General features: G+C 65.5%; 46 protein-coding genes and 1 pseudogene (1 of these 47 running past the window's edge). 20 read left to right on the forward strand and 27 right to left on the reverse strand.

Annotation, left to right across the window (positions count from 1 at the left end):
• The coding region (locus tag ABIB00_RS28320) for a DUF1522 domain-containing protein (RefSeq protein ID WP_354106617.1) at nt 1-797 on the reverse strand (797 nt) is incomplete at its 3' end.
• 321 nt (nt 798-1,118) lie between these two features.
• Between ABIB00_RS28320 and flbT the strand changes: the two genes are divergently transcribed.
• The gene (gene flbT / locus ABIB00_RS28325) at nt 1,119-1,559 is read left to right on the forward strand and encodes a flagellar biosynthesis repressor FlbT (protein WP_247351989.1); all 441 of its coding nucleotides are present in this window, start codon (nt 1,119-1,121) and stop codon (nt 1,557-1,559) included.
• Between the two features lie 99 nt (nt 1,560-1,658).
• Here flbT and ABIB00_RS28330 read toward each other — a convergent pair whose 3' ends face one another.
• From ABIB00_RS28330 to ABIB00_RS28370, 9 genes and pseudogenes are all read right to left on the reverse strand, one after another.
• On the reverse strand, nt 1,659-3,164 hold the full coding sequence (locus ABIB00_RS28330; RefSeq protein ID WP_354106618.1) for a pyridoxal phosphate-dependent decarboxylase family protein: 1,506 nt from the start codon (nt 3,162-3,164) through the stop codon (nt 1,659-1,661).
• A complete protein-coding gene (locus ABIB00_RS28335) occupies nt 3,161-4,414 on the reverse strand; it encodes an ATP-grasp domain-containing protein (RefSeq protein WP_354106619.1) in 1,254 nt (417 codons plus the stop codon). The genes ABIB00_RS28330 and ABIB00_RS28335 overlap by 4 nt, the downstream gene beginning before the upstream one ends.
• A gap of 85 nt (nt 4,415-4,499) precedes the next feature.
• Nucleotides 4,500-4,871, reverse strand: a pseudogene (locus tag ABIB00_RS28340) (hypothetical protein); the annotation flags it as partial.
• Nucleotides 4,872-4,937: 66 nt separating this feature from the next.
• Nucleotides 4,938-5,723: a hypothetical protein gene (locus ABIB00_RS28345; protein ID WP_354106620.1), complete on the reverse strand. Its 786-nt coding sequence runs from the start codon at nt 5,721-5,723 to the stop codon at nt 4,938-4,940.
• 71 nt (nt 5,724-5,794) lie between these two features.
• Nucleotides 5,795-7,675 (reverse strand): flagellar protein, encoded by a 1,881-nt coding sequence (locus ABIB00_RS28350; protein ID WP_354106621.1) that lies wholly within the window; start codon nt 7,673-7,675, stop codon nt 5,795-5,797.
• A gap of 21 nt (nt 7,676-7,696) precedes the next feature.
• A complete protein-coding gene (gene flgK, locus ABIB00_RS28355; protein WP_247446394.1) occupies nt 7,697-9,580 on the reverse strand; it encodes a flagellar hook-associated protein FlgK in 1,884 nt (627 codons plus the stop codon).
• Nucleotides 9,581-9,615: 35 nt separating this feature from the next.
• Nucleotides 9,616-11,868, reverse strand: a complete 2,253-nt coding sequence (locus tag ABIB00_RS28360) for a flagellar hook-basal body complex protein (protein ID WP_247446393.1) — start codon at nt 11,866-11,868, stop codon at nt 9,616-9,618.
• A gap of 239 nt (nt 11,869-12,107) precedes the next feature.
• Entirely contained in the window at nt 12,108-12,620 is a 513-nt protein-coding gene (gene msrB / locus ABIB00_RS28365) for a peptide-methionine (R)-S-oxide reductase MsrB (protein WP_247352003.1), read from the reverse strand.
• Nucleotides 12,621-12,706: 86 nt separating this feature from the next.
• Complete coding sequence (locus ABIB00_RS28370) at nt 12,707-14,164, reverse strand: NAD(P)/FAD-dependent oxidoreductase (RefSeq protein WP_354106623.1); 1,458 nt, start codon at nt 14,162-14,164, stop codon at nt 12,707-12,709.
• Between the two features lie 195 nt (nt 14,165-14,359).
• On the opposite strand from ABIB00_RS28370, the gene ABIB00_RS28375 reads away from it, so the two are divergent.
• Complete coding sequence (locus ABIB00_RS28375; RefSeq protein WP_354106624.1) at nt 14,360-14,890, forward strand: SixA phosphatase family protein; 531 nt, start codon at nt 14,360-14,362, stop codon at nt 14,888-14,890.
• A gap of 100 nt (nt 14,891-14,990) precedes the next feature.
• A complete protein-coding gene (locus ABIB00_RS28380) occupies nt 14,991-15,416 on the forward strand; it encodes a universal stress protein (protein WP_354052861.1) in 426 nt (141 codons plus the stop codon).
• Nucleotides 15,417-16,298: 882 nt separating this feature from the next.
• Here ABIB00_RS28380 and ABIB00_RS28385 read toward each other — a convergent pair.
• On the reverse strand, nt 16,299-16,535 hold the full coding sequence (locus tag ABIB00_RS28385; protein WP_247352012.1) for a DUF1127 domain-containing protein: 237 nt from the start codon (nt 16,533-16,535) through the stop codon (nt 16,299-16,301).
• 184 nt (nt 16,536-16,719) lie between these two features.
• Here ABIB00_RS28385 and ABIB00_RS28390 point away from each other — a divergent pair, with 184 nt between their 5' ends.
• The gene (locus tag ABIB00_RS28390; RefSeq protein ID WP_247446387.1) at nt 16,720-18,063 is read left to right on the forward strand and encodes an aminotransferase-like domain-containing protein; all 1,344 of its coding nucleotides are present in this window, start codon (nt 16,720-16,722) and stop codon (nt 18,061-18,063) included.
• Nucleotides 18,064-18,089: 26 nt separating this feature from the next.
• Here the strand turns inward: ABIB00_RS28390 and ABIB00_RS28395 are convergent, their stop codons facing one another.
• A complete protein-coding gene (locus tag ABIB00_RS28395) occupies nt 18,090-18,689 on the reverse strand; it encodes a YdcF family protein (RefSeq protein ID WP_354106625.1) in 600 nt (199 codons plus the stop codon).
• Between the two features lie 100 nt (nt 18,690-18,789).
• The gene (locus ABIB00_RS28400; RefSeq protein WP_354106626.1) at nt 18,790-19,377 is read right to left on the reverse strand and encodes a hypothetical protein; all 588 of its coding nucleotides are present in this window, start codon (nt 19,375-19,377) and stop codon (nt 18,790-18,792) included.
• Between the two features lie 78 nt (nt 19,378-19,455).
• Between ABIB00_RS28400 and ABIB00_RS28405 the strand changes: the two genes are divergently transcribed.
• Entirely contained in the window at nt 19,456-19,890 is a 435-nt protein-coding gene (locus ABIB00_RS28405; protein WP_354106627.1) for a hypothetical protein, read from the forward strand.
• A gap of 61 nt (nt 19,891-19,951) precedes the next feature.
• Here ABIB00_RS28405 and ABIB00_RS28410 read toward each other — a convergent pair whose 3' ends face one another.
• From ABIB00_RS28410 to ABIB00_RS28420, 3 genes are all read right to left on the reverse strand, one after another.
• A complete protein-coding gene (locus ABIB00_RS28410) occupies nt 19,952-22,351 on the reverse strand; it encodes a bifunctional diguanylate cyclase/phosphodiesterase (protein WP_354106628.1) in 2,400 nt (799 codons plus the stop codon).
• 112 nt (nt 22,352-22,463) lie between these two features.
• Nucleotides 22,464-23,867: an MFS transporter gene (locus ABIB00_RS28415; RefSeq protein ID WP_247446381.1), complete on the reverse strand. Its 1,404-nt coding sequence runs from the start codon at nt 23,865-23,867 to the stop codon at nt 22,464-22,466.
• A 143-nt stretch (nt 23,868-24,010) separates the two neighbouring features.
• The gene (locus tag ABIB00_RS28420) at nt 24,011-24,517 is read right to left on the reverse strand and encodes a YciE/YciF ferroxidase family protein (protein WP_247352026.1); all 507 of its coding nucleotides are present in this window, start codon (nt 24,515-24,517) and stop codon (nt 24,011-24,013) included.
• 437 nt (nt 24,518-24,954) lie between these two features.
• Here ABIB00_RS28420 and ABIB00_RS28425 point away from each other — a divergent pair, with 437 nt between their 5' ends.
• The 9 genes from ABIB00_RS28425 to ABIB00_RS28465 all read left to right on the forward strand — a co-directional run bounded on the left by ABIB00_RS28425 (nt 24,955) and on the right by ABIB00_RS28465 (nt 37,556).
• Nucleotides 24,955-26,037, forward strand: a complete 1,083-nt coding sequence (locus ABIB00_RS28425; protein ID WP_354052847.1) for a lysylphosphatidylglycerol synthase transmembrane domain-containing protein — start codon at nt 24,955-24,957, stop codon at nt 26,035-26,037.
• A 93-nt stretch (nt 26,038-26,130) separates the two neighbouring features.
• Nucleotides 26,131-28,083, forward strand: coding sequence for an SGNH/GDSL hydrolase family protein (locus tag ABIB00_RS28430; RefSeq protein WP_354106629.1), 1,953 nt, complete (start codon nt 26,131-26,133; stop codon nt 28,081-28,083).
• A gap of 319 nt (nt 28,084-28,402) precedes the next feature.
• Nucleotides 28,403-29,755 (forward strand): MFS transporter, encoded by a 1,353-nt coding sequence (locus ABIB00_RS28435; protein ID WP_247352031.1) that lies wholly within the window; start codon nt 28,403-28,405, stop codon nt 29,753-29,755.
• A 122-nt stretch (nt 29,756-29,877) separates the two neighbouring features.
• Nucleotides 29,878-30,783 carry a LysR family transcriptional regulator gene (locus ABIB00_RS28440; RefSeq protein WP_354106630.1) on the forward strand — a complete coding sequence of 302 codons (906 nt, stop codon included), beginning with the start codon at nt 29,878-29,880 and terminating at the stop codon, nt 30,781-30,783.
• A 123-nt stretch (nt 30,784-30,906) separates the two neighbouring features.
• Nucleotides 30,907-31,851 (forward strand): 5-dehydro-4-deoxyglucarate dehydratase, encoded by a 945-nt coding sequence (gene kdgD, locus ABIB00_RS28445; protein WP_247352035.1) that lies wholly within the window; start codon nt 30,907-30,909, stop codon nt 31,849-31,851.
• A gap of 29 nt (nt 31,852-31,880) precedes the next feature.
• A complete protein-coding gene (gudD, locus tag ABIB00_RS28450; protein WP_354052844.1) occupies nt 31,881-33,224 on the forward strand; it encodes a glucarate dehydratase in 1,344 nt (447 codons plus the stop codon).
• Between the two features lie 76 nt (nt 33,225-33,300).
• Nucleotides 33,301-34,749: an aldehyde dehydrogenase family protein gene (locus ABIB00_RS28455; protein ID WP_247352039.1), complete on the forward strand. Its 1,449-nt coding sequence runs from the start codon at nt 33,301-33,303 to the stop codon at nt 34,747-34,749.
• Nucleotides 34,750-34,765: 16 nt separating this feature from the next.
• Entirely contained in the window at nt 34,766-36,307 is a 1,542-nt protein-coding gene (garD, locus tag ABIB00_RS28460) for a galactarate dehydratase (protein WP_354106631.1), read from the forward strand.
• Nucleotides 36,308-36,350: 43 nt separating this feature from the next.
• Nucleotides 36,351-37,556 carry a mandelate racemase/muconate lactonizing enzyme family protein gene (locus ABIB00_RS28465; protein ID WP_354106632.1) on the forward strand — a complete coding sequence of 402 codons (1,206 nt, stop codon included), beginning with the start codon at nt 36,351-36,353 and terminating at the stop codon, nt 37,554-37,556.
• 69 nt (nt 37,557-37,625) lie between these two features.
• Here the strand turns inward: ABIB00_RS28465 and ABIB00_RS28470 are convergent, their stop codons facing one another.
• Nucleotides 37,626-38,228 (reverse strand): DUF2147 domain-containing protein, encoded by a 603-nt coding sequence (locus ABIB00_RS28470; protein WP_247352043.1) that lies wholly within the window; start codon nt 38,226-38,228, stop codon nt 37,626-37,628.
• Between the two features lie 123 nt (nt 38,229-38,351).
• Nucleotides 38,352-39,380 carry an NAD(P)/FAD-dependent oxidoreductase gene (locus ABIB00_RS28475; protein WP_247446374.1) on the reverse strand — a complete coding sequence of 343 codons (1,029 nt, stop codon included), beginning with the start codon at nt 39,378-39,380 and terminating at the stop codon, nt 38,352-38,354.
• Nucleotides 39,381-39,563: 183 nt separating this feature from the next.
• Here ABIB00_RS28475 and ABIB00_RS28480 point away from each other — a divergent pair, with 183 nt between their 5' ends.
• Complete coding sequence (locus ABIB00_RS28480) at nt 39,564-40,031, forward strand: acyl-CoA thioesterase (RefSeq protein ID WP_247352047.1); 468 nt, start codon at nt 39,564-39,566, stop codon at nt 40,029-40,031.
• 13 nt (nt 40,032-40,044) lie between these two features.
• Here the strand turns inward: ABIB00_RS28480 and ABIB00_RS28485 are convergent, their stop codons facing one another.
• Complete coding sequence (locus ABIB00_RS28485) at nt 40,045-40,365, reverse strand: 2Fe-2S iron-sulfur cluster-binding protein (RefSeq protein WP_045008721.1); 321 nt, start codon at nt 40,363-40,365, stop codon at nt 40,045-40,047.
• 164 nt (nt 40,366-40,529) lie between these two features.
• Complete coding sequence (locus tag ABIB00_RS28490) at nt 40,530-40,904, reverse strand: Hpt domain-containing protein (protein ID WP_247446372.1); 375 nt, start codon at nt 40,902-40,904, stop codon at nt 40,530-40,532.
• Here ABIB00_RS28490 and ABIB00_RS28495 point away from each other — a divergent pair.
• Together ABIB00_RS28495 and ABIB00_RS28500 are read left to right on the forward strand one after the other, a co-directional pair.
• Nucleotides 40,903-41,157 carry a hypothetical protein gene (locus ABIB00_RS28495; protein ID WP_354106633.1) on the forward strand — a complete coding sequence of 85 codons (255 nt, stop codon included), beginning with the start codon at nt 40,903-40,905 and terminating at the stop codon, nt 41,155-41,157. The genes ABIB00_RS28490 and ABIB00_RS28495 overlap by 2 nt on opposite strands.
• Before the next feature lie 143 nt (nt 41,158-41,300).
• Complete coding sequence (locus ABIB00_RS28500; protein ID WP_354106634.1) at nt 41,301-47,012, forward strand: apolipoprotein A-IV repeat region-like domain-containing protein; 5,712 nt, start codon at nt 41,301-41,303, stop codon at nt 47,010-47,012.
• A 234-nt stretch (nt 47,013-47,246) separates the two neighbouring features.
• Here the strand turns inward: ABIB00_RS28500 and ABIB00_RS28505 are convergent, their stop codons facing one another.
• Genes ABIB00_RS28505 through ABIB00_RS28515 form a run of 3 tightly spaced genes read right to left on the reverse strand, consistent with a single transcriptional unit; the run spans nt 47,247 to nt 50,060 of the window.
• On the reverse strand, nt 47,247-48,125 hold the full coding sequence (locus ABIB00_RS28505; protein WP_354106635.1) for an MlaD family protein: 879 nt from the start codon (nt 48,123-48,125) through the stop codon (nt 47,247-47,249).
• A gap of 16 nt (nt 48,126-48,141) precedes the next feature.
• A complete protein-coding gene (locus ABIB00_RS28510) occupies nt 48,142-48,924 on the reverse strand; it encodes an ABC transporter ATP-binding protein (RefSeq protein WP_247446368.1) in 783 nt (260 codons plus the stop codon).
• 2 nt (nt 48,925-48,926) lie between these two features.
• The gene (locus ABIB00_RS28515; RefSeq protein ID WP_354106636.1) at nt 48,927-50,060 is read right to left on the reverse strand and encodes an MlaE family ABC transporter permease; all 1,134 of its coding nucleotides are present in this window, start codon (nt 50,058-50,060) and stop codon (nt 48,927-48,929) included.
• Between the two features lie 143 nt (nt 50,061-50,203).
• Here ABIB00_RS28515 and dgcA point away from each other — a divergent pair, with 143 nt between their 5' ends.
• The gene (gene dgcA / locus ABIB00_RS28520; RefSeq protein WP_354106637.1) at nt 50,204-51,199 is read left to right on the forward strand and encodes an N-acetyl-D-Glu racemase DgcA; all 996 of its coding nucleotides are present in this window, start codon (nt 50,204-50,206) and stop codon (nt 51,197-51,199) included.
• On the opposite strand, the gene ABIB00_RS28525 is transcribed toward dgcA, so the two are convergent.
• Nucleotides 51,169-52,365: an MFS transporter gene (locus ABIB00_RS28525; protein ID WP_354106638.1), complete on the reverse strand. Its 1,197-nt coding sequence runs from the start codon at nt 52,363-52,365 to the stop codon at nt 51,169-51,171. The two genes, dgcA and ABIB00_RS28525, sit on opposite strands and share 31 nt — an antisense overlap.
• A 75-nt stretch (nt 52,366-52,440) precedes the next feature.
• On the opposite strand from ABIB00_RS28525, the gene ABIB00_RS28530 reads away from it, so the two are divergent.
• A complete protein-coding gene (locus ABIB00_RS28530) occupies nt 52,441-53,820 on the forward strand; it encodes a hypothetical protein (protein ID WP_354106639.1) in 1,380 nt (459 codons plus the stop codon).
• 198 nt (nt 53,821-54,018) lie between these two features.
• Here the strand turns inward: ABIB00_RS28530 and ABIB00_RS28535 are convergent, their stop codons facing one another.
• Nucleotides 54,019-54,378: a hypothetical protein gene (locus tag ABIB00_RS28535; RefSeq protein ID WP_247352190.1), complete on the reverse strand. Its 360-nt coding sequence runs from the start codon at nt 54,376-54,378 to the stop codon at nt 54,019-54,021.
• Nucleotides 54,379-54,476: 98 nt separating this feature from the next.
• On the reverse strand, nt 54,477-54,920 hold the full coding sequence (locus tag ABIB00_RS28540) for an RbsD/FucU family protein (RefSeq protein WP_354106640.1): 444 nt from the start codon (nt 54,918-54,920) through the stop codon (nt 54,477-54,479).
• 208 nt (nt 54,921-55,128) lie between these two features.
• On the opposite strand from ABIB00_RS28540, the gene ABIB00_RS28545 reads away from it, so the two are divergent.
• Nucleotides 55,129-56,760, forward strand: coding sequence for a caspase family protein (locus tag ABIB00_RS28545; RefSeq protein WP_354106641.1), 1,632 nt, complete (start codon nt 55,129-55,131; stop codon nt 56,758-56,760).
• Nucleotides 56,761-56,918: 158 nt separating this feature from the next.
• Here ABIB00_RS28545 and ABIB00_RS28550 read toward each other — a convergent pair whose 3' ends face one another.
• A protein-coding gene (locus ABIB00_RS28550; RefSeq protein WP_247352069.1) for a threonine/serine dehydratase family protein crosses the window boundary here: on the reverse strand, nt 56,919-57,671 show its 3' portion. It continues 231 nt past the right edge of the window; 753 of the gene's 984 nt are visible here — the last part of the coding sequence; its start codon lies off the right edge, out of view; it ends in the stop codon at nt 56,919-56,921.

Below are 57,671 nucleotides of genomic sequence, written 5' to 3' on the forward strand. Positions count from 1 at the left end.
TCGACCGCGGTCAAGAGATCGTTAACGGTCGCAGTCGGGGTGCCCGCGGTGCCGAGATAGACGGTGGAGTTGCCGCTGCCGTCGGTGACGAGGTTACCGCTGACGCCAGAACCGGAGGCCACCGCAGTCGACGCCGGAGCAGAGCCCGAGCGGAAGGTGATGGTCTTGCCGTTCACGGTCAGCGTGTCGCCGTCGGCGGGCTGGGCGTTGCCGACCAAGCCGGTTGCGGTCGTGCCCGAAGTGGCGATCAGGGTGATGGCGCCGGTCAGGGCCGTGGTGCCGTCGCCGGCCGTTCCCGCGGTACCCGTGAAGGTGCCGAGGGTGGCGCCGAGCGTCGTGGTGCCGCCTGCTGCCGTGGTGCCGCCGGCCGTGCCGTTATACACGACGTTGCTGCTCGCGGTCGCGCTGGCGAAGGACGTGGTGCCGCGCAGGTCGGCCGCCGTCGCACCCGAGATCGAGGCGGAGACGTTGGACTTGGTGGAGTAGCCGACCGTGGTCTGCAGCGCCTGGTTGGCGATCGACTTCGCCGAGTCGATCAGCTTCTGCAGCGAGGTGATGCCGGTGTTGGCAGCCTGCAGCACCTGCACGCCGTTGGCGATGCCGTCGAGCAGATTGTTGATGTCGCTGGCGCGGTTGTCGAGCGACTGGGCCGTGAAGAAGTTGGTGGGATTGTCCAGGGCCGAGTTGACGCTCTTGCCGGTCGACAGACGGTTCTGCGTGGTGGCGAGAAGATCAGCGGTGGACTGGAGGGAGAGCAGGTTCTGACGAACCGACGAGGAGAGGACGATACCTGACATGACTCTGTTACCTTTCTGGTAAACGACGCTACTGTTACTCGTCTGCTTGGATCGAGATGGACCCAGCGACCGGCGGACCGTGGGGCGGAGTCCTCTAACGAAACATGAAATGGAATCGGCGCTTTTGCTGAGTCGGCGCGCGATTCGCCCGATCTGCACACGAGCGACGCTGCGCCGCCGGGCGAATTCGACGTTGATGTAATTGAGCTTTTCGGCGGCGTGGGCCGGGATTTACAACTCGTTAACTAGTCTTGATGGAGTATTGCGCCCTGACCCGCCGCAACACACGCTCGGTTACGAAAGCGTTGATGGAGAACAGGCATGGCCCTCAAGGTCGAGCTCAGACCGCACGAACGCATCATCGTCGGTAACTGCGTGATAACCAACACCGACCAGCGCGCCCGCCTTCTGATCGACGGCGACAACGTGCCGATCCTGCGCGAGCGCGACATCCTCACGCCGGAGACCGCCGACACGCCCGCCAAGCTCGTCTATCTGGCGGTCCAGCTCATGTACATCTCGCCGGATCCGCAGACCCAGCACGGCACCTATTTCAACCTCGTGCGCGACATCGTCACCGCGGTGCCGAGCTCCTGGCCGATCATCGAAGGCATCAACAACAACATCCTCAACGGCGATCTCTATCGCGCACTGAAGGACGCCCGCAAGTTGATCGCCTACGAAGAAAAGCTGCGGGGCCAGTTCGAGGCCACGCGTCCCAAGGCTGAAGCGGACCAGGACGACGTCAGCACCGCCGCCTGATATAGCCCGTTCGCGCGGCAGCGCTGCGCAAACGACCAGACCGCGCAAACGACAACGGCCCCGGATCGCCTCCGGGGCCGTTGTCGTTTCAGGCCTGCATCAATACTCCTGCGCCGCGAGCGGCGGCGCTTCGACCTCGATCACAGTATCGCGGCTCCGCCGTCCGCCGAATTCCAGCACCGCTGCGACCAGCGCGTCGATGTCCGTCTCGTCGGTGCGGTGATTGACGATCGCGGCGCGGATCGCAAACTTGCCGCCCAGCGTCGTGCTTGAGGGCGCCGCGATACCGGACTCCTGGATGTCGGCGACGATCTCCCGATTGACCTCATCGGGGGCGCGGTAACGGAAGCAGACGATGTTGAGATTGACCGGTGCCAGCAATTCCAGCCGCGGCTCGGCGAGAACGCGCGTCTCCAGATATTTCGCCAGCGCACAGCTTCGCGCGATCACCGCGCCGAGCCGATCGGTGCCGAACGTCTTCAGCGTGAACCACGTCTTCAGCGCACGGAAGCCACGCGATAGATCGGGACCGAGATCACAGGGCCAGATCGCGCCCGCCGCAAGCCCTCTCGCCTCGCGGCGCAGATAGGCCGCGGGCTGCGCAAAGGCCTGCCGATGCTGCTCGCCGTCGCGCACCAGCAGAAAGCCGGCGTCATAAGGCACCTGCCCCCATTTGTGGAAGTCGAGCGCGATAGAATCCGCAAGCTCGATGCCGCCGATCAGCGGCGCAAGCTCGGGCGCCAGGATCGCCAGCGCTCCGAAGGCGCCGTCGACGTGAAACCAGATTCCCTCCTCGCGGCACAGCTCCGCGATCGCCTTGAGATCGTCGACCGCGCCGATGTCGACCGTACCGGCGGATGCGACGACCAGGAACGGCTTGAAGCCGACATCGCGATCAATCGCGATCTGCGCACGCAGCGCAGCGACGTCGATACGATGATCGGCATCGACGCCGATCTTGCGCAGCGCATCGGTGCCGAGCCCGGCGACGTCCATCGCCCTCGCCACGCAACCATGCGCGGCCTGCGATGTGTAGGCGGTCAGAAGTGCGCCATCGTTGCCGATGCCGTACTGCCGCGCCAGCGTGCCGAGCGCGCTCGTACGTGCCACCAGCACCGCCATCAGATTGGCCATCGACGTGCCCGTCACGAAGATGCCGCTCGCGCTGTCGGGAAAGGCGAACAGGCGGCGCATCCAGCCGACGATCTGGCGTTCGACCTCGATCGGCATGTGGTCGCGGCCGCCGAGATTGGCGTTGAGGCCTGCCGCGAGCATTTCCGCGACCATGCCGACCGCGGTGCCGCCGCCATGCACCCAGCCCATGAAACCCGGATGGACATTCCCCGTCGCGTAGGGCGCGACGTGCTCGGCGAATTCGCGATAGACGTCGGCGAGATCGCTTGCCTCGCGCGGCACGTCGGCCTTGAATGCCGCACGGACGCCGTCGGGGATCGGCTGCCACACCGGACGTGCGCGAACGTTGACGATGCCGTCGATCGTCTCGTCAAGCATGCGATGGGCGAGCGCACGAAACTCGCTCCAGTCCTGTGGATCGAGCGAAGTGTGCGTGACGGAGCTTTGCGTGTTGCGGATGATCTCGTTCATGCTGCGCTCTCCTCGCCCGCTCTTGCATGCCGCGACAGCATCGTCGTGAATGCCGCAAATATCTTGCGCATCTGCGGCGGCTTGTACGGAAACACGGCCGGCGGATCCATGTTGTGCACGACGGCAGTATTGTCGGCTTCGAAGACCAGCAGCTCGCGGTTCTGGTTCTCGGCGCAATCGACGATGAAGTAATCGAGGCCGACGCGCCTGCTCATCTCGTCGAGCGCGACTTTGTGGCGCGCGGCGAAAGCATGGTCGAAATCGAGCATGAAGACGGCTTCTTCGGCCCGCTTCTCTTCGCTGAACGCCATGAAGGCGTTGAGATACCAGATGTCCCAGCGATCGGCGATCGCCATGTGGCAGGCATAGGGTTTGCCGTCGACCATGGCGAGACGATATTTGCGGTAGAGCCCGTCGGGACTCGCATAGTCGACGAAACGCGCAAGGAAGAAGTCGTTCTCTTGCCGCTCGGCAAGATAGGCCGCGAGCGCCGCCGCGTCATTGAGCTTGGCAAGCCCGACGCCGGCATGCGAGCCGCGCGGCCGCGCGATCATCGGAAAGTGCAGTTCGCCCGCGATGTCTTCGCAGGCGACGTTCCCTGTCGAGAGATCCGACAATTGCGCGCGCGTCGCGTGGATGGTCGCGGGAATGTCGAGGCCGGGCACGCCCGCCAGCAACCGATACAGCTTGTCGCGATCGAGATTGCCGATGAGATCGGGGCGATTGAGCAGCGGCCGCGGCCAGCGCGGCGCTGCCTTCTCGATCAGCGCGAGCGCCTCCCGGCATTCTTCGGAATCGGATGCAATCACGATGGCGACGTCGTGCTCGGGCAGATTTTCCGGCAGGCCGATGCCCTTGACCACGTAGAGCGTCAACAGCTCAATGTCGGAGTCTTCAAGCAGGAAGTCGATCGGCGTGTTGCCGCCCATGTCGATATCGGCGGCGAGTGCGAGCACGCGCAGGCGGGGTTTTGGAACAGCGCAAGGCGTACGAAACAATTGGTGGAAGGAGAGCACCTCGGTCTGGATCACGAGCCCGGCCTCCTTCTCGCCGAGAAGCTGGGCAATCAGCGACAGATCCAGGCCTTCGCCCGCCTCCGCCGTCCCCTCATCGATCCGCGTCAGGAGCCGGTCGCGCAACGGATGCAGGTCGCCGCCCTCGAATGCCCGGCGCGTCAATTGCGCAAAGCCGATGCGGTCGGCATGGTTCGGCGCGGTCACGCCGATCGGCGCGGAAACTGGATGTTGCATCTCACACCTCGAACGCGGACTTCTCGATCTTCACCAGGACATGGGCGATGCGATCGAGAACGTGTTGCACATTGCGTTGCGCCTGCAGGCCTTTCAGCACCAGCAGCGCGCCGCTGAAAGCGGGGCCGCCAAAGAATTTCGAGCCGGTGGTCAGCACCATGTAACCACGGTCGAGATAGGAGCGCAGCCGCCGGCGGCCGAGCCGCACCTGACGGGCGTCGACGACAATTTGAACCTTGCGCGGCCAGCGCCGCGCGATCTCATCAAGACACGCCTCGCTTGGGGCACGCCAACCGAGTTTTGACGAATCCATGATCTGCAACAAAACGCGCCGGCCTTGCGCGAGGCTGGTCTCGACCGCGCGCAGCACCGCTGCACCGGCGTCCGGGCGCATCGCAATGCCGGCCGCCATCACCGCGCCGTCCTTGCGCACGGCAATTCCGCCTGCCGTCTGCGAGATCGTCGAGCCGGTCGAGGAGGCGTAGCTGACAGACGGGATGCGCCGGCGCTCATCCCGAAAGCCTCACGCCGCATCGGCAGCGGCGGCAGCGGGCGCCGGTGCGAATTGCGAGGTGATGTCGCCGTGGAACACCGACGGCCCGACGTGATCGAGCGAGCTCTGGATGTCCGCCCAGATCTCGCCGCCGATGTCGGTCCAGCGCTTGCAGAAGGCGAAGTCCTCGGAGAGATAGGTGCCGGTCGCCGGATCGATCATGCATTCGAACAGGGCAAACCGGTTCTGGCTCGCCACCAGCGTGTCGTGCGAATGCTCGCGGAAGAATTGCAGGCTGGCGTAGTCCGGATGGCGGCACATCGCCTCCAGCACATGGCGCCGGATCATCAGGAAGCCGGTGCCGGCGTAGCGCACGCGAGTGAAGCCGTTGACCACCACGATGCGATCCGGATCCTCGATCTCGAGCACGTAATCGAGCGATGCGGCCGGCACGTCGGTGCGGCCGGCTTCGATCGCGCGCTTCGCCTTGTCCCAGTTGACCCGCTTGATCGGATAGCAGCCGGCAACGACATCCGCGCCGCACTCGATCAGCCGGAACACCTGCTCCGGCTTGAAGCCGATGTCGGCGTCGATGAACAGGAAATGCGTCGCGTCGGGATCGTCCAGGAACATCGCGGCCAGATTGGCCCGCGCCCGCGTGATCAGCGCGTCGCCGTCCCGCAGCAGCACCTTGAGCTCGATATTGGCCATGCCGTGTACGGCGCGCTGGAGCGCGAAGATCGAGCTTGCATAGATGCTCGTCACCTGCCCGCCAAAACATGGCGTGGCCACCACCAGTTTCATCTTGTCCGACATCGGCAGCTCCGCCCCGCTCCAATCCTCACCAAGAGGTAAAGAGGCATGGTTAACGGCGCCTTAACGCCCCCTTACAGGAACTTGACGAGCGAGAGCTGCGAGAGGTTCGAGGTGACTTGGTAGGACGCCTGGAGCGCGTTCTGGAGCGACAGGATCTCGCTCGCGACCTGGTCCGGCGAAGCCGATTCCGCCTGGTCGATGATGGTCTGGAGCTGCGCCTTGGCCTGGGTCTGGCGCGAGCTTGCGTCCTTCATCGTGTTCTGGGACATCGCGAGGTCGGTCTGGATGTCCTCGATGCGCTGCTGGCCGGGCTGCTTGGTCAGCGCCTGCGTCACCCGCAGGCTGAGCGCGGCGACCTGCCCGCCCGAATATTGTCCGGCCGGCGAGGTCGAGAACGTCCCGAACACGGCGACTGCCTGCAATTCCTTGCGGATCGCGTCCTCGTTGGCCTGCGCGCCGTACTGCACCGTGACGGAATCGTCGACCCGCGCCATCGCGGTGGAGCGCGGCGAGCCGGGGCCGTCATTGCCCTGGTACCATTTCACGGTGGTGGCCGAGCCATTGACCAGCGTCGTCGCCGAGCTTGCGGGCGACGAGCCGATGCGCAGCGGCGGTTGCGTGGCGGTCACGGGCGTGGAAGCGAAACCAAGCGAACCCAGCGCTCCCGTATTCGAGGTCGTGATGCTCAGGTTCGCCGCATCGTCGGTGTTGATCGTGATCGAGCCGCCATGGACCGTCGAGGGCTTCGAGGTCCCCGTGATCTGGTCGATCTTGCTCATCAGCGTCTGGATGCTGTCGCCGACGTTGAGCTGGTTGCCGGTCGCGCCCGAACTGACGAAGGAGAGCGTGGTGCCGTTGACGGTGATGGTGTCGCCGGCGACGAAGCCCGGCGAAATCGAGTCCGAGGGGCTCGCGCCGGACAACGCCGTCGCGCCGGTCACAGGCGCCGGCGGCGCCGCCTGGTTGTTGACGGACGTGCCGATCGCCGAGCTCGCGGTGTTGAAGAAGTTGTCGCCGGCAGTCACCGCGGATGCCGCCACCAGCGCAGTGTTGGCGAGCTTCGTGATCGCGGTGTTCAGCGCGGTGTTGAGACTGGTCTGGGTGTTGGCCGGGTTGACCGGAACGCTTGCATCGATTGCAAAGCTGCCGACTGGCGTCGGCGTGGCGGTGGACGCAGTCAGGTCGATCTGCTCGGTCGAGCCGTCGGGCAGCGTGAACTTCACGCTGAGCTTGTCGCCATTGTTCGGATTGGTGCCGTTGAGATTCACCGAGAATGACACCGGCGAGCCGCTCGGGCCGGTGACCGTCGCGCCCGTCAGCGTCGAGGAGACCGCCGCGATCTTGAGCCCGAATGGCGATCCGGCAACGTCCTCGGACACCTGCACCGCGCCCGACGGCAATGAGGTCTGCACCAGCCGCCCCGTGCCGGTGCCGAGATCGGCGGCCTGGCGCTCGGCCAGGACGGTCTTGAAGCCCGCCTGCGTCGTGGTGCCGTTGATGATGTCGCCGGCATCCGCGACCGGCTGCGTGTTGACGGCGGTTCCGGAGAACAGATAGCGGTTCCCCGCCTGCGTGTTGAGCACGCCGACCATCGACCCGAACTGGGCGGCGGCGGTGTTCTGCGCGACCGTCTGACCGTTGACGTTGAGATCCTGCGCGGTGTTGGCCGAGCCCGTCTGCACCGTGTTGCGGATCGTGGTCAGCGACTGCAGCGCGGTGTTGGCGAGGTTGATGCTGACATTGACGTTGGTGATCGTGTCGGTATAGGCGGCGATATTGGACAGCTGCGCGCGCGAGGCGATCGCGAAGCCCTCGTTGGTCCCCATCCCGGAGTAGTTCTGCGACAGCTTGCCGGTCGACAGCTGCGTCGACAGATCGGTGAGCTGCGTGTTGATGTTGCGGATCTGCGAGCCGAGAACCGACGAGGAGTAGTTGATGCTGCTGATCGACATATTTCAGAGCCCTGTTACTAGTTACACTTGAGCCTGGAGCAACGTGTTCATCATACTCTGCACCACCGACATGACGTGGGCGTTGGCGGCGTAGGCATTCTGGAGCTGGATCAGGTTCGACATCTCCGAGTCCAGATTGACGCTGGAGGTCGAGTTGAACTTGGCCTGCAGCGTCGAGACCACGACGCTCTGGCCCTGCTGGAGCTGGGTCGCCTGGGTCGCGGCATTGCCCTGAACGCTCAGGAACTGCTGGAGATAGTTCGAAACACTGCCGGTGAAGGGCTGGCTCGCCGAGCCGAGACCGCTCTGCGGCGAATAGGAGAACACCGCCGAGGTGAGTTGCGAATAGAGAAAGTCGGAGCGCGTGGTGTCGCCCGCGGGCGTCACCGGCGAGGTGTTGTAGACCGACAGCCTGGTCGGGTCGGTCGTCAGCTGCGTGTTCACGGCGATGCGCCCGGCAAGTCCGGTCATCTGCGAACCCGATGCGGTGATCGCGCCGGTGTAGAGCGCCTGCCCGCCGTCGGTGAACAGCGGCAATTGCGGATTGCCCGAGGTCAGCGACGAGATCGTCTTGGTGATCGAGGACGAATTGACCTTGGCGAGGCCGGTGTTGTCGTCGGTCACCCGCAGTGTGGTGGCCGTCGCCGGCGACGGCGCGGCGGCGAACGACAGATGCGAGCTGGAAAGCGCGGTGTTGAGCGCCGAGGCGATCGCGCCCATGCCGCCGGAGAAGTTCACTCCGATCTGCATCGGATTGGCGTTGGTCGCGTTCTGGAGCGGCAGCGCCGCCGGATCGGTCACGTTGACCAGCGTGATCTGGCGCTGCGTGTTGGTGCTCGTGTCCGTGTAGGTGATGTTGACGCTGTTGCCCGGCGCTGCGCCGGCGAGGTCGAGATCGAACCCGGCCGGCGGACCGGACACCGTGCTGCCGGCCGTGGTCTTGTCCGACAGCGCACTCGACATCGTCGCGGCGAGCTGGTCGATCTGGTTCTGCGCCTGCACCAGCGTCTGGTCGCGCAGCTTGAGATCGGCCGCGATCTGGCCGGAAGAAACCACGTTGTTGGCGACGACGTCGACCTGTGCGCCGTTCGGGAGCTTGATGTTGAACGCCCCCACACCGGACTTGGCCGGATCGATGTTGTAGAGCGAGGTCGCCGACAGCGCGCCGGCAGACGCAAAGGTGAATTGCGAGGCGAGCCCGGCGCCGACCAGCTGGATGCCGGTGGTGGTGTAGATGTTGGCCTGGTTCGAACCGTCGGTGGTGACGCGGACGTCGACATATTTCGACAGATTGTTGATGGCCTGGTCGCGCTGGTCCATCAGCGTCGCAGCCGAGGGGTCGGTTGCCGGCAGGCCCTGGAGCCTGGTGTTGATGTCGGCGATCTGCTGCATCGACGCGTTGGCAGCTAGCGCCGAGGTGCCGAGATCCTGCTCGACGTTGGAGCGCAGCGACTGGATGCCCTTGGTGGTGAGGTTGAGCTGCTGCGCCAGCGTCTGCGCCGCACCGAGAGCGACCGTTTGCGCCGACGACGAGCCCGCGCTGGTCGACAGCGCCTGCAACGCCGTGGTGAAATTGTTCAGCGCGGTTTCGAGCGTGCCGCTGTTGCCGGGCGTGCCATAGACATTCTGAAGCTGCTTCAGGATGTTGGCCATCTGATCGGCGTAGCCGCTGCCGCCGGTCTCGGTGCGCAGCTGGTTCTGCACATAGGTGTCGAGCTCGCGGCTGACGCCGGTCGTCATCGCCGTCGAGCCGAAGTCGCCGGTGGTGACCTCGATCTGGTTCGGCTTCTGGACGACGTAACCCGGCGTCTGCGAGTTGGCGACGTTCGAGGAAACGATCGAGAGCGCGGCCTGGTTGGCACGCAGACCGCTCATCGCACTGGCGAGGGCTGAACTCAAACCCATGTTGACTTGCCGCCTTTGGTTACGTCACGCGCAGATCAGCGCAACACGTTCAAGAGGTCCTGCACCATCGAATTCGCCGTCGTGATCACCTTGGTGTTGGCCGAATAGGCCTGCTGGGTCACGATCAGCTTGGTGAATTCGTCGGCGATGTCGGTGTTCGAGCCTTCCAGCGACGAGCCGCTGATGGTGCCCGAAGCGCCGTCGATCGCCGGCCCCGACTGTTCGGTCGCAGCGTAAGCGCCGCCGTCGAGGGCCTTGAGGTAATTGGTGCCGTTGAAGTGCGACAACGCTACCTGTGCAAGGGCGAGGTTCTGGCCGTTGGAGAAGGTTCCGACCACGAGGCCGTTGTTGTTGACGGCGACGGAGCGGAGCTGACCCGCGGCGTAGCCGTTCTGGGTGATGGTGTTGATGGTCACCGCGCCGCTGGTGCTGGCATATTGCGTCAGCCCGCCCGAGGAGATGTTGAAGGAGACGGAGCCGAGCGACTGCCCGCTGACGCTGACGTTGTTGATGGTGATGCCCGAGCCGCTCGGCGAGGTCAGCGAGCCGTCGGAGGCAAAGGTGAAGGCCTGGCCGGTGTTGACCCAGCCGACCGTCGTGCCGGTCGCATTCGGGTCGGTCTGGTAGAACATGTTCCAGGTGTCGGCATGGCCCGCACCCAGCGAGGCGCTGTCGGACTTGGCCCAGCGCAATTGCAGGTTCACCGGCGTGCCGGCGGCGTTGTAGGCGGTCACCGCGCCACCACTGATCGATTCCTTGGTGAAGGTCGCGATGTCGTTGCCGACCACGCCGCCCGTGCCGGCGGTGCCGCCGCCGTCGCGGTTCTTGGTGATGGTCGAGGTGAAGCCGAGCGCGGCGAAGGCCGCACTGTTGGAGCTGGCTACCGACAGGTTGGAGACGGTGCCGGTGTTCAGCGTGATCACGCCGCCGGTGCTGACCGCAGACCCCGACGCACCGGAGAGAGCGTCGATCTTGCCGAGCAAGGTCGTGATGTTGTCGGTGATGTTGATCTGGTTCGCGCCCGATGCGCCCGACGTCATGAAGGTCAGCGTCTGACCGTCGACCGTGATGGTGTCGCCGGCCGCAAAGCCCGACGAGAGCACCTGGGCGCCGCCGGCCGACGCCGCGCCGCTCAGCACCGTGGAGCCCGAGATCGCGGGCGATGACAGCACGTTGCCGCCACGCGTCACGCTGCTGATGCCGAGCGCGGTGGCTGCCGTGCCGCTGTTGACCGCCACGTCGGTTCCGATGCCGCTCGATATCTGGATATTGCCGGTGGCGCTCAGCGACGCCGTGACGCCGGCACCGCCGGCGGTCTGGATCGCTTGCAGGATGTCGGCCACCGTGGCCGTCGTGCCCGCGCCGAGACCGATGGTGGTGTTGCTGCCGACCGTCGCAACGGTGGTGCCGCCGTTGAAGGTAACCGTGTTGCCGTTGATGGTCAGCGTCTGGCCGCCGAGCGCTGTGAGGATGCTGGAGGCGAGATGCGTGCCCACGGCATTATCAAGGGAGGTGGTGGTCGAGGCCACCGCGGACGAGTTGTTCTGGAGCGCAACCGTGCCCGTCCCCGTGGTCGACGAGTAAGCGGAGCGGATGTTACCCGTGGCGGCCGCACCGGCAGCCGTCGCGTTGGCATAGGGGGCGGGCGGTGTGCCCACGGGCAGCGGGTTGGCTGAGAAGTCCGACGGATTGAGTCCGCCAGCCGCCAGCAGCGTGCCGGTCGACGCCGTCGTGCTCGCCACCGTGTTCGGCTGGGTCGGCAGGTTCGCCGCGTACTGGATCGAGGTGGTCGCCTGCGCCGGGATGAAGTTGTTCTGGAATTTCAGGACCGTCGCCACGTTGCCCTGCGGGTTGCCGGTCTTCGGGTCGACCGTGACGCCCATCAGATAGTAGCCGGCGCCATTGACCAGATTGCCATTGGCATTGAGCTGGAAGTCGCCGCGCCTCGTGTAATAGGTGACGCCGCTGAACACCGGCACGTTGTCGACGATGCCGGTTGCCTTCTGGATCGAGAAGAAGCCGTCGCCGGTGATCGCCATGTTGGTGGCGACGGTGGAGCCCGAGATCGTGCCCTGCGTGGTGATGGTGGCCTTGGCGTTGGCCGTCACGCCGCCGGCGACCTGCTTGCTCGGCACCGAGGAGTCCGGAATGAGATCGACGAAGCTGGTCCCGATGCCCTTGTAACCGGTGGTGGATGAGTTCGCGATGTTGCCGGAAATGTTCTGCAGCGCGTAGGACTGCGCCTGCAGGCCACCCACCGAGGTGTTCATTGCATCGAAGATACCCATAACTTTGTCTCCAGATCCGATCTCGGCGGCCGGTCGACCATGGCCGCAGTCGGAGGAGACTGTCGCAAGGGCTATGCCAATGCGGGTTTTCTCAGGAAATCAATGACTTAAATAGGAATGCCCCGGTCGAATGACCGGGGCACAATTGCCGGGCCGGCAACAATTGCCGGGATCTCATAGCGTTTTGGAGCGAAGTGGCACCCGGTTCGCGTGAAGAAAACGCGTCAATCAAAGAGCCTTCACGTCGCCGATGCAGCAGCGGGGTGGAACACCATCCCGAAACCGTCGATGCAGTAGCGCAATCCGGTTGGCTTCGGACCGTCGTCGAAGACGTGGCCGAGATGGCCGCCGCAACGGCGGCAATGCACCTCGGTGCGGAGCATGCCGAAAGTGCGGTCCTCGGTCTTGCCGACATTGCCCTCGATCGGCTGGTAGAAGCTCGGCCAGCCGGTGCCGCTCTCGAATTTGGTGTCGGACGCAAACAGCGCCAGGTCGCAGCCGGCGCAGGCGAAGACGCCCTTGCGATGCTCCTTGAGCAACGGGCTGGAGCCCGGCCGCTCGGTGCCCTCCTTGCGCAGGATCTCATATTGCTGCGGCGTGAGCTGGGCACGCCACTCGGCGTCCGTCTTCTCGATCTCGAATTTTTGCGCGGCCTTCTCACCGGCTTCCGCGGGCGATGCTCTGAGCCAGCGGAAGGCCGCAAGGCCGAACAGGCCGGCGACAGTCGTCAACAGGATGCGGCGGTCAAACATCTCATTCTCCGTACGCAGGAAGTCCACGCTCTGAGATACGGGCTCTAACGGCCGACGTTACACTTCCGGGCGGAATTCTTCTCAACTTATTGCGAGACGCCCTGGTCTTGCGAGGCCGGTTCCAACGCCTCGGCCGCGGGTTTCGGCGGCTGGGCCAGCCGCGGCCTGACGCCCGGCGGCGGGCGGCGCGGACCGGTGCCGGCGGCCCGGTTGGCTTCGGAGAGGCGCGCCTCGCGTTCCCGGTCCTTGACCCGCGCCCGTTCACGGTAGCGGGCGAGCGACCCTGCGGCAGCGGAGCTCGCCCTGCTCCAGATCCCGACCATCTGGCCCGCGACGCGGCCGGTCGCGCCGCCCGCCCAGACCAGCTCGAACGGCGAGAACAGCCGCCAGCGCTCGTCGCCCAACAGAATGCTGCGCGCGATCATCTGCCCGGCCATGGCCGAGGTGTTCATGCCCTGGCGGCCGAACCCGCTCGCCACCCACAGGCCTTTGCGCAACTGGCCGATCTGCGGCATGCCGTGCACGGTCTGGCCAGTGGCGCCGCCGAATGTTTCGGTGATTTCGACATTGCCGAGTTGGGGGAAGATGGACCGGACCCGCCGCCTGACGGCGCCCGCAAAGCGTTGCGGTCGCGCCGCCCAGGTGGTCTCCGGGCTCTCCCACATCAGGCGGTCGCCATCGACGATCCGGAAATGGTCGACGCCATCGGAATCCATCACCGATCCCTTGAAGGCGATGATCTCGTGCACGCGCTCGCCGAGCGGCGCGGTGATGCCGGCATAGCGCCAGACCGGCAGCAGCGTTTCCGACAGGCGCCGCAGCGGCGCACCGAGATGGATGTTGCCGGCGAGCACGATGTGGGTGGCGCGCAGCCGCGCCGAGGGCGTGACGATGCGCTTGCGAATGCCGGAATGATCGATGCTGACGACCGGCGTGTCCTCGAAGATGCGCGCTCCGGCCCGCCGCGCCAGCGCCGCGAGGCCGTGCACATATTTGCGGCCGTCGACCTGGAACGCCCGGGGATAATACACGCCGTGGAAATAGCGATCGGTCTTGAGCACCTTGCGGACGCGGTCGGCCTGCCAGCCCTCGACCTCGGTGTCGAAATCCTCGGCGAGCATCTGCAACCGGCTGATCAGCCGGTCGCCGGCATCGACGTTGGAAACCTCCAGCACGCCGTCGCTCGGGCCGATCCCCGGCATGTTCGCTTCCGTGGCGTTGGCCCGAACGAACTCGGCGCCCTCCTTCGACAACGTCCACAATTCCCGCGCGTCCTCGAAGCCGATGCGCTCGATCAGCTCGGTGAGCGGCAGCGCGAATCCCGGCATCACGGTGCCGAGCTGGTTGCCCGAGGCGTTCCAGCCGATATGGCGGCCCTCGAGCACCGCGACGCTGGCCCCGAGCCGGGCCGCCTCCAGCGCGATGGAGAGCCCGGCAAGCCCGGCCCCGATGACGCAGATGTCCGCATCGAGCTCGAACGACAGCCGCGCGCGGTCGCGAAAGCCGGCTTCTTCCTGGGACACGCTTGTGAAAGTCTCGTTCATGTTGTTTTCTTAGAGCATGATCCGGAAAAGTGTGCAGCGGTTTTCCGAAAAGATCATGCTCAAGACAATAATTTGAAGCGCGATGATCATTTGTCCCAATCTCATTGCGCTTTAAAGGACTGAGCGGCCGCTTGTCACCTTGTCCTCGACCAGCGCCTGTAGATTATCCTGGTCGCGTAACGATTCGAGAATGCCATGCGCCGTTTACTGCTGCTGCGTCACGCCAAGACCGAGATCGACGCGCCGAGCGGCCGTGACCGGGATCGCCGTCTCGACGACCGCGGCCAACGGGATTCCGCGCAGCTCGGCGACTGGATCGCCGCCCATCCGCCGTTCCCCGAGGCCGTGCTGGTGTCGCATGCCGTCCGGGCCCGGCAGACCTGGGACATCGTCTGGGAGGCGATGAAGGACCGCGTCGCGGCGCCGCAGGTCGAAATCCTGCCGGAACTCTACGGCGCCGATCCCGCGCAGATCCTGGAGACGATTCGCACCGCAACCGTCCCGGCCGACCCTAAGCAGTTGCTGCTGGTCGGGCACAATCCGGGCATGCATGAGGTCGCCTTGATGCTGATGGGTGGCGGCGATCCGGCCGGCGCCAAGGCGATCGCCGACAACCTGCCCACCGCAGGGCTTGCTATCTTCGATTTTGACGTCAAGGATTGGGGCGATGTGGCCTACCGCCGCGGCAAACTGGTGCAGTTCGTCAGCCCAAAGCTGCTTCGTTAGCTTAAGGCTGCTTCGATCGGAATGAGACGCGCGGGCGCCGTCTCGACCGATTGATCCAGCCTGGTCACAAGACTTCCTGACCGGAAGATTGGAGGCGCAGATGTTCAAGTCCATCCTCGTACCCATCGACCTCGCCGACACCGACCTCGCCAAGCCGGCGATCGCGACCGCGGCCACGCTGTCGCAGACCTGGAGCGGCGTGGTGCGCCTGCTCAACGTGCTGCCGATGACGCCGGTGATGCTGGCCGAATACGTGCCGGCCGATTTCGACGAACAGCAGCGCCAGGCCTCGGAAGAAGCCCTCGCCATCGTCGCGCGCGAATCCGGCATCGAGGCTTCCCACATCTCCAGCGTGGTGCGCCAGGGCGGCATCTACCACGAGATCCTGGAGGAAGCCGTGCACATGAAGGCCGAGCTGATCGTGATGACCTCGCACCGGCCGGCGATGCGCACCTATTTCCTCGGCTCCAACGCCGGGCATGTCGTGCGTTACGCGAAATGCTCGGTGCTGGTGGTCAGGCACTGAGCGGTGCTCCGTCATTGCGAGCGCAGCGAAGCAATCCAAAATCTTTCCGCGGCGACAGCCTGGATTGCTTCGCTGCGCTCGCAATGACGATGTTGAAGCATTGTGCGCCTATCACCCCGGCTACGAGATCTTGCGTTGCCTGACGGGCAAAACACGTCAGCGGTGGGTCAACACCATCGTCGATAATATTCCACTTTACCGAAATTCGGAAACGGCGTATATCTCGCCTCACTCCGGCCCAAGGAAGAGGGGCGTATCGCGATCGTCACGAACGCGGGCCGGACGGCGGCGGACGCTGATAACATCGGCGCGAACGGCTTCGTAGGGCGGGCAACCGTGAGCGAAGACCTCGCGCACACGACCGGTGTGATCGGCGTACGGCAAAATCGTGTGGTCCTGGCGCCCGGGGTCTGTGCGCCAAGTCTTGCGGTGATGTGGCGGCCCGACCGGGTCCGCGCATCAGCCATCCGCAAGGCGACGGGGGCAATAGTGCACCGCTCCCCGAGGAGAGCACGGCATAAGCCGTAAAACCGCTGCGCAGGGAAGGCCGGTTGTTTGGCTTCACCTGTATGCCGCTGTGCAATTTTCTTACGACAACTTCGCACAGTGGACCGCGGGTGCCAGCCGGCACCCGGTCTTCCCTGCGCCCTCTTTCTTGAGAGGGCAAGGCGACGAAGCAAAGCTCGGGCGAAACAAGCCGCGAGGATGAACAGCTATGTCTATCGATGAGCAACGGTCTCGTGCCCCGGACGCAGCGCAGCGCTACTTCAGCGGTGCGCAGAGCCGGGGCCCATGCGTCAGCGAGTGCAGTTGGCCTTTGGGTCCCGGCTCTGCGCCGCAACGCTTGCGCGCTGCGTCGCGTCCGGGACACGAGAGAGCGTCTTACAAATACCGCGTCAGTTCGGCTTTGACCTGACCGTAGACCGCGTCCTCGATCTGGCTGCGCGTGATCCCGATGTCGCGCAGCGCGCGGTCGTCGAGCTCGTTCAGTGTCTTGACGGCGGAGCGGTGCTCCAGGCGCTCGAACAGCGCATAGGCGCCGTTGGCGAGGGTGCGGAAGAATCCGCCCGTCGAGGATGAGCGTAAACTCCGCCCGGCAGTCTGCGAGATCGTGGTCATTGTCCTTCTCCGGCCTATGGTCCACGCGGCGAAGCGGATGCCGTTGGCGCAAGCGCTTGAGCGCCTGCACCTGATCTGCCGTCGGATTGCTCTCGCTCTCCTCGGCTCAATCGTGGACCTTGATGGAACTTAAATGCTCCAGTACACTACTCGGAGCAAGTGAAACATTGCTCTCGGTGCAATAATGTCCAAGTTCGAATACGTGAAGCTTGCCGATGCCATTGCTCTCGATATCTCTAACGGCACGTTAAGGCCCGGCGACCGGCTGCCGCCGCAGCGCAATTTTGCCTATGACCGTGGCATTGCGGTCTCGACCGCGAGCCGGGTTTATACGGAGCTTTTGCGCCGCGGGCTTGCCGTCGGCGAGGTCGGACGCGGCACCTTCATCTCCGGCGACGTCAGGCGCGAAGTCGAGACGTTGAGCGAGCCGCGCGAGGCGCGGATCGACTTCGAGGTCAATTACCCGCTGCTGCCGCAGCAATGGGCGATGATCGCGAAGAGCCTTGCGGGGCTGGAGCGCGTCGACGCGCTCGAATCCGCATTGCGCGTCTCCACCAGTACCGGCACCAAAAGTGCGCGCAATGCAGCCGCCGCCTATCTCGCGCGCAAGGATTTTGCGCCGCAGGCCGAGCAGATCGTCTTCACCGCCAACGGCAAGCAATCGCTCGCGGCTGCGCTCGCAGCCCTCGTCCCCACCGGCGGCCGCTGCGGCGTCGAGGCGCTGACCTATCCTTACGTCAAGAGCATCGCGGCGCGGCTCGGCGTGACGCTGGTCCCGATTCCGATGGACGAATTCGGCGCGCGTCCCGACGCCATCCAGAAGGCGCATCGCGAGGCCCATCTGTCGGCGCTGTATCTCCAGCCCATCATCCAGAATCCGCTCGGCGTCACCATGAACGCGACACGGCGCGCCGATATCATGCGCGTCGCCGAAAAGCTCGACCTCACCATCATCGAGGACGCCGTCTACGGCTTCCTGGCCGACGACACGCCGCTTGCGGCACTCGGACCCGACCGCTGCATCGTGCTCGACAGCCTGTCCAAGAAGGTCGCGCCGGGCCTTGCGCTCGGCATTCTGGTCGCGCCGCCGCACTTGCGCGAAAGCGTGATGAGCGCAGTGCGGACCGGCGGCTGGATCGCCTCCGGCCATGCGCTGGCGGCGGGGCACCGCCTGATGGCCGACGGCACCGTCGCCGAGCTGACGCGGCTGAAACGCATCGACGCCGCGCGCCGCCAGCAGACCGCAGCAAGGCTGCTGGCCGGCTACCAGCTCGCCGCCGATCCCCGCTCCTATCATCTCTGGCTGACGCTGCCGGCACACTGGCGCTCGCAGACCTTCGTCGCCGCAGCAGCCCGGCGCGGCATCGCGCTGACGCCGTCCTCGACCTTCGCGATCGCCCATGGCCATGCACCGAATGCGGTCCGGCTCGCGCTTGCCCCGCCCTCGTTCGAGCAGCTCGATTCCGGCCTGCGCACGATCGTGTCGCTGCTCGGCACCAAGGAAGAGGATTTTGACTCGACCGAATAGCTAAAGCGCAAGGATCTCGAGCCTGCTCAGGCTTCCGGCCATTCCGCGATGAAGCCTTTCGCCTTGTACGGCTCGATCTTGTCCCATTCGTGCAGCATGCGGCGGCGAAATTCCGTGTCGGTGTGCCAGAGCGCGCGCGGCGTCGCAAAGCTGTCGACGGTAAGCAACATCTTCTCGACCTCCGGCCAATGCCGGTGCAGCGTCATCGGATAACGCCGCGCGGTCCACGTATTGCCGAGGCAAATCACGCTCGGGATATTGTCCAACCCCAGCGCGGCCTCGATGATCGGCAGCGAGAAAATCACGTTCTCGCCGGTGTTCATCGCACGATGCTCCTCGAGGATACGGTCCGCCGGAATGCCCGCCGCGGCCATCGCCGCCCTGATGATAGTGCACTCGGATTGCTCCGAGCCTGGCGTCACGCCCCCGCTGACAATCGACCAGCGGAACAGGCCCTCGCGCCACAGTCTCGCGGCGGTGTCGGCGCGTAGCGCGACATCCTCTCGGGTTCCGAACATGAACAAGAGGTCGGCCGGCCGGAGCGGCGTATCGATCAGATGCGCGCGGTTGATCTCGGCGATCTCATCCGCCGAAGGCCTACGCGTGCTGCGATCCATGGCTGACATGGCCGCACGATGCGACACCCGCGCAGGCGCGCGAAGTCACGTTTGATTGCGGCCGATTGCACCAAGGGCAGCAAAGCCATTCAGGGCAGCAAGGCCTTGTCTAGGGCAGCAAGGCCTTGGGCACATGATCGAAGCTGTAGCTCTGCGGCTGGTTGCGCCGCACGAAGCCGCCGACCTGCCAGGCGAACAGCGCGGCAAAGCCGATGATGAACAGCGCGCCGGCGAATTCGCCGATCATGAGCGCGCGGATCAGGAGCCCCGTCATCGCCACGGTCAGCACCGCCAGAAACGCCAGCACCGCGGCATAGGTCCTGCGGCCGAGGCCTGCGGTCAATTCGGCGCGGCTGCCGGCCTTCGCCATTCGCGCGTGCAGTTCGACGATGAACGTGCGGAAACCGTTGTCCTGCGGCGCCATCAGGGCCGCGGTCTGCCAGCTCGTCGACAGGATCGCGATGCGGCCGCCGCCGGTGTGGCTGACATCGGCGCGAAAGCGGTGCTGCTGCATCGACACGGGGCGGAACGACAGCCGGATTGCACTGATCTCGTCGTAACGCCACAGGCCCGAACGGCCGCCGATGTGCCAGGACAGCCCCTCGTCCGTCAGCTCGAAGCGATGCGCCGAACCGATCAGCGACGCCTTGTAGGCATAGCTCGCGGCCGCAGCCGCCTCGGCTCCCGAATCCTGCATGTTCACATCAATCCAATCCGCGTGGTCCCGTCTGCGATCCGCTTGCGCGATCGCCCTGCCCCATCCTACAAGCGAGACATGGCTGAGACGATTTTTTTTCCGCGCCGCCTGATCCTCGGCGCCGCCGTGATCTCCGGCGTGCTGCTGGCGCTCGCCGTGCACATGCTGGGCGCGCGCTACGGGCTCGACCTCGGCGGCCTCTGGCACTCCGACACGCATGAGTTCATACCGGCGGGCGCGGCGATCGCCTGGTGGCTGATCGCCTCCGTCGGCTTCTCCGGCGGCTATTTCACGGCGACATTGATGCAGAGCGCCGTCTCCGGCCAGATCCCGCAACGGATGCGGCAATTCCTGATCGCGGTCGGCGTGCTGCTGCTGGCGGGTGCGGGCCAGGTGGCCTCGGCGCCGAGCGCGATCCCGACGGTCTCGGGCGTGCTGTCCGGGCTCGCCGCGCTGTGCCTCGGTGCCGTGATGGCGTTCTGCGGCGCGCATTTCGCGCTCCACCGCGGCTAGAGCATGATCCGGAAAAGTGCGCAGCGGCTTTCCGACGAGATCATGCTCAAACAACGGACTATCACGCCGACGCGCGCAGCTGCGGCCGGTTCAGCATGATCGCGACATCGCAGGCGGGCCGCGGCTTGCTGAACAGATAGCCCTGCGCCTGGGTGCAGCCTTCGCGCCGGAGCAGCTCGAGCTGGGCGTCGTTCTCGACGCCTTCCGCGGTGGTGACGATGCCGAGGCTCCGCCCCAGCCCGGTCACGGCGCGGATGATCGCCATGGAATCCTCGCGGGTCGCGAGCTCCGACACGAAGGAGCGGTCGATCTTGATCTTGTCGAAGGGGAAGCTGCGCAGATAGCTCAGCGACGAATAGCCGGTGCCGAAATCGTCGAGCGAGATGCGCACGCCCATGGCGCGGAGCTCATGCAGCGTGGTGAGCGTCGCCTCGCTGTTCTGGAGCAGAACGGATTCGGTGATCTCGAGCTCGAGCCGGCGCGCATCGAGTCCCGAAGCGGCCAGCGCCGCGGTGACGGACGCGATCAGGTTCGGATTCTTGAACTGCACCGGTGACAGGTTGACGGCGACGTCGACATCGTCGGGCCAGGTGGCCGCGTCGGCGCAAGCCGAGCGCAGCACGAACTCGCCGAGCTGGATGATCAGTCCGGTCTCCTCGGCCAGCGGAATGAAGTTGAGGGGCGCGATCAGGCCGCGCTGCGGATGGTTCCAGCGCAGCAGCGCCTCGAAGGCGACGACGCGACCGCTGGCGACGTCGCGGATCGGCTGATAATACGCCTCGAACTCGTCGCGTTGCACCGCGGCGCGCAGGTCCATCTCCAGCAGGCGCCGCGCCTGCGCGCGCGCATCCATGCCGGTCTCGAAGAACCGATATGTGCCGCGGCCGTCCGCCTTGGCGCGATACAATGCGAGGTCGGCATTCTTCAACAGCTCGTCGGGGTTGCTGCCATCCTGCGGCGACAGCGAGATGCCGATCGAGACGCCGATGACGATCTGATGGTCGTCGATCTCGTACGGCGCCGAGATCACCTCGACGAGGCGGCCGGCAAGGGATCGTGCCGCAGTTTCCTCGGAACGTCCGATCTGAACCACGGCGAACTCGTCGCCACCGAGTCGCGCGACGGTGTCGCTCTCGCCGACGGTGGCCTTCAGCCTGCGGCCGACCTCCTTGAGCAACGCATCGCCGATGGGATGGCCGAGCGAGTCGTTGATGTCCTTGAAGTGATCGAGATCGAGACAAAGCACCGCAAGCTGGTCGCCCGATCGGGTCCGGCGCAGTCCCTGCACGAGCTGCTCGTGGAACAGCACGCGGTTCGGCAGACTGGTCAGCGCGTCATGACGGGCCATGTGCGATATCTTGGCCTGGGCCTCCAGCCATTCGGTGATGTCCTCGAAGGTCGCGACCCAGCCGCCGCCCTGCATCGGCTGGTTGACGACCCGGATGGACCGGCCGAACCTGGTCGCGACGTCGGTCGTGGTGCGGCTCTCGCGCGCATCGGCGACAAGGCGCGCGAAGAACTCGCCCGCATCGCCCTGCCACTGACCCTTGGCCTGCTCCTCCCGCAGCACGTCGACCAGCAGGCGGCCCGTGAGCAGGATGTCGGTGCGGCCGAGCATGGCGGCATAGCGCTCGTTGAACAGGATGATCTTGCCGTCCGCGTCGAACATACACAGTCCCTGCGACATGTTCTCGAGCGCCGTGTCCAGCACGATCTGCTGCCGGCCCAGTTCGCCCTTGGCGCGGCGGTCGAGCAACGCGGCTACGAGCGCAATCGCGATGATCGCGACCGCGGCACCCGCGGTGAGGAAGGACAACGAGGCCGGCGGGATCGATAACCCGCTGATCGCGAGCGTCGGATCCGGCGTCAGCACAGCGGCGCCCATTGCGGTGAAATGATGCGCGACGATGGCGACCGTCAGCAGGGTGGTCGCGCTCAGCGCATGGAAGAGGTCGTCGCGCCGCGCGGCGACGAACAGCGCGAGCGCTGCAAAGACAACTCCGAACAGCACCGAGACGGTAACCGTGCTTCCGATCCAGTCGATGCGTGCCGGCATCTCCAGCGCCGCCATGCCGGTGTAATGCATCGTCGCCACCCCGGCGCCGACGATGGCACCGCCGAGCACGATCCACGGGGCGCGCGAGGACGATACCGCGATGCTCAGCCCCACGAACGTCACGGAGATCGCGAAGATCAGCGAAAGGATCGTTACCGGGATGTTGTAGGCGCCGGCGCCGCCCGGCCCGTAGGCGAGCATCGCGATGAAATGCGTCGCCCAGATGCCGCATCCGCTGACGGCGGCATCCAGGGCGATCCAGACCAGACGCCCGGGGCCGTGCGTCGCGCGCGCCCGGTGAAACAGACTGATCGCCGCCGCGCTTGCGAGCAGGCACACCGCGCCGCCAAGCGCGACCAGTCGCCAGTCGTGCTCCTCGGTGAGACAGTAGAGAACTTGATACATTGCGGGCCCCTATCGACCCGCACTTGAACCGACAGAGATGGACAGTCGGTAACCGGCTACGTGCCTGTTTCGGAAATGGTGAACGGAAGATGTGTTCGTTCACTCGGATTGATCATCCGCGCGGAGGCGCGCCGAAGCCGATCACGGCGGCGGCGAGCAGCAGCACGGCCGCGGACACGACCAGCGACAGATGCAGGCCCGTCATGAACGCCCCCTCCGAGGCCACCAGCGAGCCGAACAGGGCGACGCCGAGGACGCTGCCGGTCTGCCGCGTCGCGTTCAGGACTCCCGCGGCGATGCCGGAGCGCGCCTTCTCGACGCTGCCCAGCAAGGTCGAGGTCAGCGGCGGCACCAGCAGCCCAAGTCCGCCGCTGATCGCGATCATCTGCGCAAAGATCGCCCAATAGCTCGTGCCGGCTTCGATCCGGAGCAGGCCGAGGCAACCAAGCGCCGAGACGCAGGCGCCGACGACGATGGTCGGGCATGAGCCGATACGCTCGGCGAGGCGCGGCGCCAGCAGATTGACCGGCAGCACCGCCCCCATCATCGGCACGAAGGCGAGACCGGTCCACCATGCCGACAGCCCGTTGATCCTCTGGAAATACAGGCTAAGCACGAAGATCAGGCCGTAGATCGCAATGTTGACGAGCAGGCCGACGAGCGCGGTCAGCGCGAACAGCCGATGGCCGAACAGCGACAGCGGCAGCATCGGCTGCGCTGCGCGGCTCTCGCGCCAGACGAAGAGCACGGCGAGAATTGCGGCTGCGACAAAGGCTGCGATCACGGCTGGATGCCCCCAACCAAGCGCGCCGCCTTCGATGATCGCGCCGGCGAGTGCCCCCAGCGCACCGATCGCGGCAAGCTGGCCGGGCAGATCGATCTCGCGCGAGCGCGACCGCGTGGTTTCGGCGGCATAGCGCCAGCTCAGCCACAGGCCGGTCAGCCCGATCGGCAGATTGACCAGGAAGATCGCGCGCCAGCCGACCAGTGTGATCAGCGCGCCGCCGACGAAGGGACCGGCCGTGAGCGCGAGGCTCGCGCCGGCGGCCCAGATCGCAACGGCGCGGCCGCGCTGCCGGTCGTCCGGATAGGCATGGCTGAGCAGCGCCAGAGAATTCGGCACCAGGATCGCTGCCGCCAGCCCCTGGACCAGCCGCGCTGCGATCAGCACGGTCGCATTGGGCGACAGCGCGCAGGCGAGCGAGGCTGCGGTGAAGATAGCGAAGCCCGCCATGAAGACGCGCTTGGCGCCGATCCGGTCACCGAGCGCGCCGGCGGTCAGGATGAAGGCAGCAAACGCGATGGTGTAGGCGCTGACCACCCATTGCAACTCGGCGACGCCGCCGCCGAGCGTCTTGCCCATCGCATCGAGCGCGGTGTTGACGATGGTGACGTCGAGCTGCACCACGCCATAACCAAGGCTCATCGCGGCAAGGGTGAGGGAAGTCGCAAGATGCGAGCCGGCATGCGACGCGCCGGCCCCGAAGGCTTCGTATCTGATGGTGCTTACTCGCATGCTGCCACCTCGGTTGCAGCCCTATGCGGAACATATGCTTCCAGCCCGCCGTCATGTTTCGACAACGATCGAATGATGGATGCGTAACATGCGAGCGTCGCGCGGATGACCGCGCGACGCTCTATCCTTGGCTACGCCTGGTCCTAGCTGGCCGCGCGCAAGTTCACCTTGCTCTCGGCGAGCGTGGTCAGCTTCTTGTCGGTCGCCTTCTCTTCTTCCAGCGTCTTGGCGAGCACGCTGGCGCAGTCCGTGCGGCCGAGCTGCTTGGCCCAGGCGATCAGGCTGCCGTAGCGGACGATCTCGTAATGCTCCGCGGCCTGTGCCGCGTTGATCAGCGCGGCGTCGAGCACCGCCTTATCGGCGACTTCGCCTGCGGTCTCGTCGGCTTCCTCGATGATGCCGTCGATCGCGGGGCAGTCGACCGCCTTTACCTCCGCACCGTGCATCTTGAACACTTCCTCGAGGCGCTTGACGTGCTGCTTGGTTTCTTCGAGGTGCGTCAAAAAGCCCTGCTTCAGCTGCGGATCCGTCGCCTTATCTGCCATTTTCGGCAGCGCCTTGGTGAGCTGCTGCTCGGCGTAATAGATGTCCTGGAGCTGGTGCACGAACAGGTCGTTCATGGTCTTGATGTCTTTTGTGAACAGTCCCATCGGTCCGATCCTCTCGGTTTTTTGGAACACGGAGGCATCGGCTTGCGCGAAAAGCCGCCTATTCCGCCATGTTCAATTGCTGATGGGGCGCTAACCGGCGCACGGCATTGACGTTCCAAAAAAGCCCGCACCCTTTGCGCTGGAACAATGCCGGCCGTGCAGGATCTGAAACCATGTCAGATAGGGACGCGATCGGGCCCACGACTCATATGCTTAACGCGCCTCCGATGTGAACCGCGTATGACAAAAGTAGCGTGTCCAGCGCAGAACCTATCGTTGTCAAGGGCTGCACAAGTCACTGTTTCTGCCTTAAATGAGCTACATCATGCCTAAATGAGCTACATCATGCCTAGCGATCAACGCCGACCTTTGGCCTTGGATCGTACCCGACCGGCCAATGTCTGGCCTGGTCGGTCTTGCCCCTGCCGGGAGGATGAATGCACGGATTGCTGCCCGCGCTGAAACGCGGCTTCACGAGATGGATCGGCTGGCGACGCCTCGGCATTGCGGCGAGCGTCTTCATCATCGCTTTCGCCATTACCACGCTGGTGCGGACCCTCAAGGGCATCGATACCGGGGTCATCCTGACCGCGCTGACCGAGATTCCCCGCGGCAATATCGGACTGGCGGCGATCTGCGTGTGCTTCGCGTTCTGTACGCTGACCTTCTACGATTTTTTTGCACTGCGAACGATCGGCAAGAAGCACGTGCCCTATCGCATCGCAGCGCTCTCCAGCTTCACGTCCTATTCGATCGGTCACAATATCGGCGCCACGGTTTTTACCGGCGGAGCGATCCGCTTCCGGATCTATTCGGATTACGGGCTGAATGCGATCGACGTCGCGAAAATCTGCTTCCTGTCCGGCCTGACCTTCTGGCTCGGTAACATCTTCGTGCTCTCGATCGGCATGGCCATCCACCCGGCTGCCGCCTCCTACATGGATCAGCTGCCGTCGTCGATCAATCGGCTGATCGCGCTCGGCGGCCTCGCCTCGATCGGCGCCTATCTGGTCTGGCTCTGCATGGGCGAGAAGCGCCGCGAGCTCGGCCAGAAGGGCTGGAAGGTGGTGCTGCCGTCGGCGCCGCTGACGCTGGTGCAGATCCTGATCGGCGTCGTCGATCTCGGTTTCTGCGCGCTGGCGATGTACCTTCTGGTGCCGGCCAATCCGCAGATCGACTTCCTGTCGCTCTCGGTGGTGTTCATCCTGGCGACACTGCTCGGCTTCGCCAGCCACGCTCCCGGCTCACTCGGCGTGTTCGACGCCGCCATGCTGGTGGCGCTGCCCGAATTCGGCCGCGAGCAGCTTTTGGCCACGCTCCTCGTCTTCCGCATCCTCTATTTCGTCATCCCGTTCGGTCTTGCCATCTCCATCATGGGCGCACGCGAGCTCTGGATGAATGTGGTGGAGCCCTGGCAGGAGCGCCGACGACTGGCGGAGGCCTGCGCGCAGTCCAACCTGCCACAGCAGGTGGCAGCGATGGAGCGCGAGCGGTCGCTTCGGCAGGCCAGCAAACGCTAGACGGCGGCCAGCAAAGCCGTCAGACCAATGTTGCAGGCGGGGAGCTGTTCCTCTCTTATTTCCGCCTCAACTTTGCCGTTGAAGACGCGGGCCATGATCCCTATATCCTTTCGCCGTTTCCTCGCCGGCGCCCTGCTGCTCGCCGGGCTCCTCACCGCCTTGCCGCTGGAGCGGGTGGCCGCGCAAGATGCGGGCGCCATGCAGATCAGTTGGGAGGTGCGCAACCGCTTCCGGTTGTTCCGCGAGGAGCGCGACTTCCAGCTCCATGTCGAGAGTGCGCGTAACCGCAGCATCCTCGCCGCCGAGCAGTCGCTCGAACTCCAGAGCGAGGGCCGCGGCTGGGCCCGCAACATGGTCAACCGACTCTGCATCGACCTCCAGGGCCGGGTCAACCAGCCCTGCACCCGCGACAATACAAAGGAAGACTATATCACCCCGGTTGACCACCCTGTCACCGTGCGCCTCACCGGTGCAGTGCCGGTCGGCGCCACCTGCGCCTGGTCGTTCGACGACGGCGAAGGGCCGCAACAATCCACCTTCGACTGCGCCGAGCCAGTCAATCTGCGGGTCCGCTACGGCAAGCAGACAGTCGCGACCGTCGACGTCTCCTCCGGCTCCGATCCGACCCAACGGGTCCAGACCGAGATCCAGGTCCGCGACATCTTCGTCGCTGGCCTCGGGGATAGCATCGCCTCGGGCGAAGGCAATCCGGACCGGCCGCTGGCGCTGTCGGACGAAGGTTTTTGCTTCCGCTCTTATCTCGGCACCGCCGGCGCGCAGTATTACCGGCCGAGCCGGGCCGGATATAAAGGCGGTCGCGCCTGCGAGGCGCCGGATACGCTCGCCAATTGGCAGCGTTACAGCGCGCTCTGGTTCAACTCGCCCTGCCATCGCTCACTCTACAGCTACCAGGCCCGCACCGCGCTGGCGCTCGCGGTACGCTACACCCACGTCGCGGTGACCTTTCTGCCGCTCGCGTGCACCGGCGCCAGCATCGGCGACGGGCTGCTCGGCTCGCAGCGCGCCCGCGAATGCCCGCCCGGCAAGACCGGCGTCTGCAACACCAGCGTGAACGCGCAAATCGCCGAGCTGCGCGAGGCGCTGACCGCCGCAAAGAAGCGTCAGCCCGAGCGCACGCTCGACCTCGTGCTGCTCTCGGTCGGCGCCAACGACGTCTATTTCTCCGGCCTCGTCGCCGACGTGATCGTCGAGACCGCAACCGAGCGCGCGCTATTCCGACGCTCCGGCGTGATGGCGAGCGTCGATGATTCCCGCGATGCGCTGGCGCGCGAGCTGCCGCAGAATTTCGTCAAGCTGCGCGAGGCGCTGAAGCCGCTGGTCGGCGGCGACCTCTCGCACGTGGTCTACGTCTCCTATGCCAACCCGGCGCTCGCAGACGGCGGCGTGCCCTGCCGCGGCGGCCGCGCCGGGTTCGACATCCATCCCGCCTTCAACGCCGATCCGCAGCGCCTCGCCCGCGTCTCGACTTTCGTCGATACCGAATTCTTGCCGGCGCTAAAGGGGCTCGCCACCTGCACCCGGGGCGCGCTGTGCCGCGATCCCGAGGCCGACCGCATGACCTTCGTGGATTCGCATCAGGCGGCTTTCGCCGATCACGGCTTCTGCGCGCATTCGGGCAACGATCCCGAATTCGACCGCACCTGCTTTGCCGAGAACGGCCAGAGCTTCAATCCTGATATCGTGAGCGCGGCGAGCCAGCCGATGCTGTGCGGCCGCGGCGCCTCCGAATTCCGCGCCTATTTGCCGCGAGCGCGCTGGATCCGCGACGCCAATGACAGTTACTTCGCCGCGATGACCTATCCGCAAGGCTTGCCGGCGGCGAGCCAGCCGACCGACATCCACGACGCGACCTGGGGCGTGCTCTCCGCCATCTATGGCGGCGCCGTGCACCCAAGCGCCGAAGGCCACGCCGCGATGGCGGATGCCGCACTGCCGGCCGCGGCCGCAGTGCTTGGTCTGGATGCCGCGCCGCCGGGCGTGACGCGCGGGCTGCTCGCACCGCTGTCGCCGGGCGCGCAGCAGTAGCTCACGCAACCTCTACACGCACACTGCCATCGCCCGCCTTGTGCGCCCTTGCGCACTGGGGCCGGCGATCGAGTACTCCGTGACAGACGTGATTGAATCGAGACGTCGCGGCGTCCAGGATTCCCCGCCTTCGCGGGGAATGACAACGGCACGCGTGGCGCAATCGGGTTCGCCATCACCACACATCGTTCCCGCTCACCTGCCGTTCCATCAATCCAAAAACGGCATCGATTGATGCTGCCTTGAGCTTGGACACTTTGCCGCGCGCGCCTCTAGGAGTCGTCGTGAGGAAACGTTTCGAGTTCTAAGGAGGCGCGTAATGAGCGCAGTGATGTCCACAGCGGACGTGAGGAGGTCTCGCGTCAGGCTGTTCATCGTGACCATGTTGTTCCTGGTCACGACCGTCAATTATGCCGATCGCGCCACGCTGTCGATCGCGGGTCCCGCGCTCTCCAAGGAGCTGCATCTCGATCCCGTCGCCATGGGCTACATCTTCTCGGCCTTCGGCTGGTCCTATGTGCTCGCGCAGGTGCCGGGCGGCTGGCTGCTCGACCGCTACGGATCGCGCCTCGTCTATGCCTTCAGCATCATCGTCTGGTCACTGTTCACGACGCTGCAGGGCTGGGTCGGCTTCTTGAGCGCCGGCACCGCAATCACCGTGCTGTTCGGCCTGCGCTTCCTGGTCGGCATCGCCGAAGCGCCCTCATTCCCCGCCAATGCCCGCATCGTCGCGGCCTGGTTTCCGAGCAACGAGCGCGGGACTGCGTCGGCCTTCTTCAATTCCGGGCAGTATTTCGCGACCGTGATCTTCGCGCCGCTGATGGGCTGGATCGCGCATGACTATGGCTGGCGCTATGTGTTCTTCGTGATGGGCGCGCTCGGCGTCGTGATGGGTCTGGTCTGGATCAAGACCATCTACGGTCCGAAGGAGCATCCCGGCATCAACGAGGCCGAGTTCGACTACATCAAAGAAGGCGGCGCATTGGTTGACCTCGACGCGCCCAAAGACGATCTGAAGCATGAGCGCGCAGCGGCTTCCGGCCCCGGCTGGGATCACATCCGCCAGCTGCTCTCCAACCGCATGATGCTCGGCGTTTATCTCGGCCAGTACTGCATCAACACGCTGACTTATTTCTTCCTGACCTGGTTCCCGGTCTATCTCGTCAAGGAGCGCGGCCTGTCGATCCTGCAGGCCGGCTTCGTCGCGACGCTGCCGGCGCTGTGCGGCTTCATCGGCGGCGTGCTCGGCGGCGTCATCTCCGACGCCATCCTGCGCAAGACGGGTTCGCTGACCATGGCACGCAAGATCCCGATCGTCGGCGGCATGCTGCTCTCGATGTCGATCATCGCCTGCAACTATGTCGACGGGCAGGCGCTGGTGGTCGGCTTCATGGCGCTCGCCTTCTTCGGCAAGGGCATCGGCGCGCTCGGCTGGGCTGTCGTCTCCGATACCTCGCCCAAGGAAGCCGGCGGCGTCTCGGGCGGCCTGTTCAACACCTTCGGCAATCTCTCCTCGATCAGCACCCCGATCGTGATCGGCTACATCCTGGCCGCGACCGGCTCGTTCAACGGCGCGCTGATATTCGTCGGCGCCAATGCGCTGGTGGCCGCATTCGCCTATCTCGTGATCGTGGGCAAGATCGAGCGCGTGGTGCTCAAACGTTCCTCCTGAGGGCTCCCATGGGAGCTTGACCAGGCAACTTAACGGCGGCTTCACAGCCGCCGTCTTTGTTTTGGGGGTAATCGATGCTAGAAGTGCCGGGGAAACGCCTTATTCATCTAAGGCATGTATCGATGTTTGACCTTAACCAGCTCCGCTGTTTCGTCACGGTGGCGGAAGAATTGCATTTCGGCCGCGCCGCGGCGCGGCTGAACATGACCCAGCCGCCGCTGTCCCGGCAGATCCAGGTGCTCGAGCACATCATCGACGCGCCGCTGCTGGAGCGCACCAGCCGCTCGGTGCGGCTGACGCCTGCCGGGCGCAGCTTCCTGCCGGAAGCGCGGCGCATCCTGAAGCTTGCGGAAAGCGCCTCGCAAGTCGCCCGCCGCATCGCGCTCGGCAAGACCGGCTCGCTGAAGATCGGCTTCACCGCGGCCGCCGCCTACGGCTTCCTGCCCGAGCTCGTCGCGGCCTGCCGTGCCAAGCTGCCCGAGGTGGACTTCTCACTGAAGGAGATGGTGTCCGGCGACCAGTTCGAGGCGCTGTCCTCGGGCCAGATCGATGCCGGCCTGCTCAGGCCTCCGATCGCGCGTCCCGAGATCGCCAGCCGGCGCGTCGTCGCCGAGCCCCTGCTCGCCGCGATCCCGAAAAAGCATCCGCTGGCGAATGCCGAGAGCATCACCATAAAGGATTTCGACAACCAGCCCTTCGTGATGTATTCGCCCTACGAGAGCCGCTATTTTCACGACGTGCTGGTGGCGATGTTCACCCGCGCCGACATTTTGCCGCGCTACGTGCAGCACTTGAGCCAGATCCACTCGATCCTCGCCATGGTGCGCGCCGGCCTCGGCCTTGCGATCGTGCCGGCGGCGGCGGCGAGCCTGAAGATCGCGGACGTCCGCCTGCGGCCGCTGAAGCTGCGCACGCGCGTTCCCGTCGAGCTGTTCATGGTCTGGCGGCGCAACGACGAGAATCCGCTGCTCTCGGCGCTCGTCAAAATCGCGAGCGAATTGTCCTCGGCGGAGGCGAGGGAAGATTGATGCTGATTTCGCATTGGTCGATATAGGCTTTGGCTTGGACGCGCATCGAACGGTCTCCTAAACCACGGCGCATGGACGCGCAGGCTTGCGTCCTCCACAACATGAGACAAGGGAGCAGCGCCCATGAGCAAGATGACCCCGCAGGAAATGGCCCAGAAGATCGGATCCGGCCTCCTGTCTTTCCCCGTCACACCGTTCAAGGCGGATTACTCCTTCGACGAGACGACCTACCGCGCCAACATGGACTGGCTGTGCGGCTATGACGTTGCCGGCCTGTTCGCCGCCGGCGGCACCGGCGAGTTCTTCTCGCTGACGGCGGCAGAGGTTCCGCATATCGTCAAGATCGCCGTGGACGAGACCAAGGGCCGCGTGCCCGTGCTCGCCGGCACCGGCTACGGCACCGCCACCGCCCGCGAGATCGCGATCGGCGCCGAGAAGGCCGGCGCCGACGGCCTGCTACTGCTGCCGCCCTATCTCACCCATGCCGAGCAGGACGGCCTCGCTGCCCATGTCGAAGCGATCTGCGCCTCCGTGAAGATCGGCGTCATCGTCTACAACCGCGACAACGCGATCCTTCAGCCCGATACGCTCGCTCGCCTTGCCGAGCGCTGCCCGAACCTCGTCGGCTACAAGGACGGCATCGGCGACATCGAGCTGATGACCCGCGTCTACACCAAGCTCGGCGATCGCCTCACCTATATCGGGGGCCTGCCGACCGCGGAGACGTTCGCGCTGCCCTATCTCGACATGGGCGTGACGACCTACTCCTCCGCCGTGTTCAACTTCGTTCCGGAATTCGCCACCAACTTCTACGCCGCCGTGCGCAAGCGCGACCATGCGACGATCCACGCCGGGCTGAAGGATTTCATCCTGCCGCTGATCGCGATCCGCAACCGCAAGAAGGGCTATGCGGTCTCGATCATCAAGGCCGGCATGAAGGTGATCGGCCGCGATTCCGGTCCGGTCCGCCCGCCGCTCACCGACCTCTCCGAGCAGGAGATCGCAGAAGTGGCCGCGCTGGTGAAGAACCTGCCCGCCATTCGATCGTCACAACAGGCGGCAGAATAACGATAGAACACAACAGGGAGGAGCGTGCGATGGCCCAGACTGAAATCTCGGGTGCACCGGTCGTCACGGCGATGCAAGTGATCCCGGTCGCGGGCCGTGACAGCATGCTCCTCAATCTGAGCGGCGCGCACGCGCCGTTCTTCACCCGCAACATCGTCATCCTCACCGACAATGCCGGTCACACCGGCCTCGGCGAGGTGCCGGGCGGGCAGAAGATCTGGCAGACGCTGCAGGACGCCCGTGATCTCGTGATCGGCAAGACCGTCGGCGCGATGAACAACATCCTCGCCGATATCAGGACGGCCTTCGCCGATCGCGATTCCGGCGGCCGCGGCAAGCAGACTTTTGATCTCCGGGTCATGATCCACGCCGTCACGGCCGTGGAGTCCGCGCTGCTCGATTTGCTCGGGCAGCATCTCGACCTGCCGGTCGCAGCCCTGCTCGGCGAGGGCCAGCAGCGCAACAGCGTCGAGACGCTCGGCTATCTCTTCTTCGTCGGCGACATCGGCAAGAGCAAACTCGCCTACGTCAAGGGCGAGACCGGCAAGGCCGAATGGTTCAACCTCCGCCATCAGCAGGCGATGACGCCGGAAACCGTGGTGCGGCTCGCGGAAGCCACCCACGACCATTACGGCTTCGCCGATTTCAAGCTGAAGGGCGGCGTGCTGCGCGGCGAGCAGGAGATCGAAGCCGTCACCGCGATCGCCAGGCGCTTTCCGAACGCGCGCGTGACGCTCGATCCCAACGGCGCATGGTCGCTCGACGAGGCTGTCAGCCTCTGCAAGGACATGCACGGCATCCTCGCCTATGCCGAAGACCCCTGCGGCGCGGAAAGCGGCTTCTCCGGCCGTGAGATCATGGCCGAGTTCCGCCGTGCAACTGGCCTGCCGACCGCGACCAACATGATCGCAACCGACTGGCGGCAGCTCTCTCATGCGTTGCGGCTGGGCGCGGTGGACATTCCGCTGGCCGATCCCCATTTCTGGACCATGCAAGGCTCGGTGCGCGTGGCCCAGACCTGCCGCGACAACGGCCTGACCTGGGGCTCGCACTCCAACAACCATTTCGACATCTCGCTCGCCATGTTCACCCATGTCGGCGCCGCCGCCCCCGGCAAGGTCACCGCGATCGACACCCACTGGATCTGGCAGGACGGCCAGGCGCTGACCAAGGAGCCGCTCCAGATCAAGGGCGGCAAGATCGCCGTACCTGACAGGCCGGGCCTGGGTATCGAAATCGACAGGGCCGCCATCGACGCAGCGCATGACCTCTACAAGCAGCATGGACTCGGCGCCCGCGATGACGCTATTGCCATGCAGGACCTGATCCCCGGCTGGACCTTCGACGACAAGCGTCCCTGCCTCGTGCGTTAAGAATTCAGGCATGATCCCGGAAAAGTGGACACCGGTTTTCCGATAAGGATCATGCTTCTCAAATAAGGAGGACAACATGACTGCGATCCTGAAGAACTTCATCGGCGGCGAATGGGTCGATGGCTCCGCCGTCACCAGGAACATCAACCCCTCCAACACCAACGACGTCGTCGGCGAATACGCCAAGGCCGACAAGGCGCAGACCGAGAAGGCCGTCGCCGCCGCCAAGGCCGCCTTCCCCGCCTGGGCGCAGTCGACGCCGCAGGTGCGCTATGACGCGCTGAACAAGATCTCTCTCGAGATCATCGCCCGCAAAGAAGAACTCGGCCGCCTGCTCGCCCGCGAGGAAGGCAAGACCCTGCCCGAGGGTATCGGCGAGGTCGCGCGCGCCGGCCAGATTTTTGCGTTCTTCGCCGGCGAAGCGCTGCGCCTGATCGGCGAGAAGGGCGCCTCGGTGCGGCCCGGCATCGACGTCGAGCTCACCCGTGAGCCGGTCGGAGTCGTCGGCATGATCACGCCCTGGAATTTCCCGATCGCGATCCCCGCCTGGAAGATCGCGCCGGCGCTCTGCTACGGCAACACCGTCGTGTTCAAGCCGGCCGAGCTGGTGCCGGGCTCGGCGCATGCGCTGTCCGAGATCATCACCCGTTCCGGCATTCCCGCCGGCGTGTTCAACCTCGTGATCGGCTCCGGCTCGGTGGTCGGCCAGACCCTGCTCGAGCACCCGGATGTCGCCGCGATCTCCTTCACCGGCTCGGTGCAGACGGGGCGCAAGATCGCGCAGGCCTGCGTGCTCTCGAACCCGATGAAGAAGTTCCAGCTCGAGATGGGCGGCAAGAACCCGCTGGTCGTGCTCGACGACGCCGATCTCAAGACCGCCGTCGAGGTCGCCGTCAACGGCGCCTATTTCTCGACCGGCCAGCGCTGCACTGCTTCGTCTCGCCTGATCGTCACCGAAGGCATCCATGACCGCTTCGTCGCCGCAATGGCCGAGCGCCTGAAGGGCCTGTCGGTGGACGACGCGCTCAAGGCCGGCGTGCATATCGGCCCCGTGGTCGACCAGAGCCAACTCGACCAGGACCTGCGCTACATCAAGATCGGCCAGGACGAGGGCGCCAAGCTCGCTTGGGGCGGCGAGCTGCTCAAGCGCGAGACGCCCGGCCACTACCTGCAGCCGGCGCTGTTCACCGAAGCCAACAACAACATGCGCATCGCGCGCGAAGAGATCTTCGGGCCGGTGGCTACCGTCATTCGCGCCAAGAACTACGAAGAGGCGCTGGCGATCTCCAACGACACCGAGTTCGGCCTCGCTTCCGGCATCTGTACCTCCAGCCTGAAATACGCCTCGCACTACAAGCGCAACAGCGAGTCCGGCATGGTGATGGTCAATCTGCCGACCGCCGGCGTCGACTATCACGTGCCGTTCGGCGGCCGGAAGGGTTCGAGCTACGGTGCCCGCGAGCAGGGCTCCTATGCCCGCGAGTTCTACACGACGGTGAAGACCGCCTATACGTATCCCGGCTAACCACGGGGAATATCAAATGGACCAGGACGTCGCAGCGAAAGAGCAGCCGCGCTACATCAAGCTCCACGAGCGCGACAATGTCGCGATCGTGGTCAATGATTTCGGGCTTCCCGCCGGCTCCCGCTTTGCCTGCGGGCTGACGCTGCGCGCCTTCGTGCCGCAAGGACACAAGACGGCCCTGGTCGACATTGCACAGGGTCAGCCGATCATCCGCTACGGCGAGGTGATCGGCCACGCGCTCTCGCCGATCCTGGCCGGCGAATGGGTGGACGAGGCGCGCATCCGCATGCCGGAGGCCCCTGCCCTCGACAAGCTCGAAATCTCGACCGCCGTGCCCGCGCCGCTGCCGCCGCTCGAAGGTTTTACCTTCGAGGGCTTTCGCAACTCGGACGGTTCGGTCGGCACCAAGAACATCCTCGGCATCTCCTCCTCCGTGCAATGCGTCAAGGGCACGATGGAATATGCCGTCAAGCGCATCCGCGCCGAACTGCTGCCGAAATATCCGAACGTCGACGACGTCGTGCCGCTGACGCATGCCTATGGCTGCGGCGTCGCCATCACCGCGCCCGACGCCGTGATTCCGATCCGCACGCTGCAAAACATCGCGCAGAACCCGAACTTCGGCGGCGAGATCCTGGTCATCAGCCTCGGCTGCGAGAAGCTCGCGCCCGAGCGGCTGGTGCCGGAAGGCGTCAGCAACGCCATCGTGCGCATGCAGGACGAAGCCTTCGACGGTTTTGGCGCGATCGTCGACGCGATCATGACCCAGGCCGAAGCCCGCCTGAAAATCCTCAACAAGCGCACCCGCGAGACCTGCCCGGCCGCCGATCTCGTCATCGGCCTGCAATGCGGCGGCAGTGATGCCTTCTCCGGCGTCACCGCGAACCCGGCCGTCGGCTTCGCCGCGGACCTGCTGGTGCGCGCCGGCGCCACCGTGATGTTCTCCGAAGTCACCGAAGTGCGCGACGCGATCCAGTTGCTCACCCGACGCGCCATCAACGAAGACGTCGGCCGCGCCCTGGTGCGCGAGATGGCCTGGTACGATTCCTATCTGGCCCGCGGCGGCGCCGATCGCAGCGCCAACACCACGCCTGGCAACAAGAAGGGCGGGCTTGCCAACATCGTCGAGAAGTCATTGGGCTCGATCGTCAAGTCCGGATCAAGCGCCATCACCGGCGTGCTCTCGCCCGGCGAGAAGGCAACGCAGAAGGGCATGCTGTTCGCGGCGACCCCTGCGTCCGACTTCATCTGCGGCACGCTGCAGCTCGCCTCCGGCATGACGCTGCAAGTGTTCACCACCGGCCGCGGCACGCCTTACGGCCTTGCGGCGGCGCCCGTGATCAAGGTCGCGACCCGCAGCGAGCTTGCGCGCCGCTGGAAGGACCTGATCGATTTCGATGCCGGCGGCATCGCCACCGGCGAGAAGACCATCGAGGAAACCGGCTGGGACCTGTTCCGCTTGATCCTCGACGTCGCCAGCGGCCGCACGCAACCCTGGTCGGATCGCTGGGGCATCCACAACGATCTCACGCTGTTCAATCCGGCGCCGGTGACCTGAGCGTCGCGCGTAGACACTGACCGAAAATCAAGAGGACGTCTCAATGTCCCGCATCACGACCTTGCGCACCATTCGCATCGAGGAACGGCCGAACCTGATCTGGGTCGAAATCGAAACGGACGAAGGGCTCACCGGCCTCGGCGAGAGCTTTCGAGGGGCGCAGGCCGTTGAAGCTGCCGTGCATGAGCTCGCAGCACCGCTGGTGCTCGGCCAGGATTCCCGCCGCATCGAAGCCGTATCGCGTCAGTTGCTGACGCCGTATCTCGGCTTCCACAGCGTCAGCGCCGAGGTGCGCGCCGCCAGCGCCATCGACATCGCGTTGTGGGACCTTAAGGGCCAGCGCCACGGCATTCCCGTGCACGAGGCGCTCGGCGGCGCGAGCCGACTCGAAATCCGCGCCTACAACACTTGCGCCGGCTACGCCTACAATACGAAGAGCGCCAGGCGCCGCGAGATCGGTGCGGACGACGCCGCGCTCGGCCCCTATGACGATCAGATCGCCTTCATGCGCGACGCTGGAGCGCTCGCCGAAAGCCTTTTGAGCGAAGGCTATGGCGCCATGAAGATCTGGCCATTCGACCCCTTTGCCGCCAATGGCGGCCATTCGATTTCCCTGATCGACCTCAAGACCGGTCTCGAACCGTTCCGGAAGATCCGCGCCGCCGTCGGCGAACGCATCGAGATCATGTGCGAGCTGCACAGCCTGTGGGGCGCGCAGACCGCCGAGCGCATCTGCCGCGCGCTCGAAGATTACGGCGTGTTCTGGGTCGAGGATCCCCTCGGCAAGATGGACGATGTGCAGGGCCTTGCCGACCTCAGACGGCGCGTGAAAACGCCGATCTGCGGCAGCGAAACGCTGGCGGGCGCGGCAAGCTTCCGCAATCTGCTTGCAGCCGACGCCATCGACGTGGTGATGCTCGACATCGCCTGGTGTGGCGGATTGACCGAGGCGCGCAAAATCGCCGCGCTGGCCGAAGCCTACAACAAGCCGCTCGCGCCGCACGATTGCACCGGCCCGGTCGCGCTGATGGCGGGGCTGCATCTGGCGCTGCATGCGCCGACCGCGATCTTCCAGGAGGTCGTGCGCGCGACGCTCTCGACCTGGTATCGCGATCTCGTCACCGCTCTTCCGACCGTGAACAACGGCATCGTGTCTGCGCCGCGTGCGCCCGGCCTCGGGCTTGCGCTCAATCCGGACGTGCGCCGCCGCGCGGACGTAGTGGTGCGAGAGTCCATTTTCGGCGCGTAGGGCACGACCGACGCGTCACCGCGCGACAACTCCCGCGGGGAATGACAGCGGAGCTAAGCGGGGAACGTCCTACTGCTTCGGCGCGGGCGCCATCATCGCGCCGCCCTTCTTCGCCGCGGGCGCGGGCACGGGCTTGGTCGCGGCGGTCGCTTGCGCCGGGAGATATTTCGCGACGATGGCGGGGTCGACCTGGGCAATGTTGGCGTCGGGCAGACGCGTCCAGGTCTCGTCCTTGCCGAACAGGGAGATGCCGAGGAAGCCGCGCATCGTCAGCGTCTGGCCATCAGGGCTGACCGTCATCTTGGCCTTCCAGACGTTGCCGTCGCGCGGATTGACCACGTTGCCGCCGTCGTACTTCAAGCCGTCGCGCTTCATGTCGCGGATGAAGGAGAGCCCGAGCACCGGCGCGTTCTTGCGATCGTCCGTGCATTTCGCGCAGATCTCGTTCGGATCGTCGCCGGGCCGCGGAAAGGTTTTTGCGATCACGCCTTCGAACACACCGCTGTGGTCGATGAAGAGAAACCATCCCACCGTCTTGCCGTCTTCGACCTTCTGCCAAAGACCCGCGGCGGTTGGCTGCTGGACTTGCGCCGCAGCCGGGCTCACCGCACCGAGCGACATCGCGAGCGCGAGGAGCGAGAACAGCCGAAAGCTGGAAAAGAGATTCCGCATTATCATCACCTTGCTAAGCCAATCGGCCTTGCTGAGCCGTCACTCCAATGGCCGCAGACTACGGCGATTTCGCGAACGGTTCCAGCACCAGAAACATGGGCACCGCCTCCCCGCTCGCCGCCGTCAGTTGACACCGAGCTTCTTTTGCAGGCTGGAGGACGAAGTCGTGTACTGGAACACGAGCCGCTTCTCCGGATAGACATAGCGATGGGCTTTTTGCGACATCAGCGCGCCCTCGTGGAAACCGCACAGGATCAGCTTGAGCTTGCCGGGATAGGTGTTGATGTCGCCGATCGCGAAGATGCCGCGCACATTTGTCTCGAACGCGGACGTCTCGACCGGCACCAGATTGTTCTCCAGCGAGATGCCCCAGTTCGCGACCGGACCGAGTTTCATGGTCAGCCCGAAGAACGGCAGCATGGTGTCGCAGGCAATATCGGTCACATTGTTGTCGTTGCCCTTGATCGTGGCACCGGTCAGCTTGCCCTCGTTGCCTGACAGCGCGGTGACCTGGCCGAGCCGCAGATCCATCTTGCCGCCAGCGACCAGCGCGCGCATCTGCTCGACGCTGTGGGGGGCGGCGCGAAAATCGTCGCGACGGTGCAGCAGCGTGATGCGGTTGGCAATCGGATGCAGATTGAGCGTCCAGTCGAGCGCGGAATCGCCGCCGCCGACGATCAGCACGTTCTTGTCGCGGAACGTCTCCATCTTGCGCACAGCGTAGTGCACCGAGCTTCCTTCATAGGCTTCGATCCCCGGCACCGGCGGACGCTTGGGCTGGAACGAGCCGCCGCCGGCAGCGATCACCAGCACCTTGCATTCGAACACCTTGCCGGCGTCGGTGGTGCAGCGAAACAGGGGATCGCCGATCTTCTCCACGGTCTCGATCATCTCGCCAAGATGGAAGGTCGGATGGAACGGCTTGATCTGCTCCATCAGCGCCTCGGTGAGACCCTGGCCCGAAACCTGCGGAATGCCGGGAATGTCGTAGATCGGCTTTTCCGGATAGAGTTCGGCGCACTGGCCGCCGACCTTGTCGAGGATGTCGACGAAATGCGCCTTCATGTCGAGAAGGCCAAGCTCGAAGGCGGCGAACAGACCGCAGGGGCCGGCGCCAATAATCAGCACATCGGTTTTGATCACATCGCTCATGTCGTCTCTTTTATCGGTCGTTATCGGTGGGCCGGCGCCCGGCGGGCAGAGGTGACCCTGCCTGTCTAGCCAACGGGGATGGATCAGGGAAGGCATAAAAGCGGGAGCGCCCCGCAGCCGCGCCCACTTGCCGGGTCAGGATAACTGGGCTGTAACGAGCAACGATATGACGGAGATCAATCGGTGAACGCACCACGCCGCCTCGATACGACGCCGCGCCTGGAGGACTACCCTTTTCGCCTCAGCGACAATGTCCGCTTCGGTGATCTCGATCCCAACCAGCACGTCAACAACGCGGTCTACGCCACCTATTTCGAGACCGGCCGTGTCACGCTGATGAAGCTTCCGGAATACGGCCTGACGCCGCCGGGACTTGCCTGGATCATGGTGCGGCTCGACATGCATTTTCGCGCCGAGTTGCACTGGCCGAATACGATCGAGCTCGGCCTCGGCGTGGTGAAGCTCGGGCGGACATCGGTGACCTTCGAGCAGGTCGTGTTTTCGAACGGGAAATGTATTGCGTCTGCGACGTCAGTCGGCGTCATGCTCGACGAGACGACGCGACGGCCGGCACCGCTGACCTCAGAAGTGCTCGAGAAGCTCAGACCCTGGCACAAGCGCGGCATTGAGGTCGCGCCGCCGAGCACATGATAGCTACGGAGAGTTAGGCCTGGCGTTCCGGCGTCGCCACGACCAGGCCGTCGAGTTCGTCGGAGACCTTGATCTGGCAGGACAGGCGCGAGTTCGGGCGCACGTCGAAGCCGAAGTCGAGCATGTCCTCTTCCATCGGTGTCGGGCTGCCGACCTTCTCGCGCCAGGCTTCGTCGACATAGACATGGCAGGTGGCGCAGGCGCAGGCGCCACCGCATTCAGCCTCGATGCCGGGAATGCTGTTGCGGATGGCGGCTTCCATCACGGTCGCGCCGTTCTCGACGTCCACCGTACGGGTTTCGCCCTTGTGATCGACAAAGTGAATTTTGGCCATGTGTGCTCGTACTGCCGCGATCTTGGGAATGAAGGAGGGTCCGGGCTGTCCTATAACGGGTCGGTCAGCCCGGCGCCATAGCGTTTTGATAAGACGTTAATCCCGCTTCGCGGCAAGAAAACCCGTCAAAACAAAAGACTAGGGCACGGGTCGGCCCTGTTGTCCTAAGGCTTCAGGATCGTCTCGATGGCGGCGCGAGCCTCGGTCACCGCCTCTTTCAGCGCGGCGAAGGCGTGGGGCCGGCCCTGGCCGGTCCGGATCGCGGTCTCGAGGCTGGCGGCGGCATCCGCCACCGCAAAAGCGCCGATCCCGCGCGCCGAGCCCTTGAGCTTGTGGGCGAGTGCGCCGGCATCACTCGGCAGCGCTGCCATAGCCGCAATCAGGCGGACCGCCTGCTCGGCAAACATCGCCAGCACTTCCTGTTCCAGCTCAACGTCGCCGAGCGTCATGCGGGAGAGGTGATCGAGGTCGAGCAGGTTGTCGATGGGTGCAAGCGGGGGCGAGGGCATCCAGTCCATCCGTTGCAGTTCAGGCATCATGGCGCAGGCCCCGGCATCGCGCGATGTCCGCCGGTTCGGCGGTCAGGTTCCCTCCACCGAAGCATGGAAATGGTTAACGAAGTGTTCCGGCTGTTTTGCGCAAATCCGCCTGTTTATTGACGAAAAGTTGCCGCAATCCGGCGAGTCCGGTGGAGAATTTCATGTATTGCTAAGGCGTTACGGCGCGATCCTGTTAACGATGATTAAGAATGTCTTAATCGCAGCCATTTCATTCGCGACGCTCTGCCAATAGGATGTTTTGGAAATTGGCGGACAAGCCGTCCGGGTGGGGACGGCTCGGAAATCCGCGCAAGCGGCATGATCCGGACTGTGGGCTTGCGTAGCGCGCAGAGCTCGCGGAGGGACGCGTACAAGTAACGAGGGCTCGGACTGAACATGGCAAACACTCCGAAAAAGGTCAAAGACCCGACAGAAGATGCGCTTTCTGCGATCCAGGAAGCCCTGAACATCAGCGACACGGCTGCGGACACCAGCCGCAACGCCTCGATGCGTAACGAAACGTCGCCTCCGGCCGCGCCACCGACCCCCCCGATGTTCGACGAACCGAGCTTCGACCCGCGTCCTGCCGCGAACGAACGCGCGATGTTCGACCAGATCGAGGAGCCGCGCTCCTCGCGCCGCGCCGCCAATGACGACCGTGCGACCATCGGCCAGCTCTTGCAGACGTTGCAGACGGGACGCCCGACCCGCAACGTCTACACCGGCGCGACAATCTTCACCGTCATCTGGCTCGCGGCCTGCGCCGCGCTGACGGTCGGCTTCCTGCCTTCGATCCAGGCGGCGATGGGGCAGAGCGGCGGCGTGTTGGCCATTGCCGGCCTCGTCACGATGTTCTTCGCGCCGATCATGCTGTTCTTCTTCCTGGCGAGCCTCGTCTGGCGCGGCCAGCAAATGAGCTCGGTCGCGCAGGCGATGGCGCAGGTTGCGATCCGCTTCTCCGAGCCGGAAGGCTCGGCTTCGGATTCCATGGTGACCGTCGGCCAGGCCATCCGCCGCGAGGTTGCGGCGATGGGCGACGGCATCGAGCGCGCGATCGCGCGCGCCGGCGAGCTCGAGACGCTGGTCGCCAACGAGGTCGCGGCGCTCGAACGCGCCTATTCCGACAACGAAGTGCGCATCCGCGCCCTGCTCCAGGACATCGCGCATCAGCGCGACAATCTGGTCGGCCAGGCCGAGCAGGTCCGCAGCGCCATCTCCGGCGTGCAGATCGATCTGCGCCATGACATCGCGCTGATCTCGGACGCGATCGCCTCGCGCGTCGACGAGGTCGCCAAGTCCATCACCGGCGCGCTCGAAGAGCGCGGTGCCCACATCACCGGTGCACTCAGCAACGCCGGCGACAACATGATCCTCGCGCTCGGCGAGCGCGGCGGCGACCTGCTCGACCGCCTCGAAGAGGCCAGCAACGAGACCACGCGCGCGGTGCTCGACGCCAGCGAGCGGCTGACCACCAGCCTCAATTTCAAGACCGGCCACGTCCACGACGAGTTCGTCGACCTCGCCGACCGCGTCCACGAGATGCTGAACGAGCGCATCGACCGCATCACCGGCGAGTTCGAGCAGCGCTCCGCCGCGATCGTCGACGGCATCTCCGAGCGCACCGAGCAGGTGCACGACAGCCTGAAGAATTCGTCGGACTCGCTGCTGCTCGAGCTCGAGCTGCGCTCCAACGACCTCTCCGCCAAGATCGACGACGCCGGCAACCGCCTCGCCGGCCACATCATGACCTCCGGCGACAAGGCGAGCGAAGCGCTCGACGCCACCGTCAACACGCTGGTCGCCAAGGTCGTCAGCCAGACCGAAACCGCGCACGACTCGCTGTCGCTCCAGATGAGCGCCTTCGACGAGCTGGTGAAGAACCAGGGCAGCGAGCTGGTCGAGAAATTCGCCCGCGACTCCGGCACGCTGGGCGCATTGATCACCCGCCACATCTCCGAATTCGACCGCACCGTGAAGACGTTCGGCGGCGAGATCGTCGATCGCATGGGCCAGCGCACCCAGGACATCCACGAGAGCCTGAAGAGCTATGTCGACAATTTCGACACCCGCTTCACCTCCAACGGCGGCGCGATCACGGCTGTCCTCGACCAGCGCCTGGTGCAGTTCGAGACCACGATCGGCGAACGTGTCACCAACTTCGATGCCTCGCTGAACGGCAAGATATCCGGCCTCGACTCTGCAATCGACGGTCACATCAAGACCTTCGACGAACAGCTCGTCGGCCGCGTCGCCGCGCTCGAACAGTCGTTCGATACCCGTGCGAAGTCGGTCACCGAGACCATCGACGGACGGCTCAACACGCTCTCCTCGTCGCTGACCGACGGTGCCGCGCAGGCGATCCAGTCGATCGACTCCCGCCTCACCCACCTCACGACGTCGCTGACCGACGGCGCATCGCAGGCGATCGAGACGATCGACACCCGCCTCAACTACCTCGCGACCTCGCTGACCGATGGCGCATCGCAGACCATCCAGACGATCGATACGCGGCTGACGCATCTGACGACCACCCTCACCGGCGGCGCCTCGCAGGCGCTCGAATCCATCGACACCCGCCTCACCTACCTGACCACCGCGGTGACGAACGGCGCCTCGCAGGCCGTGCAGTCGATCGACACCCGCCTCACCCTCCTGACCTCGACGCTCACGGACGGCACCGCGCAGGCGATCGAGGCGGTCGACCGCCGCATCACCAGCGTCGGCGAACTCATCGACGGCCGCAGCATGCATCTGACCGACACGGTCACGGCGCGCTTCCAGGACATCCACCAGGCCATCGAGACCAAGGTCGGATCGGTCGCCAGCGACATCGACATGCGCGTGGCGCAGTTCGAGGACCTGCTCGGCTCGCGCGTCGAGGCAGTCGCCGGCCGCATCGAGAGCAGCGGACGCCAGGCCAGCGAGGACATGATGTCCCGCGCCGAGATGATCTCGACCGCGATCCGCTCGCATGTCGAGGACGCCGAACGCTCGCTCACCAACCTCGTGGTCAACACCAGCGAGACCATCCAGACCGGTGCGCGCACCGCGCAGCAGTCGCTGATGACGGTTTCCTCCGACGTCAACGCTCAGCTCAAGATGACCTCCGCCGAGGTCGAGCGCGCGCTGACCGCGGTCGGTACCGGTGCCGCGAACTCGATCCTGAGCAGCGCCCGCGAAGCACAGTCGACGCTGGTCGCCGCATCCGGCGAGGCCTCCAACCAGATCAAGGGGCTCGCGGCCGACGTCGAACGGACGCTGTCGTCGGCGGGCTCGGCGACCGCCGCCTCGATCCTGGCCGGTGCCCGCGAGGTGCAGACCACGCTCGTCACGGCGTCCTCGGACGCGGCCAACCACGTCAAGACCCTCACCGCCGACGTGCAGCGCTCGCTGTCGATGGCCGGCTCCTCCACGGCGGAATCGATCACCGCCGGCGCCCGCGATGCGCAGAGCACGTTGATCGCGGCCTCGAGCGAGACCGCCAACCAGATCAAGGCGCTGTCCTCGGACGTGCAGCGCTCGCTCTCGATGGCCGGCACCGCGACGGCCGAGACCATCATGACCGGCGCCCGCGAAGCCCAGAGCACGCTCGTCAACGCGTCCTCGGATGCGGCCAGCCAGGTCAAGTCGCTGGCGGCCGAAGTGCATCGGTCGCTCTCGCAGGTCGGCCAGTCGACCGCCGAGACGATCACGACCAGCGCCCGCGACGCCCAGAGCACCCTGCTGGCGGTCTCCGCCGAACAGACCGGCCAGGTCCGTTCGCTGGCGGCCGAGATGCAGCGCGCGCTGGCGACCGCCGGCGGCGCCACCATCGAGGCGCTCACCAGCGGCGTACGCGAGGCCCAGGGCACGCTAATCTCCGCCTCGACGGATGCAGCGAGCCAGATCAAGTCGCTGACCACGGACATCGAGCGCACGCTGACCTCGGTCGGCGCCGACACCGCCTCGACCATCCTCAACAGCGCACGCGAGGCGCAGACCTCGCTGACCACGACGTCGGCGGACGCCGCAAGCCAGATCCGCACGATCTCGACCGAGATCGAGCGCACGCTGAGCACGGCCACCGCGAACGCGACCAACGACATCCAGACCAGCGCGCTCAACGCCCAGAACGCGCTGATCAACGCCTCCAACGAGGCAAGTTCGCGGGTCAAGTCGAGCTCGGCGGACGTCGAGCGCTCGGTGCTCGCCGCCAGCAGCAGCTTCGGCCAGGCCATGACCGGCAAGACCGACGAGATCGTCACCTACGTGCAGCAGCAGTCCGACCGTCTTGCCAACATGATCGATGCCAAGCGCGGCTCGCTCGTGGACGCGATCGGCTCGAAGACCAGCCAGCTCACGCTCGACATCGACCGTGTCACGTCCGACGCGCTGAAGTCGATCGAGACGCGCGGCCACGCGTTCTCGCAGACGATGATGGGCAACGGCTCCGAAGTGGCACGGACCATCAACTCGGCGAGCGAGATGGCGACAGGTGCCGTCAACAAGTCGCTCAAGGACCTCGAGCAGGCCTCGCGCGTGGCGATCGACCAGTCGCGCCAGGTCTCGATCGCGGCCGTCACCGAGATGCAGGAGACCAGCAAGATCCTGCGCACCGACACGGTCGCCCTGTTCGAGCGACTGCGCGAAGGAAACATCCTGCTCCAGGAGGTGCTGACCGGTGCGCACGACAACCTCAACTCGCTCGAGCGGGCGCTGGTGACGCGCGTCGCCGACTTCGTCTCGGCGATGAACGACGTCACCTCGCGCAACGGCGCTGCGACGCAGAACCTGGAAGACCAGCTCAACGTCTTCAACAGCAAGACCACGCGGGCGCTCCAGGATCTCGGCGAGCTGTCGACCCAGTTCGACGCGCACGGCAAGGCACTCGTCGAGGCCGCGCAGGTCGTGGAGCAGAGCAACAAGAACACCACCGCCTCGCTCGCCGAACGCAAGCTGGCGCTGGAATCGCTCGTCACCACGATCGACCTGCGCACGGCCGATCTCGACCAGCGTCTGTCGCGCTTCACCGGCCTGCTCGATGAATCGCTGGCGGCCGCCGAAGAGCGCGCTCGCGACATCGCCCGTGTCGTGGCCGAGACGGCCGGCGCCGGTTCCGCCGCGATCACCCGCCAGTTCGAGGCGGTACGGTCGGCCTCCGAAGAGGAGCACCGGCAGACAGTCGAGGCCATGCACGACATCTACCGCCAGACCACCGACGAGGCGGATACGATGTTCAAGCAATCGACCGAGAAGTTCACCAACCTCGTCTCCAGCATGAAGCAGATGGCGTTCGAGATGCACAACGAGCTCGAAGCCACCCGCAACGAGCTGCGCCGCGGCGTGCTCGAGATGCCGCAGGAGGCCGCCGAGAGCACTGCGCAGATGCGCAAGGTGATCGTCGACCAGATCGAGGCCCTCGCCGAGCTCAACCGCATCGTGGCCCAGCATGGCCGCGGCCTCGATGTCTCCACGACGGGCCGCGCCAGCGTGCAGCGCCAGGAGGAGCCGATGCTGGCGACCGCGGGTGGCCGCAGCACAGAGACCCGCATGCGCGACACCGGCAGCGCCTCCACGCTGCCGCCGCCGGACCTCGGCATGCCGGCCTCCTCGCGCCGCACCGAAGCTCCGCCGGTCGCGCCCGCCGGCAACGATCAGGGCCGCGACGGCTGGCTGTCGGACCTGTTGAGCCGCACGGACGCCAACCAGGGTGCGCCGACCGGACGTGAAGCCCAGCGCGGCCGCCAAGCCGCCGCACCGGCTCCGCAGCCACAGGCGCCGCAAGGTGGCGGCAATCCGCTGGAATCGCTGTCGCTCGACATCGGCCGGCTGATGGACCGCAACCTCGCTGCCGAGATGTGGGACCGCTACCAGCGCGGCGAGAACAAGGCCTTCACCAAGCGCCTCTACACGCCCGCCGGCCAGAAGGCTTTTGACGAGGTCGCCCGCAAGTACCGCTCCGATCGCAACTTCAAGGGCACGGTCGACCGCTACGTCGCCGAGTTCGAACGCCTGCTCGATGAAGTCGCCCGCGACGGCCGCGGCCCGCAGGAGCTGCGCAACCACCTGACCTCGGAGACGGGTCTGGTCTACACCCTGCTCGCGCACAGCGCGGGCCGGCTGGGGTAAGCGGCTCGCAGCGACAGCGAACAGCGAATGAAAAACGGAGCCCTCGCGGGCTCCGTTTTGTTTTTGGGGGACGTCGTTGCGGGGAGCGATCGCAGCCCGTATGGAGCGCAACTCCACAAACACCGTCATTGCGAGGAGCTCTTGCGACGAAGCAATCCAGACTGCCCCCGCGGAGATAGTCTGGATTGCTTCGCTTCGCTCGCAATGACGAGGTGAGAGACGAGTGCAACGTGGCTACTGCCGCCTGCGCTCCGGTGTCGCGGGCTTTAGCGGTTCCGGCGGCGGCGGCGCGGCGACCGGTGCGCTGTTGCTGGCGCCGAACAGCACGCGGGTCGGGTTGCGGTCGAAATTGTTCACGGCGCGGCTGATGTCGCCCAGAGTACGGCGGCCGTCGGTCATCAGCGCGCCGGAGCGCTTGTCGAAATCGTCGGCCAGTTCGCGGATCGACTTCACCGCCAGGAACAGCTCACCGCCGTCCTTGCCGCCGGCGAGCGTGTTGAGGCCGAGCATGAGGCTGTCGGCCTTGAGCATGACGCCGTCGACCTTGGCCATCACGCCATCGATCTTCTCGGAGTTGCGGGCGAGCGAGTTGGTGAAGGTCTCAAGATTTTTCAGCGAATTCTTCACCGATTCCTGATTGTCGGCGACGATCTTGTTGATGTTCTGGAGCGTGCCGCGGATCGCCTCGGTGACGTCCTGGAGCTTGTTGGGATCCGCCGTCAGCGACGGGATACCGTCCTCGTCGAGCGGTGGCGGAGGTGCCGCCTCCTCGCCGCCCTTGAGCGAGATCGCGGCGACTCCGGTCAGGCCCTGGAATTCGAGGCCGACCAGGGTGTCCTTGCGGATCGGGGCGTTGTTCTCGACCATGGCGAGTGCGACAACCCGCCGCGGGTTGTCGAGCTTCACCGAGACCACCTCGCCCACTCGGATACCGTTGAAATTGACGCTGCCGCCGTTGCGCAGGCCCGCCGCCGGGCCCTCGAACACGACGCGCAGGGGGCTGCGCTGCTTGGTGGTGTGCAACGACTGAAACCACAACACGAAGCCGATCGCAGCGGCGATCACCGCCAGCGTGAACGATCCGATCAGCACGTAATTTGCACGCGTTTCCATCAGCTACTCCGGCACCTCAGCCCATCACCGCGCGAGCGCGCTTGCCATGGAAATATTGCCTCAGCCAGGGATGCTGCGAGGCCTGCATGTCGGCGATCGACCCTGCCGCAATGATCTTACCGTTCCCTAAAACGGCGATGCGGTCACATGCTGTGTAAAGGCTATCGAGATCGTGGGTTACCATGAAAACAGTCAGCCCCAAAGTGCGCTGGAGGGTCCTCACCAGCTCGTCGAAGTCGCCGGCGCCGATCGGGTCCAGGCCTGAGGTCGGCTCGTCCAGAAACACCAGATCCGGATCGAGCGACAGCGCGCGCGCAAGCGCCACGCGCTTGATCATGCCGCCCGACAATTCGGAGGGAAAGCGATCGGCGACTTCGGGCTTGAGACCCACCATGGTGAGCTTGGCGATGGTGATCTCGTCCATCAGCCGCTGCGACACCCGCAGATATTCGCGCATCGGAAACTGGATGTTCTGCCGCACCGTCAGCGAGGAGAACAGCGCGCCCTGCTGGAACAGCACGCCCCAGCGCCGCTCCACGTTGCGACGCTGCGACGTATTGGAGGCATCCAGATCGACGCCGAACACCTCGATGCTGCCTGCGACCTTCGGCACGAGGCCGATGATGGTGCGCGTCAGCACCGATTTGCCGGCACCCGAGGGGCCGACGAAGCCAAGAATCTCGCCGCGCTTGACGTCGAGGTCGAGGCCGTCGAGCACGCGCGTCGCGCCGAACTGCACGGTGATATCGCGGACGCGGATGATCGGGTTTTGAATTCCGTTTCGAACTTCCTGCGCCATCGTCACATCCCGATCGAGGCGAAGAAGATGGCGAACACGCCGTCCATGACGATGACGAAGAAGATGCCCTTCACCACGGACGCCGTCGTGTGCTGTCCGAGCGATTCCGCGCTGCCCTGCACGGCGAGCCCTTCGACACAGGCGACGATGCCGATCACGGCGGCCATCACAGGTGCTTTCACGATGCCGACGATGAAATGGTCGATCGAGATGGCGTCGCGCAGGCGCAGCAAAAACGCTTCGGGATCGACGCCGCCATAGAGCCAGGCGACGAGACCGCCGCCATAGAGCGCGGCCATGGCACCGAGGAAGGCCAGAATCGGCAGCGCCAGCACCAGCGCCAGCATGCGCGGCAGCACCAGCACCTCGATCGGGTCGAACCCCATGGTGCGCAATGCGTCGATCTCCTCGCGCATCTTCATCGAGCCGAGCTCGGCGGTGTAGGCGCTGCCCGAGCGGCCCGCGACCATGATCGCGACCAGGAGCACGCCGATCTCGCGCAGCACCAGCACGCCGAGCATGTCGACGACGAAGATGTCGGCGCCGAACCTGCGGAAATGGAAGATACCTTGCTGGGCGATGATGCAGCCGATCAGGAAGGTGATCAGCACCACGATCGGCACCGCGCGCCAGCAGACCTGCTCGAGATGATGCACGGTCGAGGTCAGGCGGAACGAGCGCGGGTGAATCAGGGTGCGCGCGCCCGCCGCGAGCACCGCGCCGAGCATGTCGATCAGGCCCGCCACGGTGCCGCCAACGCCAGCCACGGCCCGGCCGATCTGCTCCAGCATGCCGGTGATGGTGACGGCGCCGGTGTCGATCACGGGCGTCGCCCTGACCCGCCGCACCTCGTCCACGAGGCTCGAATAATTGGCGGACAGCCCCGCGATCTGCGCCTCGACGGCGCCTTGGGTCAGGCTGCGGCGCAGCCGTTCGATCAGCCAGGCGCCGAACGTGTCCAGCTTGGCCACCTCGGAAACGTCGATGAAAACGCTTTGCGAACCGCCCGCGAGCTTCTCGGCGTCAGCCACCATCCGCTCCAGGACCGGCGCGAAGCTCGCGGTCCAGGTTCCGGTGGCGCAGAGTGCCAGCGCGTTGCCTTTCGCAATCCGTTCCAGCTTCGGATCGCCGCTCAAGATGTCCGCTCCCGTGCCGGGGCGCTGGAAACGGATGAAATCAGATGGTTGCGCACGCGCCCTTACCCAGAGAAGGTGTCCCCGACTGGTTAACCTTAGTTGCTAGAGGTAACTAGCAGGTTCAGATTTCGCCAGAGTTCAAAATGACTTCCAGCAAAGTTCCGGCCCTCGCCGCGCGAATCGAGCGCTTTCCCATCGCCGGCAGTTTTACGATCAGCCGGGGCGCCAAGACCGAGGCCGTAACCGTCGTGGCCGAGGTGAGCCGAGACGGCCTGATCGGCCGCGGCGAATGCGTGCCCTATCCCCGCTACGGCGAAACGCCCGAGGTAACCCTTGCGGCCATCCAGGCCATGCAGGAGGCCGTGGCGAGCGGACTCACCCGGCGGACCCTGCAAGCCGCCATGCCGCCCGGTGCGGCCCGCAATGCCCTGGATTGCGCCCTGATCGATCTGGAAGCCAAGGCGGCGGGGCTGCGGGCCTGGAGCCTGCTCGACCGCCCGGTGCCGGGCGAGCGCACCACGGCCTACACGATCTCGCTGGGCACCCCCGAGGCCATGGCGGCGGCGACCGCCAAAGCGGCGCACCGGCCGCTGCTCAAGATCAAGCTCGGCGGTGACGGCGACGGGGAGCGGATCGCGGCGGTGCGCAAGGCCGCCCCCGAATCCGAGCTGATCGTGGACGCAAACGAGGCCTGGACCGAGGCCAATCTGGAGCACAATCTCGCGACCTGCGAGGCCGCCGGCGTCACCCTGGTCGAGCAGCCGCTACCGGCCGGCAAGGACGACGCGCTGGCGCGGATCAAACGGCCGCTCGCGGTCTGCGCCGACGAGAGCGTGCATGACCGCCACTCGCTCGCACCTTTGCGTGAGCGCTACGACGCCGTGAACATCAAGCTCGACAAGACCGGCGGCCTCACCGAGGCGCTGGCGATGGCGGATGCCGCGCAGGCGCTCGGCTTCGAGATCATGATCGGCTGCATGGTCGCAACCTCGCTGGCGATGGCGCCGGCAATGCTGGTGACGCCGCAGGCCCGCTTCGTCGATCTCGACGGTCCGCTGCTGCTGGCGCGCGACCGCGATCATGGCCTTCGGTATGACGACAGCCTGGTCTATCCGCCGGATTCTTCGCTCTGGGGCTGAGCCTTGAGCCGGTGCCGCGCCGACCAGATGAGAAGTGCACCGGCGCCGGCCATCGCAGCCATGACGTAATACAGGCCGTCGCCGATGCGGGCGTAGATCGCGCCTGACGCGATCGAGGTGGTCGCACCCAGCAGCCCGTTGCACGCGGCGTAGTAGCCCTGCCCCCGCGCGATCTGATGCGACGGCACGCGCTGCACCAGGAGATTCATGGTGCCGAGGATGGTCATCCCGAAGGTCAGGCCGTGGCCGAGCTGCACGACCGCGAGCAGCGCGAGCGGCGGATCGTGCGCGGTGACGACCCAGCGCACCACCGCGCTCGCGCCCCCGATGGCCATGAGCGAGGACGGGTGCAGCGAGAAGCGCGGCGACAGCGCGAACACCATGATCTCGGCGATCACCCCTAACGTCCACAGGCCCGCGATCGTCAGCCCGCCGAGGCCGTGGGCCTGCCAGTTGATGGCCGAGAACGTATAGTACGCGACGTGACTGCCCTGGATCAGCGCGGCCGAAACGATGATGGCCCAGAAGCCGGCATCGTGCAGCAGCGCCTTGCCGGCGCGCGCCGCTGTCGTCCTTCGCCTGACATCGTCGAGCGGCTGCAGGAAAAGGCTGGCGGCGACCGCAACAACGGCCCAAGCGACGATGACCCAGATCAGATCGCGCGCCGCGATGTGGTCGACGAGATAGCCGCAGGCGAGCGAGCCGGCGGCGAATGCTGCCGAGCCCCACAGCCGCACCGGTCCGTAGTCGAGCCCGTAACGGGCGACACCGCGCAGCGCATAGGCGTCGGTCAGCGGGGTCGTCGGCGTCCACATCATGCAGGTCAGCGCGTAGATCAGGAACAGCGCCAGCGGCTGTCCCTGCAGGCCGACGGCTGTAAATCCGATCGCCGTCGCGAGCACGGACACCATGATGCCGGCGCGAATGGCATGTCGCTTTTCGGCAAGGGCCGTGATTTGCGGCAGCGTGGTGAAGCGCGTGATCGCCGGCAGCGCGTTGATGAGGCCGATCCAGGCCGCGTCGATGCCGATCGCCTTCAGCCAGACCGGAAAGAACGGCAGATGCGTACCCGACACCGCGAACACGGCCGAGTAGAACACGGCGAGGCTCACGGCGAATCGCCGCTTCTGAGATACCGCGATGGGGATTTGTGATTCGGGTGCCATCAAACCAATTGCGATTCGGTCGATATCGTGGTGATCGTTACTGTAACGCGCCGTGATTTGCGCGACGAGATTGACATGGCCAACGAAGCATTCGCCCTCTCGCCTATGTCTGCCCGCGCGGCCGAGCCGAACGAGCAGGATTACGACGCGATCCGCGAAGCCTTCATGGAGACCGCGCGCGGCCGCTGGTTCCTCGGTGAATACGCCAAGCGCAACCGCAATGCGGACACCCGCATGGTGCTCGACGCGGTCGCGAAAATCGAAGAAACCCTTGCGACACAGCGCCAACCCGTCATCGAGGACCGCCTGCCCCAGGCGCTGGTCGCAATCCGGCGCGCGATCCGCGAAGCCGAGACGATCGCAATCGCGGCCTTCGATCCCGCGGCGTTCGAGGCGAGCCTCGCGCCGATCCCGCGCGGCCTCCGCATCATCAAGGAGATCTCCTGGCGCTGGCGCGAGATCGGCGCCGACGGGCGAATCTGCGATCTGATTGATTCGCAGCTTGCCTCCATCGAGGCGGCCTGCGCGCAAGTTTCGACCATCGACCCCCATACCGACCTCAAGGCCGCATTCGATCTGCTCAAGGACCGGATCGACCAGATCGACGGCGACGCAACGCCGCAGGCTGCGCACCCCTCGCCGGCCCCGGTGCAGGACGCGCCGTCGTCCGCGGCGGAAGCTCCGCCTGTGGAGGTCGCGCCTGCCGCAATGGCCAGCGAAGCAGCCGTAGCTTTTGCGGAGGCGCCGCAGGACATAGCAGCGATCGAGCCCGAAGCAGCCGTGGAAGCGGCCGGCGTCGCTGAGACCTTCTCCGTTGCCGAGCAGGCGATGGACGCCGCCCTGGAGCCGGAGATCGTCGCCGAGAGCCAGACCGCGCCTGAAGCCGCCGGTTTTGAAGAGCCGGCCGCTAAGCCCGCCGTCTTCGCCGAGGTGACGGACGAATTTTCGCTCGACGCCGCCGCGGAAGCCGAGGACGACGCCATACTCGAGGCCATCGCGCTGGAGATGGCCGCGCCAGATCCGGAGTTCGACGAGATCATCGAGCCGGTCGAGATGGAAGCGGCCATTCCGGAGCCGATGGTTGCGGAGGCCGCAGCGCCCATTGCAGCCGAGATGCCGGGGCCGATCGCACTTGAGCCCGCCGCCGCGCCAGTCGTGGAGGAGCCCGTAGAGGAAGCGCCGATTGCGATGGAATCGCTTGCGCGCCTCACCAACGCCATTGCGGAAGCCGCCGCCGAAGTGATGGAGCAGCCGGCGCCGGTCATGGCAGCCGCCGCGACATTCGGCGCAGCGCCGATCACGACGCTGCCGATGCCCTCGCCGGTCCCCGAAGCCTCACTCGGCGCCACCATCCTCGCCAGCGGCATCCTGCAAAAGCCCCGCGCCGCCGCAAACGATCCCATGGCGCCGATCCGCCGCATGACCCAGGCCGAGAAGATCGCGTTCTTCTCGTAAGGGGACGCGGCATGCTCCGTCTCGTGTCCCGGACAAGCTGCAACGCGCGAGCGTTGCGGCGCAGAACCGGGACCCAGAAGGCGACACAGTATGGCGCGGATGGATGGGCCCCGGCTCTGCAGCGCACCGCTAAAGCAGCGCTGCGCTGCGTCCGGGGCACGAGAACGAGCCGCGGCCGCGCGAGATTAGCTCAGCCGATCACCCGCAATTCCACACCGCGCCGATCGGTGTCCGCGTCCAGCACGGCCCAAAACTGCCGCCATTGTAGCGGCCGCCGCCGAAGCCGGGCCGGCCGAAATAGCGCCACTCGCCGTCCCAGCCGTAATATTGGGGGACCGGATCGATGTACCAATGGCGCCGGTCGCTGCGCGACATCCGCCGCATCGCTTCCTTCTGCTTGTAGAGCGGAACGCTGTTGCTGAGCGGCTGGCGATAGCCCGGCAGGAAGCCGTAGCCATGCCAGGCTTGCTTGGGACGCTTTTGAATTGACGCAGCGGGCGCGACGGCCGGCAGCAGCGACAGGATGACAGCAACAGACAGACACATGAGGCGCGACATGGATTGACGATAGACAGTCGAGTCCGGGAACGCCATTCAAATTCGAGTGCCAAGCTATTTGCACGATCGCGCACCAATCGGATGGTCCGAGAATTCCCCTAGCTGACCACACCCTTCCTGATCAGGAAGCATCCGTAACCCCTGCTGTCGCCGACCTGCACGACGCCAAAGCTCGCTGCCGCTGCCCGGTAAAAATCCGGCCGCGCGAGTTTTCCGGGCGTGACGGGGCGGCCGACGGCGCGTTCGATCTCGGCCAGCACCACACGCTGCACGTCGGGGACGCGGTCGGGATCGTCGACCGGCATCATCACGCGCACCGGATCGGGATCGAAATCGTCGAGCGGGTAGACCGACATGATGGCGCGGATCGCGGTCTCCATGGTCATGCCCGGCAACTGGATCAAGCGCTGCGAATTCGTGCTCTGCGCGATGCGGGTTGCCGGGTGATTGGCATCGACGAAAACGAGGTCGTCGCCGTGGCCCATGGCGGCGAGTAGCCAGAGCAGGTCGGGCGTGAGGATCGGATCGATCGATTTCAACATGTGACGGCATTTCCTTGAAAAGCATGTCATCGCCGGCGAGACCCGGCCCGGCCCGGCCGGACACCGGCCGCTCACCCTAGCAGGTTCCAAGCGTGATTCAGATCACGTAGGCCACCATGGTGATCGCGATCACGGACCAAAGGCTCGAACGCGGCCAAGCTTCCTCGCAACCAATCTCGTATCGAGATCAGTGCCAGAGGAGCACGCCATGTTCCGCCTAAAGCCTTTCCTGATGACCGCGGGCCTGCTGGGAAGCCTGTTCGGCTTCGCCTGCGGCCCTGTTTCCGCGCAAGTCGCCCCGGTCGAGCCAGCTCCCACCGCGCTGCAAGGCCCTGAGCAGCGGGTCGCGCTGGTGATCGGCAATTCGAACTACCAGAACGCGCCGCAGCTCGCCAACCCCGACAATGATGCGGAGTCGATGGCGAAGTTCCTGAACTCCGCCGGCTTCGAAGTGGTCGCCGCGACCGACCTGACCCAGAACGACATGCTCCGCGTGGTGCAGGACTTTTCGGCAAAAGTGTCCGCGCGCGGCCCGAACACGGTGGCGATGGTGTACTATGCCGGTCACGGCGTGCAGCTCGCCGGCGAGAATTACCTCATTCCCGTCGATGCCAAGGTCTCGAGTCAGACCGAGCTGGTCAACAATTCGGTGCGTCTGGTCGACGTGATGTCGACGCTGGAGACGATCCCGAGCCGCATGCGCATCGTCATCCTCGACGCCTGCCGCAACAACCCCTTCCCCAACGTCAACGACGCCGGCCGCGGCTTGGCAATCGTCGATGCCCCGAACGGCTCGATCGTCGGCTACTCGACCGCGCCGGGCGCCGAAGCGCAGGACGGCTCGGGCGGCCACAGCCCCTACACGCAAGCCTTCCTCAACGTCGCGCGCGAGCCCAACGTCCCGATCGAGCAGCTGTTCAAGCGCGTGCGCCTCGAAGTGAACCAGACCACCAGCGGCGCACAAATCCCCTGGGAGAGCTCGTCGCTGACGTCCGACTTCACCTTCTTCGGCGACACCGCTGTTGCCGCCAACCGCGCGCCGGTGAATGCGCCGGTGGTGCAGATGGCCTCCAACCTGCCGAGCCGCTCGACGCGCCAGGCCTATGACTACGTCGTGTCCGAAGCCCGTCCGGAGTACTATCAGGAGTTCATCACGATGTATCCGCACGACCCGCTGTGCGATCACGTCCGTTGGCTGCTCTCCAACCTGCTGCTCTCGCAGGCCTGGCACAAGGCGGTGCTCGCGAACTCGCCGCTCGGCTACAAGAACTTCTACGACAGCTACGGCAACACGCCCTATGCGCAGGTCGCGCTGAAGCTCCAGATGCAGCCGAAGCAGATCTCCTTGATGCAGGCGACCAAGTTCCTGGCGCCGCAGAACGTCAACCCGACCTTCAAGATCGGCAATCTCGGCCAGCCCAAATACATGCCGCTACAGCAGAGTAATGGCGGCGCGCAAGTGAACGGCAATCTGCCGATCGTGCAGAAGCCGGGCGACAACAACGGCATCGGCAAGCTCGGCAATGGCGGCACTGCCAACAGCGCTACCAACAGCACTCCTGGCAAGATCGTGAGCATGCCGGTGAATGTCGGCAAGGGCGGCACGGACGTCGGTGCAAAACCCGTCAACGTTCAGACCCAGAACAATCCGATCCGCATCAACAACGGCGCGAAGATCAACAACAACCCGGTGAACAAGGTGCAGATCCAGAACAACACCCGCCCGCAGTTCAACACGACCAACCGGATCGGCAATGGCGGCAGCAACAATTTTCGCCAGTCGATGAACCAGAGCCAGGGCAATAATGGCAGCAACAACCACCGCAGCTTCATGCACTGATCGCACGGAGAAGAAGGTGCGCTCCCTCTCCCGCTTGCGGGCCGCAAGCGGGAGAGGTTGCACCGAGCAAGCGGCAAGTTCGAATCCACCAAACGAAAATACAGAAAGGGGCAGAGCGGCAACGTTCTGCCCCTTCTTCATGTGAGACGATTAGAAAATCAGGCCACCAGCTCCGCGAACAGATCGGCATCGACATTGCCGCCGGAGAGCACGATGACGACGTTCTTGCCGGCAACATCAAGACGCCCCGCAAGCAGCGCGGCCAAGCCCACCGCTCCGCCCGGCTCGACCACGAGCTTCAGCTCGCGATAGGCGAACGCGACGGCCGCGCCGACTTCCTTGTCCGACGCGGTCACGCCGCGCGCGAGCAGCTTGCTGTTGATCGCAAACGTCATCTCGCCTGGGATCAGGGCCATCAGCGCATCGCAGATGGTGCGGCCTGCCGGCCCGTGCGGCTCGCGATGACCTGCGGTCAGCGAAAGGCCGTGATCGTCGAACGACTCGGGCTCGGCGACGACGATTTGGGCTAACGGATAGCGCGCCTTTACTGCCGTCGCGACGCCCGCGATCAGGCCGCCGCCAGAGGCCGGCGCGACCACGATGTCAGGGGCGAGACCGAGCGCCGCCATATCCTCCGCAATCTCGCGGCCGGCAGTGCCTTGGCCTGCGATCACGAAGGGATCGTCATAGGGCCTGACCAGCGTCGCGCCGCGCTTCTCGGCGATGCCGCGCGAGATCGCCTCGCGGTCATCGCGATCGCGGTCGTACAGCACGACCTCGGCGCCATAGGATTTGGTGCGCTCGCGCTTCGACAGCGGCGCATCCGCGGGCATCACGATGGTCGCCTGCATGTCGAGGATCTTTGCCGCCGCCGCCACCCCCTGGGCATGGTTGCCGGAGGAGAACGCGAC

It is taken from the genome of Bradyrhizobium sp. LB14.3 (assembly GCF_040547985.1).
Lineage (GTDB): Bacteria > Pseudomonadota > Alphaproteobacteria > Rhizobiales > Xanthobacteraceae > Bradyrhizobium.

Coding starts and splice junctions, on each gene's coding strand:
- ABIB00_RS28385 (WP_247352012.1), bottom strand. CDS start 16,535: ATGACCACGATCTCGCAGACTGCCGGGCGGAGTTTACGCTCATCCTCG.
- ABIB00_RS28430 (WP_354106629.1), top strand. CDS start 26,131: ATGATCCCTATATCCTTTCGCCGTTTCCTCGCCGGCGCCCTGCTGCTC.
- ABIB00_RS28405 (WP_354106627.1), top strand. CDS start 19,456: ATGGCTGAGACGATTTTTTTTCCGCGCCGCCTGATCCTCGGCGCCGCC.
- ABIB00_RS28420 (WP_247352026.1), bottom strand. CDS start 24,517: ATGGGACTGTTCACAAAAGACATCAAGACCATGAACGACCTGTTCGTG.
- ABIB00_RS28350 (WP_354106621.1), bottom strand. CDS start 7,675: ATGTCGATCAGCAGCATCAACTACTCCTCGTCGGTTCTCGGCTCGCAG.
- kdgD (WP_247352035.1), top strand. CDS start 30,907: ATGAGCAAGATGACCCCGCAGGAAATGGCCCAGAAGATCGGATCCGGC.
- ABIB00_RS28410 (WP_354106628.1), bottom strand. CDS start 22,351: ATGTATCAAGTTCTCTACTGTCTCACCGAGGAGCACGACTGGCGACTG.
- ABIB00_RS28540 (WP_354106640.1), bottom strand. CDS start 54,920: ATGTTGAAATCGATCGATCCGATCCTCACGCCCGACCTGCTCTGGCTA.
- ABIB00_RS28345 (WP_354106620.1), bottom strand. CDS start 5,723: ATGTCGGACAAGATGAAACTGGTGGTGGCCACGCCATGTTTTGGCGGG.
- ABIB00_RS28505 (WP_354106635.1), bottom strand. CDS start 48,125: ATGGAAACGCGTGCAAATTACGTGCTGATCGGATCGTTCACGCTGGCG.
- ABIB00_RS28440 (WP_354106630.1), top strand. CDS start 29,878: ATGTTTGACCTTAACCAGCTCCGCTGTTTCGTCACGGTGGCGGAAGAA.
- ABIB00_RS28400 (WP_354106626.1), bottom strand. CDS start 19,377: ATGCAGGATTCGGGAGCCGAGGCGGCTGCGGCCGCGAGCTATGCCTAC.
- ABIB00_RS28425 (WP_354052847.1), top strand. CDS start 24,955: ATGCACGGATTGCTGCCCGCGCTGAAACGCGGCTTCACGAGATGGATC.
- ABIB00_RS28455 (WP_247352039.1), top strand. CDS start 33,301: ATGACTGCGATCCTGAAGAACTTCATCGGCGGCGAATGGGTCGATGGC.
- ABIB00_RS28375 (WP_354106624.1), top strand. CDS start 14,360: ATGCGCCGTTTACTGCTGCTGCGTCACGCCAAGACCGAGATCGACGCG.
- ABIB00_RS28360 (WP_247446393.1), bottom strand. CDS start 11,868: ATGGGTATCTTCGATGCAATGAACACCTCGGTGGGTGGCCTGCAGGCG.
- msrB (WP_247352003.1), bottom strand. CDS start 12,620: ATGTTTGACCGCCGCATCCTGTTGACGACTGTCGCCGGCCTGTTCGGC.
- ABIB00_RS28490 (WP_247446372.1), bottom strand. CDS start 40,904: ATGATGCCTGAACTGCAACGGATGGACTGGATGCCCTCGCCCCCGCTT.
- ABIB00_RS28510 (WP_247446368.1), bottom strand. CDS start 48,924: ATGGCGCAGGAAGTTCGAAACGGAATTCAAAACCCGATCATCCGCGTC.
- ABIB00_RS28380 (WP_354052861.1), top strand. CDS start 14,991: ATGTTCAAGTCCATCCTCGTACCCATCGACCTCGCCGACACCGACCTC.
- ABIB00_RS28395 (WP_354106625.1), bottom strand. CDS start 18,689: ATGTCAGCCATGGATCGCAGCACGCGTAGGCCTTCGGCGGATGAGATC.
- flgK (WP_247446394.1), bottom strand. CDS start 9,580: ATGGGTTTGAGTTCAGCCCTCGCCAGTGCGATGAGCGGTCTGCGTGCC.
- ABIB00_RS28535 (WP_247352190.1), bottom strand. CDS start 54,378: ATGTCGCGCCTCATGTGTCTGTCTGTTGCTGTCATCCTGTCGCTGCTG.
- ABIB00_RS28495 (WP_354106633.1), top strand. CDS start 40,903: ATGGCGCAGGCCCCGGCATCGCGCGATGTCCGCCGGTTCGGCGGTCAG.
- garD (WP_354106631.1), top strand. CDS start 34,766: ATGGACCAGGACGTCGCAGCGAAAGAGCAGCCGCGCTACATCAAGCTC.
- ABIB00_RS28335 (WP_354106619.1), bottom strand. CDS start 4,414: ATGCAACATCCAGTTTCCGCGCCGATCGGCGTGACCGCGCCGAACCAT.
- ABIB00_RS28500 (WP_354106634.1), top strand. CDS start 41,301: ATGGCAAACACTCCGAAAAAGGTCAAAGACCCGACAGAAGATGCGCTT.
- dgcA (WP_354106637.1), top strand. CDS start 50,204: ATGACTTCCAGCAAAGTTCCGGCCCTCGCCGCGCGAATCGAGCGCTTT.
- ABIB00_RS28370 (WP_354106623.1), bottom strand. CDS start 14,164: ATGAACGAGACTTTCACAAGCGTGTCCCAGGAAGAAGCCGGCTTTCGC.
- ABIB00_RS28525 (WP_354106638.1), bottom strand. CDS start 52,365: ATGGCACCCGAATCACAAATCCCCATCGCGGTATCTCAGAAGCGGCGA.
- ABIB00_RS28475 (WP_247446374.1), bottom strand. CDS start 39,380: ATGAGCGATGTGATCAAAACCGATGTGCTGATTATTGGCGCCGGCCCC.
- ABIB00_RS28435 (WP_247352031.1), top strand. CDS start 28,403: ATGAGCGCAGTGATGTCCACAGCGGACGTGAGGAGGTCTCGCGTCAGG.
- gudD (WP_354052844.1), top strand. CDS start 31,881: ATGGCCCAGACTGAAATCTCGGGTGCACCGGTCGTCACGGCGATGCAA.
- ABIB00_RS28470 (WP_247352043.1), bottom strand. CDS start 38,228: ATGCGGAATCTCTTTTCCAGCTTTCGGCTGTTCTCGCTCCTCGCGCTC.
- ABIB00_RS28390 (WP_247446387.1), top strand. CDS start 16,720: ATGTCCAAGTTCGAATACGTGAAGCTTGCCGATGCCATTGCTCTCGAT.
- ABIB00_RS28415 (WP_247446381.1), bottom strand. CDS start 23,867: ATGCGAGTAAGCACCATCAGATACGAAGCCTTCGGGGCCGGCGCGTCG.
- ABIB00_RS28465 (WP_354106632.1), top strand. CDS start 36,351: ATGTCCCGCATCACGACCTTGCGCACCATTCGCATCGAGGAACGGCCG.
- ABIB00_RS28545 (WP_354106641.1), top strand. CDS start 55,129: ATGTTCCGCCTAAAGCCTTTCCTGATGACCGCGGGCCTGCTGGGAAGC.
- ABIB00_RS28485 (WP_045008721.1), bottom strand. CDS start 40,365: ATGGCCAAAATTCACTTTGTCGATCACAAGGGCGAAACCCGTACGGTG.
- flbT (WP_247351989.1), top strand. CDS start 1,119: ATGGCCCTCAAGGTCGAGCTCAGACCGCACGAACGCATCATCGTCGGT.
- ABIB00_RS28530 (WP_354106639.1), top strand. CDS start 52,441: ATGGCCAACGAAGCATTCGCCCTCTCGCCTATGTCTGCCCGCGCGGCC.
- ABIB00_RS28330 (WP_354106618.1), bottom strand. CDS start 3,164: ATGAACGAGATCATCCGCAACACGCAAAGCTCCGTCACGCACACTTCG.